Genomic DNA, 57,211 nt, shown 5'->3' with positions numbered 1-57,211 from the left:
TCGACGAGTTCGAACAGGTCGCGCTCGGGTATCTCCGTCGTGAGACGCCACGCGGGATGGTGCGCGCGCTGCTGGCCGATCCCGACGCGACCGCGAGCGGTCTCGCGAGCGAACTCGGGGTCTCGCGGCCCACGGTGAGCAAACACGCCGCCGACCTCGAACGCGCGGGACTGCTCTCGCGCGCCGACGGCTACGCTCTCGTCCGGCCGGAGCTCCTCCTGACGCTGCTCGTGCGATACGCTGATTCCTTCGACGCCGCCACGGTCCGGTTTGCGGGCGAGGCCGACCAGCTCATCCGGCTCGACCGCTGAGAAGTGAAGAACCGCCGTCTCGCTCAGTTTTCCGCCGGGGCTCGCATCCCGTTCGTGTTGAGTACGAGGACGTTGTCGGTGTCGACCGTGCCGTCGATCACGCCCTCGATCACGAGGTGTGATTTCGGTGTCGGGCCGACCGTGACCGAGTCACCGTCGTGGAACTCCCGGACCGATCCCTGGAGGTGGATCTCCGCACGACATTTCTCGGGGTGGTGAACGCTGATGAGATCGATCTCCTGGACGTTGGCGTTGTCGACGGGCTCGCCGTTGTGGGCCAGCGGAACGGTTTCGGGCTCGTCCATCTCCTGGATGTCGAGCGCGCTGTAGGCGTTCGCCGTCGGCTTGTACCCGCCTTTCGGCCCCGGGACGCCCTCGACGAGCTGGAGCGCTTTGAGGCTCTGCATCTGGTTGCGGATCGTGCCGGGGTTCCGGTCGACCATCTCCGCGATCGACTCGCCTTTGACTGCGCTCTCGCTCTCGCGGTAGAGATCGACCAGCTCCTGGAGAATCTTCTTCTGACTGTCAGTCAGTTCGATAGATGACATATATCCGTATTCGTGACACGCGTACTTAAACCCGGTGGGTGTCCGCTTCCGGTCCGGCGGTTCCGGAAGCGCCGTGGACGACACCGTTCCGATAGAGATTTGACGATCGGCCCGCCCCGTCGAGCCATGCAAGGACAGCGCGTGCTCGTCACCGGTGGCGCGGGGTTCATCGGGTCGAATCTCGCGAACCACCTCGCCGAAACGAACGACGTGATCGCGCTCGACGACGGCTACCTCGGCACACCCGACAACCTCGATGAGGGTGTGGAGTACGTCGAGGCGAGCGTGGTCGACGAGGATCTCCCGAGCGACGTGGACGTGCTCTTCCACCTCGCGGCGCTCTCTTCTCAGAAGATGCACGAGGAGAACCCCCAGCGCGGCGCACGAGTCAACGTCGAGGGGTTCGTGAACACGGTCGAACAGGTCCGCCGCGACGGCTGTGACACCGTGGTCTACGCCTCGACGTCCTCGATCTACGGCGATCGAACCGAGCCCTCGCCGGAGGACATGCCGATCGAGGCCGGATCGGGCTACGAGGCCTCGAAACTCGCCCGCGAGCGCTACGCCGAGTACTTCGCCAACCGCTACGAGATGACGGCGGCCGGGATGCGGTTTTTCTCCGTGTACCAGGGCTACGGCGGCTCGGAGGGCCACAAAGGTGAGTTCGCCAACATCATCGCGCAGTTCGCCGACGACCTCGCGAACGGTCGCCCGCCGGTCATCTACGGCGACGGCTCGCACACGCGGGATTTCACCCACGTCTCGGACATCGTCCGGGGGCTCGAACACGCCGCCGACAACCGGTTGACGGGGATCTACAACCTCGGGACGAGCGAGAGCTACTCCGCGAACACGGTCGTCGAGATGTTGAACGACGAGCTCGGCACGGAGATCGAGCCCGAGCACGTCGCAAACCCCATCGACGAGGACATGTTCGTCCACGACACGATGGCCGACGCCACGAAGATGACGGCGGCAACCGGCTGGGAGCCCCAGATCGACTTCGGAGAGGGCATTCGGCGAGTCTGCGCGCAGTACCAGTAGTCACAGCCCCAGACCGCAGCCTCAGCACCCTAGCCCCACTCACCGCGGCCATCACAGCCGATTTTTATACCGCCGCGGTCGAGGTGTTCACATGACGATCAGTACGATCGGCGTCCCGATGGATCTCGGAGCCGACCGGCGGGGCGTCGACATGGGCCCCTCGGCCATCCGGTACGCCGGGCTCGCGTCGACGCTCGACAGCATCGGTCGCTCGTGTGTCGATGCCGGCGATCTCACGGTCCCGCACGCCGAGGAGCGCGATCCCGAGGCGAGGTCGATCGAGGCCAACGCGAAGTATCTCGACGAGGTCGAGTCGGTCTGTACGCGGCTCGCCGACGAGGTCGCGTCCTCGATCGACGGCGGCGCGCTCCCGCTCGTCCTGGGGGGCGATCACTCGATCGCGATCGGCACGCTCGCCGGCGCGTCGCGCGACGCCGAGATCGGCGCGATCTGGTTCGACGCCCACAGCGACGTCAACACGCCCGAAACCACGCCCTCGGGCAACGTCCACGGGATGCCGCTCGCGGCCGCGCTCGGGATGGGCACGTTCGCCGACACGCCGTGGGCGAACGCATCCGGTCTCCGCGAGGAGAACGTCGTCCTCGTCGGCCTCCGAAGCGTCGACGAACCCGAGCGCGAGCGCATCCGTGACAGCGCGATTACGGCCTACACCATGTCCGACATCGACCAGCGCGGGGTCGTCGACGTCACCGAGGAAGCGCTCGATATCGCCACCGATGGCGTCGACGGCATCCACGTCAGCCTCGATCTCGACTGGCTCGACCCCTCTCACGCGCCGGGCGTCGGCACGCCCGTCCGCGGCGGCGTCACCTACCGCGAGGCCCACTCCGCGCTCGAAACCCTCGCCGACCGTGACGAGTATGAAGGAATCCTCCGCTCGCTCGAAGTCGTCGAGGCGAACCCGATCCTCGATTCACACAACGAGACCGCTGAGCTCGGTGTCGAACTCGCCGCGAGCGCGCTCGGCAAGCGCGTGCTCTAAAACCACTTTTTTACTTTGCTACGAGACGGCGAAGCCGTCTCGGCATCCCGAAAGAACGCTGTTCTTTCGGACCTCGCGGGAGCTTTGCTCCCGCTCAGTGACGGGAGAGCTTCGCTCTCTCGAACCACGAGACAAAGCTCCGAAGGCGAGCGAAGCGAGTCTTCCGGTGGACTGAAAATCCCCGCTCACTCGCTTCGTTCGTTCGCGGTACGACTGCTGGCACTCACCACTACCGCCCCGCCTCCGCACAGCACCGCCGAAGCCCTCGCCGCGCGCTCACTCCGTTCGCTTACGGGCCGTTCCTCCCCGTTCGTGCGTTCGGCGGTGCTCACTTCGTTCGCACCGCCCGTCGCTCGCCCTTCATCCGCTGTCAGAGAAATCTCCGACAAGCCTCGTGCTCGTTTCACTCACACGAGACGCCAGGAGAGCAAGCTCTCCTGAGCCTCGACTCGCTGCGTTCTCGTGAACCGAAGGTGAACGGGAGTTCGGAGTCGTTCGAAAGGCGCTTCGTGCCTTTCGTGATGACGAGGGAGCTTCGCTCCCTCGAACCACGCGCAAAGCGTGCTCCGGTACTCGTCGAGACGCCAGGCCCGCACCGCAGCAGCACCGCACCCGCCGCCGCACCGCCACCACCGCCGCACCGCCACCACCGCAGCGACCGCGCGGCGCGCTATCCGTGGGTGTAACCCCGATCGTCGAGCGGCTCGTCGTCAAGCGTCACACCGCTCTCGACGACCGTTCCGATCCGGGTGATGGCGACTGGTGCGGCCTCGCGGACGGTATCGAGCGCGCTCTCAGGGACGGTGAACACGAGTTCGAAATCCTCGCCGAAGAAAACGCTCAGTTCGCGTTTTTCGGCCGGATCGGCGGCGACCTCGCCGACCGCATCGGCGACGGGCAACGGCATCTCGACCGCGAACCCGCAGTCGCTCGCCGCGGCCAGTTGGTGAAGCGAGCGGGCAAGCCCGTCGCTGCTATCCATCATCGCGCCCGCGTGCGGCGCGATCGCCTCGCCGGCCGCGACGCGCGGCGTGAACCGAAACAGTTCGTTCGCGCGGTCGTTCTCACCCGCCGCGAACAGTCGGAGCGCCGCACCGCTCCGGCCGAGGTGGCCGGTCACACAGACCGCCTCGCCCGGCTCCGCACCCGACCGCAGTACCGGATCGTCGGTCCGGCCGAGCGCGGTCGTCGCGACGGTGAACTCGTCGTGGCTGTCGAGATCGCCGCCGACGTACTCCGCCCCGCACGCCTCACAGACGTCGCTCGCGCCGTCGACGAACGCCGTCAGATCAGCCTCGTCGAGTTCGGGAGCGGCGTAGACCGCGACTGCCGCCTGCGCTGAAGCTCCCATCGCGGCCACGTCCGAGAGCGACGCCCCGACCGCGCGCCAGCCCGCGGTGTACCGCGTCGTGCCGTCGGGGAAGTCGGTCGACTCGTGAAGCATGTCGGTCGTGAGCACCGAGCCGTCGACGACCGCACAGTCGTCGCCCGCGGCAGGAACGTGCCCGGCGAGGCTGTCGAGAGCCGCCCGCTCGTCCATGATCGGCGTTCGATGGCGGTGAGGAAAACCCGTTCGATCCCAGTGGAGACGAGTGATCCGTCCTTTCGATCGACGATCACGAACGCGTTCCGGAGGGTTCATCCCGGGGTCGCTCCTTCGACACCGACATGATCCGCGGCGACGATCTCAGAGCCACGCTCATCGGATTTGCGGGTGCGCTCTGCGTTCTCGCCGTCCTCGTCTGGGGCGTCGGGATCGACAAGACGATCGACGCGCTCGCGGGGGCCAGCCTGCCGGTCCTGCTCGGGATCGTGGCCATCGCGATCTGCTGGCTCGGCGCGTGGGGGATGTCGTTGCACACCGTTCTGCGGGTGCTCGGCGCACCGATCACGGTGCCGGCGGCCGTCCTCGTGTTCGCGGGGGCGACGTTTGCGAACAACGTCACGCCCTTTGGCCAGGCCGGCGGCGAGCCGGTGAGCGCGCTGCTCATCTCGCGGGCTTCCGACAGTGAGTACGAGACTGGGCTCGCGGCGATCGCGAGCGTCGACGCGCTCAACTTCGTTCCCTCGATCGGGCTCGCCCTCGTCGGACTGGGCTACTTCACGACCTCGATCACGTTCGGTGAGAACCTCGAATACGCGACGATCGCGGTGGTGGCGTTCGCGATCGTGGTGCCGATCGCGGTGGTGCTCGGGTGGCGCAACCGCTACCGGCTCGAACGGATCGCGGTCGACTCGCTCGCGCCGCTCCTCCAGCGCCTCGGCGAGCTCGTGCCGCGCCGATCGGCACCGAGCCGGGCCGCGCTCGAAGGGCGGATCGAGGGCTTCTTCACGGCCGTCGAGCGCGTCGCTACCAACCCCCGTGGACTGGTGTTCGCCCTCGTCTTCTCGACGGCGGGCTGGGTCGGGCTCGCGACCTCGCTTTGGCTCTCGCTGTTCGCGCTCGGCCACACCGTCTCGCCCGCCGTCGTGCTGGTCGCCATTCCGACGGGCGCGATGGCGAGCATCACACCACTCCCCGGCGGGCTCGGCGGGGTCGAAGCAGTCCTCGGTGCGCTCGTTCTCGCAACCACCGGCCTCCCGCTGGCGACCGTGACGGCCGCCGTCCTCATCCACCGCGGCGCGACCTACCTCCTCCCGACCGTCATCGGTGGAGGTACCGCTGCGGTGCTCGCCGACCGCTGACGGAGCACTTCTCGGTACTGAGGCGTCCATTGGGAGGCGGTGGCGCGCGGAGAGCGCTGCAGTGTAAGCGCTCTCCCGTGCGAGGGATGAGCACCACAGCGAACGAAGTGAGCGAGGAGCGCAGTCGGCTGGGGAGGTGTGTGGTCTGCGGTTCTCATTCGTGTCGAGGTTTCCCGTAGCCGAATCGACCACCGTTGTGAGGTTCGCCGAGATGGCGACTGATTCTACTGTCCACGACGGTGGGAGGGAGACGTGTTCGATCGACGACTCCCCTCAGAACGCTACCGACGCGTTTAACCCCACCCGCGAGCGTTTCGTACGTATGGCAACTCTCTACGACGTTCCGGCGGATGCGCTCATCGAGGCGCTCGTCGAACGCCTCCCCGAGAGCATCGAACGCCCCGACTGGGCGACCTACGCGAAGACCGGCGCGGGTCGCGAGCTCCCGCCCGAACAGGAAGACTTCTGGCGAACCCGCGCTGCCAGCCTCCTCCGACGGGTCGCTATCGACGGCGAGATCGGCGTCGACCGGCTCACGACCGCCTACGGCGGCACAAAGGACGGCTCGAACCGCTACGGTGTCGCTCCGGCGAAAAAGACCGAGGGCAGCGGGAAGATCATTCGAACTGTGCTCCAGCAGCTCGAAACCGAAGACCTCGTCGAGACCGCCGAGGGCGAGGGCCGCCGCGTCACCGCCGACGGTCAGAGCCTCCTCGACGACACGGCGGGCGACGTGCTCTCCGACCTCGACCGGCCTGAACTCGAACGCTACGCCTGAGAACGGTCGCGGCCAGTAGCCCGGATCGTGTCACCGGCTCTGTTCCTCCGATATCCGATCCGTAGCCGCAGCTCGGTGCAGTGATCCCGCGAGAGAATCGTTCTGTGACACCTCGATAGAAGCGGTGCTACGGGAAGACGAGCACCGTCGCGCCCTCGGCGTCGAGAACCGCGACTTCTTCGCCCGCGACGCGCTGCTCGCGCTCGACCGCGACCGCGTCGCCGTCGAGCGTGACCGTCTCACCCTCAACGTCGAGTTCGATCGTGCCGTTCTCGTTCTTCTGTCGCTCGACAGCGGTGGGATCGGTGGCTTCGAGCGCGCCCACGACCGCGCCAGCCCGATCGCGGAACTCGGGGCCGATCGTGCTGTGGTCGGGATCGACACCCACCGCGACCATCTCCACGTCGGGTTCGCCCGTCTCGACCGTCACTGGGGCGTTCACCGTCGCGCTCAGGTCGCCAGTATCGAGTTCGGCGATTCCGTCGGCGTAGACCTCGATCCGAGCGAGGTCGGCGTTGAGCGCCATGCCTTCGTCGGATTTCCACGCCCGGACCGCGCTCGCGACTGCGGCGATCCGTTCGCCGCGCGCCTCCGCGGCGTCGTCGGCGATATCGAGCGCGGGCCACGTAGCGGCGTGGACGCTGCCCGACGTATCGGGCAGGTGATGGTACGCCTCTTCGGCGAGGAACGGCGAGAACGGGGCGAGCATCCGGAGCGACGCCGAGAGTGTCGTCGAAAGCGCGTGGCGTGCGGCGTCGCGTTCGGTGTCGTTGCCCTCGTAGAGTCGCCCCTTGATGAGTTCGACGTAGTCGTCGGCGAGGTCGTGCCAGACGAACTCCCGGACCTTCCGGAGCGCCCGGTCAAACCGGTACTCGTTCATGTCGGCCGCGACGTCGTCAGCGACCCGCGCGCACCGCGAGAGGATCCAGCGGTCGGCGTCGGTGGCAGCCTCGTCGAACGCTCCTTCGTCGGCCACCGATCCGTGGCTCTCGGTATCGAGATGCTGGCTCGCGAAGCGCGTGATGTTCCAGAGCTTCGTGAGGAAACGCGACGCGCTCGTGACTTCTTTGGGCTGGAACTGGATGTCGCTTCCCGGCTGGCCGCCGAGGGCGAGTGCCTGGCGGAACGCGTCGGCCGAATGATCCTCGACGACATCGATCGGTGCGACCGAGTTGTCCTTCGATTTGCTCATCTTGTTGCCGTCAGTACCCAAGACCATTCCGTTGATGAGCGCCTCGTCCCACGGTCGCTGGTCTTCGAGCGCCGCCGTCCGGAGGAGCGTGTAAAACGCCCACGTTCGGATGATGTCGTGGCCCTGCTCGCGGAGCTGCACGGGGCTGAAGTCGGCGTCGGGCCAGCCCGCGACGTGGAGCGCCGAGATCGACGAGTCCATCCACGTGTCCATCACGTCGGTCTCGCCAGTCCACGCGTCCGCACCGCACTCCGGGCAGTCGGCGTCGGGATCGTCCTCGGTGGGTTTGGCGGGGAGATCGTCCAGCTCGGCGACATGCCAGTGACCGCAGTCGTCACACGACCACGCCGGGATCGGGGTGGCGAACACGCGCTGGCGGGAGATCACCCAGTCCCACTCCATCCCCTCGGTCCACTCTTCGAGGCGATCGTACATGTGCTCGGGAATCCAGTCGACCTCCCGAGCGTTGTCGAGGATCTCCTCGCGATCGACCCGGACGAACCACTGCTCTTTCGAGAGGATCTCGATCGGCGTGTCACACCGCCAGCACGCCCCGACCGACTGCTCGATGGGTTCCTCGTCGCGGAGATACCCCTCGCGCTGGAGCGCGGTGCTGATCTCCTCGTTCGCGTCGTCGATCGCGAGCCCGCCGAACTCCGGAACGTCCTCCGCAAGTCGGCCGTCCTCGGTCACCACGGGCCGGAGGTCGAGATCGTACTCCGCCCACCAGTCGACGTCCTGTTTGTCGCCGAAGGTGCAGATCATCACCGCGCCGGTGCCGAAGTCGCCGTCGACTTCCTCGCTCGCGACGAGTTCGACTTCCTGACCGAACAGCGGCACCTCGAAGGTGTCGCCGATCCGGTCGGCGTAGCGCTCGTCGTCGGGATCGACCGCCATCCCGACGCAGGCTGCGAGCAGTTCGGGACGGGTGGTGGCGATCTCGATCGCGTCGTTGTCGATCCCCGAAAAGCGGACCGTCGAGAGCGTGCCCTCGGTGTCGACGTTCTCGACTTCGGCGTCGGCGATCGCGGTCTCACACCGTGGACACCAGTTCACGGGATGCTCGTCGCGGTGAACGTACCCTTTCTCCGCCATCTCGACGAACGAGCGCTGGGTTTTCCCCCAGTAGTCGGAGTCCATCGTGCGGTACTCCTGAGACCAGTCCTGAGAGAAGCCGAGCCACTGCATCGTCTCCTTCATCCCGTCGATCTTCCGTTCGGTGTGCTCGACGCACAGCTCCCGGAACTCCTCGCGCGGCACGTCCGTCCGCCGGATGTCGTGGTTCTCCTCGACTTTGACCTCCGTCGGGAGGCCGTGACAGTCCCAACCCTGCGGGAAGGAGACGTTTTTCCCCTGCATTCGGTGGTAGCGCGCGGCGAAGTCCATGTAGCTCCAGCCGAGCGCGTGCCCGATGTGGAGGTCGCCCGTCGGATAGGGCGGCGGCGTGTCGATCACGTACTCGGTTGCGCTATCATCGTGGTCGTCGTCGTGATACAGGTCGGATGCGTGCCACTCCTCGCGCCACTTGGCTTCGAGCGCGTCGGGATCGTAGGTTTCAGCTAGCTCTGTCATGAATCGTCCTTTCTGGATACCCGCGACTGGGCGAACAATTGTGCCGAGAACGTGCAAGTCGGTGGTTCAGCGACGTACTACCGACGACATCACGCTCATGGCTCCACCCACGCGAGTCCGTCTGATAAACGTTCGTGTTGGGCGATACCGCCTCGATGGGCTTGACCGAGTCCTCGACGACTGCCGGCGTTCGTATCGAGAGGATGATGGGAGTTAGTGATTAGTACGACAAGTTCTACCATTGTCCCTGAATCTCCTGTTTCGCGTGCTGGTCGGTGCGTTCGTCTGCGTCGCGCCCACAGCGCTGTTTCTCGGCCTCTGGCACGGCCTCCAGCGAATGCAGGACGGCGAGCTCGTCGAGCGGGACGGGCGATCTCGATTCGCGCGATCGGCGCGCGCTGGAGCGGGCGGTCGCCGACGGGACGTCGTCGGCGGGGCCGCCCGGGAACGACGAGCGTCGATCCAGCGGCGACCGAAACCCGCCCTGACCCGGGCGAACCACAACCCCTACCTGCGCGCCCGCGGAGGGGCGGGTATGCAACTGGGCGTCGTCGGACTCGGGCGGATGGGGCGGATCGTGACCGAGCGCGTGCTCGACGCGGGCCACGACGTGGTCGCCTTCGACGTGGACGAAGAGGCCGTCGCGACCGCCGCGGCGGTGGGAGCCGAACCGGCCGACTCCATTGGAGACCTCGCTGACCGGCTCGGAAACGAAAAACGGATCTGGCTGATGGTGCCCGCGGGCGACGCTATCGACGCTGCGCTCGACGACCTCGAAGCTCACCTCGACGGCGACGACGTGGTGATCGACGGCGGTAACTCACACTTCGAGGAATCGGTGCGACGAGCCGACGCGACGCCGGCGGCGTATCTCGACTGTGGGACTTCTGGGGGCCCTGCCGGCGCGGAGCTCGGGTTTTCGCTGATGATCGGCGGTCCCGAGTGGGCCTACGAGGAACTCACCCCGGTCTTCGATGCCGTGGCGACGGGTCCCGACGGTCACGCGAGGATGGGGCCCGCAGGTTCGGGCCACTACGTCAAGATGGTTCACAACGGCGTGGAGTACGCGCTGATGGAGGCCTACGGCGAGGGGTTCGAACTCCTCCACGACGGGCGGTACGACCTCGATCTCGAAGCCGTCGCTCGCACCTGGAACAACGGCGCAGTCATCCGGTCGTGGCTGCTCGAACTCGCAGAGGAGGCGTTCCACGAGGAGGGCGGCGATCTGGGTGACGTCGCCGACCACGTTGCGGGCGGCTCGACGGGAACGTGGACCGTCGAGGAGGCGCTCGCCCAGGAGATCCCGGTGCCGCTGATCTACNCCGCGCTCGCCGAGCGGTTCGGCTCGCGGGCCGACGAGGGTCGGTTCGCGCGGCGACTCGCCAACCGGCTCCGATACGGGTTCGGTCGTCACGAGATTGCCAGGCGGTAGGCGGTGGCAGTTGCGGTACAGTGGCAGTGCGGCGTGGTGGCGGTGCCTGGTGGATGAAGGGCGAGCGAACGAAGTGAGCGAGGGCTTCGGCGGTGCTGTGCGGCTGCGGAGATGTTAGTGATCGAACCACGAGCGAACGAGCGGTGCGAGTGAGCGTGGTTCGAGACGCCGAAGGCATCTCGTCATCCCGAAAATCGGAGATTTTCGGGCGACAGCAAAAGGTGGGTGGGGAGACCGATAGCTAGTTAAACCACGATTCCATAGCGCGTTCATGGTCGAGGTCGTCGGTCTCTCCATTGGGCTCTTGGCTGTGCTCGTCATGGTAGCGCTGCATTTCTCGCCAGGAACCGAACGGGTCATCCCGAACGACATCTCCCAGGACGTCCTCGAACACCGCGCCGAGAGCGTCCCTGAAACCGATTTCCCCGAGCCGATGAACCGCTCGATCGGCGGCGGAGCGGTTCCGGGGAGCGCGGTCGGCGGTGGCGGCGAGGCCGAGGGCGAGCTCGCGGAGGGCGAAGCTGAAGAGGAAGAGCCCAGCCCGGCCGAGATCCCCGACGACGAGGCCGAGAGCTTCGATATCGAGTACGTGAAGGAGGGCGAAACGATCGAAGTCAAGGAGAACGAAACCCTCCTCGACGCCGGCGAGGACGAGGGCTGGGACCTGCCTTACGCCTGTCGACAGGGTCAGTGCGTCTCGTGTGGCGCCCAGGTCACCGATGGCCCCTCCGAGGACTACCTGACCCATGACGGCCAAGAGATGCTCAGCGAGGACGAGCTCGGCGACGGCTACACACTGACCTGTGTGGCCTATCCGACTGCCGACCTCACGCTTGAAACCAGCGAGACGCCCTGACGCGGCGCGGACGATTTTCACAACGACTAAATCGGCATCGGCGTTACTGGTGATCGTGGGCGCGTAGCTCAGTGGATAGAGTTCTTGGTTCCGGACCAAGACGTCGCGGGTTCAAATCCCGTCGCGCCCGTGAGCGACGAACGGATGTGAGGAGCGAACTGGCACGCAGGATTTGAATCACGCAAACCGAGCGAAGCGAGGTTTGTACCGGGTTCAAATCCCGTCGCGCCCGTTCGGTTTTCGAACGAACTTGCCTATCGAGACGTCAGACGCTTGCCAACCCTTCTCGATCGTCGATCGTCACCAACCCCAGCTTTGCCGGTGTGACGTCCGTCTGCGTCGGGAGCTGAACGATCACGGAACACTGCGTGAGGATACACAGTCCAACGGTGATGCGTAACTATTGCCACCTCATCGAGATCCCCTGAATCTGGTTTCGGGCCACCTGATGCGGCGTCGTTCACTTCGTCTCCTTCGATTCACTGGTCTATTACACCAGCGTCTCTCGATTTGTTGTGGCCGATCCGCTGGTGGCCAGCACGGCCTGCCTTGCAAATCGGTAGAAATAGTTCGTCTTACCGGAGATATATTCTGGAAATTGTGGACTTAGTTTGGTCAGATTTATACTGCTTCGCCGCGGAGTGTCACCGTAGACAGCTCGACTCATGTCAGACGAACATTCGAAACACGGGATGGGCGAACCGGACGACGAGCTCTCGGAGGTCGCTCGACGATGAGTAGATCGAACCAGGATTGGTGGCCGGATCAGTTGGACTTGGAGATCCTCGACCGGAACGCTCACCCGGGCGATCCGATGGACGAGGAGTTCGACTACGCCGAGGAGTTCGAGAAACTCGATCTCGACGAGGTGAAGGCGGACATCGAGGACGTGCTGACGACGTCCCAGGAGTGGTGGCCGGCCGACTACGGCCACTACGGTCCGCTGATGATCCGGATGGCGTGGCACAGCGCCGGCACGTACCGCGTCGCCGACGGCCGCGGTGGCGCGAACCGCGCCGGACAGCGGCTCGCACCACTCAACAGCTGGCCCGACAACGCGAACCTCGACAAGGCCCGACGCCTGCTCTGGCCGGTCAAGCAGAAATACGGCAAGAGCCTCTCGTGGGCCGATATGATCGTCCTGACGGGGAACGTCGCCTTGGAGTCGATGGGGTTCGAGACGTTCGGCTTCGGCGGCGGACGCGAGGACGCGTACATGCCCGACGAGGCGGTCGACTGGGGGCCCGAAGACGACATGGAGGTCACCTCCTCCGAACGCTTCGACGAGGAGGGCGACCTCGAGAACCCACTCGGTAACACCGTCATGGGGCTCATCTACGTGAACCCCGAGGGGCCGTACGGTGAGCCCGACGTCGAGGGATCGGCACACAACATCCGCGAGACGTTCGACCACATGGCGATGAACGACGAGGAGACGGTCGCGCTCATCGCCGGCGGACACACGTTCGGGAAGGTCCACGGCGCCGACGATCCCGAGCATCTCGGCCCCGAACCCGAGGCAGCCCCCATGGAGTCACAGGGCCTGGGCTGGGAGAGCGACTACGAATCCGGCAAAGGGGCCGACACGATCACCGGTGGTATCGAGGGCCCCTGGAACGGCACGCCGACCATGTGGGACATGGGGTATATCGACAACCTGCTCGACTACGAGTGGGAGGCGCACAAGGGTCCCGGCGGTGCATGGCAGTGGCGACCGGTCGGCGAGGAGCTACAGGACACCGTACCGGACGCCCACGATTCCTCGGCAACGGTCGATCCCATGATGCTGACGACGGACGTCGCCCTGAAGCGTGATTCGGACTATCGGGAGGTCCTCGAACGCTTCCAGGAGGACCCCCGCAAGTTCCAGCAGGCGTTCGCGAAAGCGTGGTACAAACTGATTCACCGCGACATGGGCCCGCCGACCCGGCTCCTCGGTCCCGAAGTGCCCGACGAGGAGATGCTGTGGCAGGATCCGCTCCCCGATGTCGACCATAGTCTGATCGGGGCGGAAGAGATCGCCGCACTCGAAGAGGAGATCCTCGATTCGGAGCTGTCCGTCACCGGACTGGTCAGAACCGCCTGGGCGTCGGCGTCGACGTACCGCGACAGCGACAAGCGCGGTGGCGCGAACGGCGCTCGGCTCCGTCTCCGACCGCAGCGGGACTGGGAGGTCAACCAGTCGGGGGAGCTGACGACCGTGCTGGACACGCTCGACGAGATCCGCGAGGAGTTCAACGACTCGCGCTCGGACGGGACGAAAGTCTCGCTCGCCGACCTGATCGTGTTGGGTGGCAACGCGGCCGTCGAGGAGGCGGCGGCCGAGGCCGGCCACGACGTGAACATCCCGTTCGAGCCGGGCCGGACGGACGCCTCTCAGGAGCAGACCGATGTCGAGTCCTTCGAGGCACTCAAGCCGGCGGCGGACGGGTTCCGGAACTACCGCTCGGACGAGGCCGACCAGCCGGCCGAGGAGATGCTGGTCGACCGGTCGGAGCTCCTGAATCTGACCGCGCCCGAGATGACGGTGCTCGTCGGCGGGATGCGGGCGCTGGACGCGAACTACGACGGCTCCGATCTCGGCGTCTTCACCGACCGACCGGCGACGCTGACCAACGACTTCTTCGTGAACCTGCTCGGCATGGACACGGAGTGGGAACCGGTCTCGGAGGACGAGCACGTGTTCGGGGGGTACGACCGCGACACGGGCGAACTCGTCCGGAAGGCTACCCGTGTGGATCTCGTCTTTGGGTCGAACTCCCGACTCCGAGCCATCGCCGAGGTGTACGGAGCCGATGACGCAGAGGAGGAGTTCGTGGACGACTTCGTGGACGCGTGGCATAAAGTGATGACCAACGACCGCTTCGACCTCGAGTAATCCGCGCTGCGAGTCCGGTCGGTGGCCATGCCAACGTCTCGATGACGTGTCGCCACGGTTACCACGCCGTTTTCTGCTACTGCTTCGTGACGAAGTGCTGGACGGAGTGGACGTGCCTCTGCCAGGGACGACACCGATATTCTGACACGAACGATCATCGGCTGATGACAGTGTCGGACTTCCCGAACACTGCTTCGATAGTCTCGTGCTTTCGGTGAACCTACTGGCGAAAAACAGATGGCGAGGTTCGTCGGTTCTCAGAAACGGTCTCGGTACTTCGCAGTCAGTCGAGAAACGCCGGGGCGGTCAGCTTCTCGTCGCGCTCGGCTTCCAGCGCCGCTCGGAACTCGTCGAGATCGACCCCGTCGCGCTCGCGTTCCTCGCGGTCGCGCACCGAGACGGTTCCCGCTTCTTCCTCGGTATCGCCGACGATCAGCATGTACGGCACTCGGTCGTCGTGGCCAGCGCGGATCTTCCGCCCCACCGTCCACGAGCGGGTCTCGATTTCGGTCCGGAACCCGTCGAGCTCCGCGGCGACCGATTCGGCGTACTCGAGGTTGTCGTCGCTCACCGGCAGGACGCGGACCTGTTCGGGCGCGAGCCAGAGCGGGAAGTTGCCCTTGTAGTGCTCGATCAGGACGCCCATGAACCGCTCGAAGCTCCCCAGCAGCGCGCGGTGGATCGTCACCGGACGGTGTTCCTCGTTGTCTTCGCCGACATAGACCAGATCGAGGCGTTCGGGGATGTTGAAGTCCACCTGTACCGTGCCGATCGTCCACTCACGGCCGAGCGCGTCTCGGGCGTCGAGCCCGATCTTCGGTCCGTAGAAAGCCGCCTCGCCGTCCTCGACCTCGTATTCGAGACCCTCGGTTTCGAGTGCATCGACTAGCGCGTCGGTGGCCTGCTCCCAGATATCGTCGCTCCCGATGGCGTTGTCGCCCTGGGTTTCGAGTTTGTAGAGCACTTCGAGATCGAACTGGCTGTAGATCTCTTCGATCACCTTGAGGGTCTGGGTGATCTCGTCTTCGAGCTGATCGGGACGGACGAACGCGTGGCCGTCGTCCTGGGTCATTCCCCTGACTCGGAGCATTCCCGAGAGCTCGCCCGACTGTTCGTTGCGATAGACGGTGCCGAACTCGGAGTACCGCATCGGGAGGTCGCGGTACGACCACCGCTCACGATCGTAGAGATGAGCGTGGTTCGCACAGTTCATCGGCTTCAGCCCGTACTCGAAGCCGTCCTGTTCCCATGCGAACATCTCACCTTCGGCGGTGAAGTTGTCGTAGTGGCCCGTCGGTTTCCAGATCTCGGTCTTGTTGAGCTCTGGCGTCCAGACCTCCTCGTACCCGAGTTTGTCGTTCATTTCGCGGATGTACTCCTCCAGCTCGCGGCGGATCGTCATCCCGTTGGGATGGTAGTGGACGCTGCCCGGCGAGTGATCGGGGACGCTGAAGAGATCCATCTCCTGACCGATCTTGCGGTGGTCGCGTTCCTTGGCCTCCTCCCGCCGATCGAGGAACCCCTCCAAGTCGTCCTCGTTTGGAAACGCCGTTCCGTACACTCGCGTGAGCGATTCGTTCTCTTCCTCGCCACGCCAGTACGCCGCGGAGGTTTCGAGCAGCGCGAACCCGCCGATCTCACCCGTGGAGGCGACGTGTGGGCCCTGGCAGAGATCGAAGAAGTCGCCCTGTTCGTAGATGCTCACGGGGTCTGCGCCCGCCGCTTCCTCGTCGAGGATGTCACGTTTGAACCGGTTGTCCTCGTAGATCTCGAACGCTTCCTCCCTGGGGCGTTCGACCCGCTCGATCGGGAGGTCCGCGTCGATGATGGTCTGGGCCTCCTCGGCGATCGCGTCGAGGTCCTCGCTGTCGAGGTCGACGTTCGCGATATCGTAGTAGAACCCCTCGTCGGTCCACGGGCCGATGGTGAGCTTCGCCTCGGGATGGAGCCGGGAGAGCGCCTGGGCGAAGACGTGGGCCGCGGAGTGCCGGAGCACGTCGAGATACTCCTCGCTGTCCTCGGTCACGATCTCCAACCGGCTGTCCTCGGTGATCGGTTCGGCCGCGGCGACGAGCTCGCCGTCCACGACCCCCGCGATCGTGTCGCTCCCGAGCCCCGGGCCGATCTCGTAGGCTACGTCCTCGACCGTCGAACCGGGCTCCATCGGGAGCTCGGAACCGTCCGGCAGCGTCACGACGACATCGCTCATGGGTTGGGTAGGTGCCACGCCCGGGATAAGCCTGTTGAGACGACCGAACCCCGACGCCGCCGCTGGCCTGAAACCGATCACTCAGACTGCCGTGCCCGAAAGCCGGAGCAGTTGGGCGGCGCGGTCCGCCGTGGCGAGCAGCACCTCCTGGAGGGTGGGCGGCGTATCGATCCGGAGATCCGCGAGCACCGCCTCCGGCAGCCACAGCGTGTCCTCGGGCACGCCATCGTCCCCGCCGACCGCGAGGTGACTGGTCTCGACCTTCATCACGAGCGGGAGATCGGTCCGTTCGATCCCCTCACCCTTCGCGTACAGCGCTTCGTTGAGCCGCTCGTGGGTCGTCCGCTGGATGAGCGGTCGTGATCCGTCGTGGGGATGTGGTTCGATGGAGAGCCGGCCGAGGTAGTAGCCGCGCGAGAACCGTTCAAACATGATGCTCGTTTACATATACCACACCAGCGGTAATAAGCGTTCCCCGGTGCTGTCTTCACAATCGTTCACGACCGATCGATCGTTGCAGAATCCGTCGTCGTTGGACGGTTGTTTCTGCCGAGAGTGAAACCCACTATCCGATCGTTGTCGGGGTGGTTCGAATCCATCGATGGCCACGATTTATCCCTGCTGTCGATGAATCGGGTGCTATGTCGTTGCGACTCCCGAGCGAGATCGTCGTCGAGCGCTTCCTCCCGACTGCTCGGGCGATGCTGGCGGACGAACTCGACGAACGCGGCCTCACCCAACAGGAGATCGCCGATCGGTTGGGCGTAACGCAAGCCGCGGTCAGCAAAACCCTCGGCCAGAACGGCGTCGTCGAGGAGCGCTTCCGCGAGGACGACCGCATGCAGGCGACGATGACGCGGATCGCCGAGGGGTTCGCCGCCGACACGATGGACAGTTATGAAGCGCTGGCCGAGCTTCTCGAACTGATCCGCGAGTTCGAGGACCGTGGCCTCATCTGTGCCGTCCACGAGGAAGAGATGCCCGCACTCTCCGGTCTCGGCTGTGATCTGTGTGTCCGGGGCACCGACACCGGTGTCCTCGCCGAGCGGGACGCGCTCACGGCCGTTCGGACCGCCGTCCGTCGAGTGACGAACACGTCCGCCGTCGCTGCACATATCCCAAACGTCGGAACGAACATCGCCACGGCGGTTCCGGAGGCGACCGACGAAACCGAAGTCGCAGCCGTTCCCGGTCGGCTGCACGCAGTAGGGGATCGGGTCCTCGTTCCAGCACGTCCGGAGTTCGGTGCCTCCCAGCACGTCGCCCGAACCGTGATCGCCGCGATGGCCATCGAGCCATCGATTCGGGGGGCACTCAACCTCGCTACCTCTGACGCACTCCTCACGGCGGCCCGTGACCGTGGTATCGATCCACTCCGATTCGAAGCGGGCTACGAGAACCGCGCCGAGCACCTCCGAAATCGGTTTCACGAGCGCGGAACGGTCCCACAGGTCATCTATCACGAGGGCGCGTTCGGTATCGAACCCGTGACCTACCTTCTCGGGACGACCGCAGTCGAGGCCGCCGCGCTCGCCGCCGATCTCGCCGCTGCCGCGGATGCCCCCAACGACTCCGACGCTGCGCCATAATCACCCGAAATCAGTCGCGCAAGCCCGTCACTACCCCGAAACTCTCGTCGACGAGAGCGGTCGGTTCGTCACTGGGAGCCCCAGTCGGAGATACCGAGCACCGCATCACACTCCGGACAGGTCCAGACTTTCGGGGTGCTCGCCGCGCTCGCCTGTTCGAGTCGCTCGGCCCAGACCGTGATGTCGGCCTCGCAGCTGGGACACACTGCCATGACCCACGATACCACGTGGCGATACTTGTAATTTCGGACACCCGACGGTTTCACCGTTATTTCGCGAGTGCGTCGGTTGGTCCCGCCGATTGCTGCGGTGAATGCATGGTATTGGCCACCACGAACGGCCGTCGCGCTTTTATTCCAGTCCGTGCAACGAGCGTGTAGTGAACGCGAACGACGCCGCGGTGCTCCTCGTCTCGCTGCTGCTCTGTGGAACCATGGGTTTGAGCGCCGGTTCCCAGGCCGGAGCCACGACGGCAACCCAACCGACTCCGCAGACGGAACTCGGCGGGGAGGTGTCGGTGTTCATGCAACAACGCACCGCCGCGGCCAACGGCGCGGTCGATTCGGGGATGTGGCTCGCCGCGTTCGAACGTACCGAGAACCAGTCCAACAAGCAGGATCTCGTCGAGCAGCGGGCCGCAACGCTCCGGGGTCGCCTCAATCAGACCGACGAGCGATTGCGCACGTTCACGCCCACGGAAACCAACCGATCGGTACGTCACCGTGCGAGGTGGGAACGGCTCGTGGCCGATGTCACAGCGCTCCGGGCGGCGATCAACGACGCCAAGACCGTCGCGGCGAGCGCGGGCGTGAACGCCTCGGGACTGGACCAGCTCGCACGCCGCGCTGCGAACCTCTCCGTACCGGACGCTGGAGCGAACAACCGATCGCAGATCGACAGCCCCGATCCCGACCGTCCGGGCGGTGCGGACAGGACCGTCGCCTCGAAGTACGACTGACGGGTCTCGCAAATCCCCACGACGTAGCACGCACGTCGTGAGCGTGGCCGCCGGCGGTCCGTGGCGAACGCCCGTGTGGAGTCATCCTTTTGTCCGTGCGGCACTAACCACAGGTGAATGGACTCAGCGGCGCTGCTCGATCTCCTCGGCAACGAGAACCGCCGGCGCATCCTCCGGCTGCTCGCCCGGCGACCGTGTTACGTCACCGAGATCAGCGAGTCGCTCGGCGTGAGTCCGAAGGCGGTGATCGGCCACCTCCGGAAGCTGGAGGACGCGGGCCTCGTCGAGAGCCGGGCCGACGATGGCCGTCGGAAGTATTTCCGTATCTCGCGGAACCTCCGGCTCGAAGTCAACGTCTCGCCGTACGGGTTCGGCGCGAAAAGCGCCTATCCGGCGAGTTCGAGCCTCGATCTCACGACCTGTCGGTACGTCTCGATCGACGTTTCGGCGAGCGATACCAGCGAACTATCCGCGCTCGCGGACGATCTCCAGCGACTCGACCAGCTGGAGGACGAGCTCTCGCTGGCCCAGCGGTGGGTCCAGGGCCGACTCACGTCGCTGCGCGACGCGCTCACCGACCGGATCGAAGAGGGGCTCGCGGCCGACGGCATGGGGAAGTTCGCGGATCACGGCGATGCGCGCTTCTGCGCCGAGGTCCTCGCCGCGATCGAATCGGGGGCCGATACGTCCGACGAGATCGCCGAACACCTCGGTGTGCCGCTCCCGGTGGTCGAGGACGCGCTCGATCTCCTCTCGACTCACGACTTCGTTCGTCGGGACGACGACCGCTGGACGATCGGGACGTAAGAAATCACACTTCTCCGCGAACGAGAGTAGCAGAAATCCTCGAAAACAGTCGATAGCAAGCGACTCGATCGACCGATCTCGTGGTTGTTCACGAGGTGCGTACAAACTCTTTTGACCAAGTGGTGGATTCGTTCTCGTCTGTCGTGAACGGGGTCAACCGTGGCTGCCGTGGAGCCGTCGACGTTTCGGGACTCGCGACCTGTGGCTCTCTCCTATATCTCGCGAGTCAGTCCGTCGCGGAGGTCGCGGCCGAAGTAGTGGCCCACGAGGCCAGCGAGCAGCCCGATGCCGGCGTTCACCGCGAGCAGTGGGAGCCCGGCACCGACCGCCACCAGCGTGAGGTTGCCGAACAACGACCACCCGCCGGCGACGGCCGCGCTCGCGATGCCGGCCTCGAGGTACTGACTCCGATCGCCAACGGCCCCGAGAACGAAGGTCGCGACGAACACCCCGACGAACCCGAGCACGCCGCCGACGAGCGGGACGAACCCGCCGAGTGCCATGCCGACCGCCGTGAGCGCGAGCGCGACGACGAACGTCCGGAGCGAGAACAGCTGTCCGGCACGGTCGCGGAGTCTCGATCCGCCCTGATCGGTTCCGCGCGACGCGCGCTCTCGGTTGTCGACGCGATCGGCCGTGCCGGTGCTGGAGCCGGTCGTCGCGTCACCGTCGTCGACCGTGATGTCGTCGACGTCGGCGAGGAGGTCGTCGACGTCGCGGGTTTTCGTGCGTTCGCCACCGCTGTCGGCCATGCCGGCACTTCGTTACCCACGGGCATGGGCTTTTCCCCAGAGCGGCGAAATCGTCCGGCCGTCACCCGGACCCAACCGCTAAGCCGATCGGGGCCGTGTATCGTCCGTGCCGCCGGATCTCGACACACCCGCCGAAATCGCCGGCCTCGATCTTCCCAATCGGCTCTACCGCGCGCCGCTGCTCGAATGTGCGGGCGATGGACCGGACGCGATCGATCGGCTTGTCGACGAACTCGAACCCGCGGCGGCCGCGGGCGCTGGGCTGATCTTCCAGGGCGCAATGCCGGTTCGACGCGAGGGCGGCCGGGTCGCACCCAACATGACCCACCTCGCCAGCCCCGATCGCGCCGACGACCTCCGACGGCTCACCGACGCGATCCACGACCACGGCGCGCGGATCGTGGCCCAGCTCGACCATGGAGGAGTTCGCTCGCTCGAAACCTGGCACCGACCGTATCGCGCAGCCAACCCCGATCTCCGGCAGCTCGCGGTTTCGAAGCCACCACGACTCCTCCGGCTCGCGGCGCGGGCTGGCTTTCTCGACTACGACTTCGATGTGCTCTCGACCGCGGACGTCTACGATCTCGCCGCCGACTTCGGACGCGCGGCCGGCCACGCGGTCGCGGCGGGCTACGACGGTATCCATCTCGCGGGTGCGAACATGGGAATCATCCAGCAGTTCTGTTCGCCGTACTACAACCGTCGATCGGACGAGTTCGGTGGCTCGTTCGGGGCTCGACTGCGCTTTCTCGAACTCGTCCACGAGGAGATCCGCGAGCGGGTCGGCGACCTCCCCGTGCTGACGAAGATCCCGGTCGAGACGGCTGCGCCGCCGTTCGTCCGCCCTCGGCTCTCTGCGGCTGATGGGGTTCGGCTCGCCGAGCACGCCGAGCGGATCGGCTTCGACGCCGTAGTGCCGGTCCGAGGGTCGACGTTCTGGGACCTGAGTCTCGTTCGCGGCCAGCATCCCGAGCAGGCGTGGGGCGACGACCGGTTTCAAGACGACTACGCGGCGGTGTTCGGCGGCCGAGCACGGGCGCGGCTCGTGGCGGCCGCGAATCGTCTCCAAGCGCACTACTACGACTTCGAGCCGGCGTGGAACGCCGATCTCTGTCGCCAGGTGCGCGAAACGACCTCGCTGCCGGTGCTCTGTGAGGGTGGGATCCGCGGGCGTGCAGAGATGGATGCGCTCGTGGGATCGGCCTGCGATCTGGTCGGCGTCGGCCGGCCGTTTTACGCCGAGCCCCGGCTGCCGGCCCGGCTGCTCGATGTCGAGACGAACGGGACGACGCCGACCGAGGACCCCCACGCAGTCTGCGAGAACTGCAACAACTGCGCCGTGCCACAGGCGACCGGCGCACGTGGTGTCTGCCGGACGCCCAGCGTGCTCGAAGCGGCCGTCGAACTCCGGCGGGCCGGTGCGTACGAGCGGTCCCCGAGCGACGAACGTGACGGGTGAGCTCTTCCCGAAGGCGACCGACCGGAGAACGAATGGGTTGAAGTCCGACGGTCCGGTAGAACGGGTATGAATCCGGGAGATCGCATCCGCCTCACGCGCGACGGGCGGACTCACGAGGGCGTGTTGCTGCCGTCGACGACCGACGACCACGCCGTGCTCAAACTCGACGGCGGGTACAACGTCGGTGTCGAGCGCGCGGACGCGACCGTCGAAGTCGTCGAGTCGGACGTCTACGATGTCGGCAGTGAGGAAGACGGCGATTCCTCGGCCGTCGAGTTCGACGACGATCTGCCGACCGTGGCGCTCATCTCCACGGGCGGAACGATCGCCTCGACGGTCGACTACCGGACTGGCGCGGTGACCGCACAGTTCGACGCCGAGGACGTCCTTCGGGCGGTGCCGGATCTCGCAGGAAGGGCGAACTACCGGGGCCGCGTCGTGGCGAACATCCTCTCGGAGAACATGACGCCCGACGTGTGGCAGGATCTCGCCCACGCCGTCCACGAGGAGATCGAAGCTGGCGCGGACGGCGTGGTCGTGATGCACGGCACCGACACGATGCAGTTCTCCGCGAGCGCACTCGCCTTCATGCTCGATACGCCCGTCCCGGTGGTTTTTACTGGCAGCCAGCGCTCGGCCGATCGACCCTCCTCGGACAACGTGATGAACGCGGTCTGTGCGGTCGAGGCTGCGAAGAGCGACTGTGCCGAGGTCCTGGTCTGCATGCACGCGAGCGAGTCCGACGACCGGTGTGCACTCCATCGCGGGACCAGGGTCCGGAAGAATCACACCTCTCGCCGGGATGCGTTCGAAACCGTCGGAGCCGAGCCACTCGGAACGGTGGCGTACGGCGGTGAGGGTGATGACGTCATCGAGGTGCGATTCCGACGTAAACACGCCGAGCGCGGTGCAGCCGAACTCGACGTCGCGCCCGCTCTCGAAACCGACGTCGAGCTGGTGAAGTTCACGCCCGGAACCAGTGAGGCGATGCTCGACGCGGCCACGGGGAGCGCGGGACTCGTGATCGAGGGGACAGGACTCGGGCATGTCCACACCGACTGGATCCCCCGGATCGCGGAACTCGTCGCGGACGGGACCAGCGTGGTGATGACGAGCCAGTGTCTCGGCGGCCGGGTCTGTGATCGTGTGTACGACACCGGACGGGACCTCCTTGATGCGGGCGTGATCGAGGGCGAGGACCTCCTTCCGGGCACCGCGAAGGTCAAACTGATGTGGGCGCTGGCGAACAGCGAGAGAAGCGAGGACGTCGCCGCGACGATGGGAACCTCGCTCGCTGGCGAGCTCACCGAGCGCTCGGTACCGCCGGAAAACCGTCCCGTCCCGGAGGCGCGGTGACGTGAGCGTGACCGATATCACGATCCGGCAGGCCAGACCCGACGATTATGAAGACGTCGCGGCGTTCACTCGCGAGACGTGGGCCGACCGCGACAGCGGCGACTACATCCCCGAGATCTACCACGAGTGGATCGCGGGCGACGGCGACAGCCAACGAACCTTCCTCGTTGACGCCGGAGACGATGTCGCAGGCCTCTGTCAGGGCGTGCTCCTCTCCGAACACGAGGCGTGGGCCCAGGGGATGCGGGTCAACCCCGAGTACCGCGGCGAAGGACTGAGCACGCAGCTCAACGACGCGCTCTTCAGGTGGGCGCGCGAGCGCGGTGCGACCGTCGTTCGGAACATGGTCTTCTCGTGGAACGCCGCCGGTCTCGGCGGGTCGCGCGCCGTCGGCTTCGCGCCGCTGTGTGAGTTCCGGTGGGCGCATCCCGACCCCGATCCCGACGCCACGCTACCGAAAGCCTACACGGTCGCCGACGATCCGGACGCGGCGTGGAGTTTCTGGCGGCGCTCGGACGCCTACACCGCACTTTCCGGACTCGCACTCGACGCCGACGAGTCGTGGGCGATGTCCGAACTCACTCGCGAGGGGCTCCACCGTGCGGCCGAGGAGACGCGGGTGTTCGCTGTTCGCCGCGAGGACGACGGTACGCGGGCGATGGCCCATCGGGTGCGCGATTACGAACGCGAGACCGACGGCAGAACCGAACGCTGGGCCGAGTACGGCGTCGGTGCATGGTCCGATCTCGGGGCCGCACGCGCGCTCTTTCGTGCGATCAGTGCGGATGCGGCGGCGATCGGTGCCGACCGCGTGCGCGTACTCGTCCCCGAAACCCCGAGACACGTCTCCGACGTGGCGGCTGCCCACGTTGCCCTCGGTGAAAATCCAGACTTCGTGCTCGAAGCCCCGCTCGTTTGAGATCGCGCCAGACTCTCGTCTCCCGTTTTCGCTGCGCTCTCACGCACCGACCAGCCGCGGCCGGCTGCTACTGATCGCCAGCGTGTCGCTGTCCGATTCCTCTCGTGGCATCTCCTCAATCTAGCAAACAAAACAATCTATACTTTCGATATCCGCCAGCCACCTCACTCATCTCAAACCTGCATGTCCATACCGGTACAACTTTCATCCCTTGACCGACTGAATCTGATACAACTGTCTTGATGCCAGAAAAACGATTCAAAACCGGTCAACTTACGACAATCTCTGAACTATCTCTCCAACGCTTTCAATACGATCTCACTCCGACAGCGACGTGACTCTCAAGAAAGTACAATTATTAATCTTTGAAACTACCGAAAACCAATCGCTACTCTCGGCCGACAGTGTGGTTTCGACTGGGTCGCCGGGGTAATCGTACGAACTGATCTTGTCGCTCGCCTCGCTCACAACCGAAGCAGGTCGTGGCGCTCCAGTTCGACATCCGTTCCGACCGCCGACACGGATCGGGTGGGCCAGTCGCCGGTCATCGTGAGCGGCTCGAACCTGTTTTCGGTCACGAGCATCGTGTCCTCGCTTTTCGCGCCCTGAACCGTCGGGTTCCACGCGTAGCCCATCGGGAGCTCGACCGGTGCATCGTGGGTCGGCGTGGCGATCCACTCGCGGCCGGCGTAGCCCGCCGCGCCGCCTTGGTGATGCGCGCGCCACTCGTCCGGGTAGCCGAGGGCTGCGTACGCGTCCTGAATCTGCTCGAAGACGTCGGCTGCGGTGCCGCCCTCGCGGCCGACAGCCCGTGTTGCCGCGAGCGCGCTCGTCTCGATGCGGGCCGCGGTCGCGTGTCGGTCGTCCAGCCACGACGGCGGGTCGAACACCACGGTTCGGGTGCAGCTCGCGTGGAGGCCGGCCCGCCGTGCGGTCACCGACACGAGGGTGTACGACCCCAGCTGTGCGTCGGTCGGGGTGTAGTGGCGGTACTGCTGAGCGCGCTCCCCGCTCCCGACCAACGCTACGGGGGCGGCGATTCCCCGATCCGCGAGCGCTCCGGCGAGCCGTCCCGCGACCCCCCGCTCGGTGTCCGTCGGATCGAGCTCCCGACAGACGTCTTCGACGGCCGCGGCGGTGTCACGACCAAGTTCGCGATAGGCCGCGATGTCGGTCTCGACGAGCGGCTGCCGGAGTCCGCTGGCGTCGACGGACTCGAAGCCTGGAACGTCGAAATCCGCCGCTGCGGGCGTGGGCGAGCGCTCGGCGATCGCTGCCGCGAGGTCCGCCGCGTACCAGTCGGCCGTCTCGATGGCGACTCCATCGGGGAGTTCCTCCTCGCGCAGTCGCGGGGCCTCGATGTTGTCCGTGACGACCGTCAGCCCATCGCCGTCGTAGCCGACGGCCGCGACGCCGACCGTGGTTTCCTCGTCGACGACGCTGTTCCCGCCAAGGAGCCATGCGAACGTGTTCGGCCGCCCGAACCACACTGCCGCGAGCTCGCGTTCGTCGAGAAGCCCATCGAGCCGTACGAGTTTCGTTTCCATGTGGCTGATGGGCACGGCCAGGAGCCTATACCTTTGGTTCGGTAGATCGTTGCTGAGCCCCGATTCCCAGATGAGTCGGAGGTCGTCTGATGGAGGAGAGCGAGGGGTTTTTTCGAGTTTGTGTAACGGCACTACCGATGTCACAATCCGTGCTGGCCGTGTGTCACGAGTCTTCGTCGATCGGTTCGCACTCACAGCCTCCCTCGTCGATCAGTTCCTGGACGGTTGCGTGGGTCCCACAGTCGGCACACGTCACCGTGATATCGACGTAGACATCGGGATCACCGAGCGCGATCGCACCGGTCGAGCCGAGCTGATCGAGTGTGTTTTCGGTGACGGCGACCGTTCGGTTGCGGAGCGCGGCGATCCGCTGGGCACCGCTGTCGATCCGGTCGCTGTCGGACCGCTCGGTCGAGGCGCGCTCGACGCCGAGACACTCCTTGAGATGCCGATTGACCGTCTGGTAGGACACGAAATCCCCCCCGATCGCGTCGACATCGACTCCGCCGCGGTCGAGCCGGCTGTGAGCCTGCGTCCGGACTCCCTGGCTCACCTCGTCGTCGGTGAGCAGTCGGTAGGTGTTCTCGACCTCTCCGTCGAGCGGGTTCAGCCCTTCGCGCTCCATCGCTGTCCGGAGGATCGCCTGGTTCACGTGGTCGGCCAGCCCTCGGAGACTGTAGCGTTCGTTCTCCCGGGTCCAGTACTCCTGGAGGTTTTCGGCCACCCTGTCGAGCTCGTACTCGTCGATCACGCGATCGAGTTTACACGACGGGTCCCGATCGCCCTCGACCGACTTCGCATCCGATTGTGCCATCGTGCGAACGTCTCGGAGGCGAACTTGCATGAGTGTTGTGCTCGCATCGTCGCCGAAAGCTTCCGTTCGCCGTCGGCAGTGATCGACGCCTCGGGCCGAGTGGCTCGCGTTCCGTCGGAAGGAACGACGCGTTGGCGACCATCGACCTCTGGACGACTTCTGGCTGTCGCACGTCGATCTGGCCGTTACTGGCTGATGTTCCCGTACGCGGAACAGCGCACGCCCGTGTGATATCGTTCGAATCGATACGAGATTCGTGAGTCCACCGACGACGAGACGGCGATCAGCTGTAGGTAACGTTGATCTCCACGACGTTCGCGGCCTGGAGCACGAGTTCGGGGATCTCCTCGGCGAAGCGCTCGCCCGTCAGCCGCGTGGTCGGGGCAGCCACGCTGATCGCTCCGAGGACCTCGTCGTCTCGGCCGAGAACCGGCGCTGCGACGCACTGGAGTCCCTCGACGCGTTCCTGGCCGCAGTATGCCACGCCACGCTCACGGATCTCGGCAAGCTTTTGATGGAGCTGCTCACGGTCGGTGATGGTGTTCGGCGTCGCCGCTGGGAGGCCGTGACGGTCGAGGATCTCGTCGACACGACTGTCGGGGAGATGAGCGAGGATCGCCTTCCCGAGCGCGGTGTTGTGGAGATACCGCCGCTTGCCGGTGTGGGTGTCGAGCGTGACGGCCTTCTCCCCGCGCGCACGGTAGAGATACACACCCCGACCGTGCTCCTCGACCATCAGGTTCGCGAGTTCGCCGGTTTCCGCCGCGAGATCGGCGACCTCTGGCCTCGCGACCTCGTAGATCTTGCGACGTTTGCGGGCGTACTCGCCCATCTCGAAGAAGCCCAGCCCGATCTCGTAGGAGTCGCCGTCCTTGGTCACGTAGTCGTGTCGTCGGAGCGTCGCGAGGTGGTCGTGGACGGTGCTCTTCGACATCGAGAGGTGTGTCGCCAGCTCCGTCACCCCTGCTCCGTCGAGCTCCTTCAGCGCTCTCACGACTCGGATGGTGTTCTCGGTAGTCCGGAGCGATGGTGTCGACGTCTGTCCCATGATCGTATCGGTTATCGTTCGGTTCGTAAATAGGTTGTTCCTGATGACCGAACGGGTGGTGGTGCTATCGATCGAACTGGAACCGATCGAACAGAGCCGATGCAGGAAGGAGGTTCGTTATCGATGGGCCTCGACGCGACATCGAACAGTCGGTACAGATACCACCGATCGCTCGCCACGGCGTTCCTAAGAACGGAACGAGAAACGAGCTCCGGTCGGCACGCTCTCTGAAGCATCGTGATAGAACAGACGAAAGCAGCGAACGACTCCACACGTACCGTCAGGAACACGACACCCGTCACTTGGGGTGGCAAGACGAGGTAAACACCGATACGGGTGAGGAATGCCCCTCCAGTCGTGGACCTCACTGTTTCGAAACGTGACTGGAGAGCTGTTCACCCCTGGGCCGGGGTTCTACGTTCCGGACATCGGCGGATTCCGTCATTCCGACACGGTGTGCGTGACGGAGGGTGGCATCGAGCGCTCACCCATTGTCCACGAGATATCTCCCGTCTGACCGTCAGCAGCGAATGATGTTGCTCTCGAGGTCTTTCGGATAGTACGTCAGCGACTCGGTACCTTCCTCGGTGATCAGGATCGTGTCGGAATGGCGATAGCCCGCGACGTCGGGGACGAACAACGCCGGTTCGATCGTGTAGAGGTAGCCGGGCTTCATCACGTCGTCGCTGCCGCGATCGAGGAAGCCGCGCTCGTGGCCTTCCAGACCGATGTTGTGGCCGGTGTGGTGCTGGGTGTACTCGAGGAGCCCCTGCTCGTGACAGTAGTCGTGGACCGCCTGGTCGACGTCGGCGACGGGGACGCCGGGGCCGCACGCCTCGATCGCGAGGCGCTGCATCTCGCGCATGTGCTCGAAGTAGTGGCGGTGTTCGTCGCTGACCTCGCCGACGAACATGGTGCGTTCGAGCTCGGTGAGGTACCCGCCGACGTTCGCTGACGCCCCAGTGATGATGACGTCGCCGCGATCGAGTCGGCGGTTCTCGGTCAGGCCGTGCGGGAGCGCGGTGTTCGGGCCAGAGAGGAATCCACACGACGCTGGGAAGCCGCCACGGAGCCGCGAGTCGTACCGTTCCCCGAGCGTGTCGAGCATCGCCATCGAGGCGTCGAGACTGGCGCGTTTGGCAACCCAGAGTTCGTGTTTGCCTGGTTCGACGTACTCCGCGAGCTTCCGGTGGGCGAGATTGCCCCACTTCGCGGACTCGCGGAGCAGCTCGCGTTCGACCGTGGATTTCGACTCGCGAAAGGTCTCGATCCACTCCACGGTCTCGACGTCGACATCGGCAAGTTCGTCGAGTGAAGGGCCGGAGTACCCCCAAAAGCTCGGCGCACCGTTCGTGTCCGCGACGACGGTCACGGCGTCGAGGTCGGCGAGCATCTCACGGATCGTTTCCTCGGGCGTCGCGGTCGAGTGCTCGTAGTAGGTGGTTCCCTCGGTCGTGCCGCCCGGATAGTCGTAGTAGTGATACACCTCGTCGAGGAGCGGGAACTCGTCGCTCTCGGCGCGATCGAGTTCGAGCCGTGGGACCGTCAGCCCCACGCGGTCGTGCGTGACCGTGAGACAAACCGGACGCTCGGTCTGGAGGTGATGGAACCCGCTGACCCACTCGATCGCGGTCGCAGAGAACAGACAGAGCGCGTCGGCGTCGGTTGCCGCGAGCTCGTCGCGGACGCGATCGATGCGATCCTCGTACTCCGCCGTCGGCACGGTAACTGATGCCATGTTCTAGTCCGCGATTGACGTCATGATAAGTGTTGTTAGTCACCCTGATGACTCGTTCCATAAGCTTCCGTCCCGATCGCCACTATCGCCATCCGGAAATTGTCACACAAACCATGGGAATGTTTATGATCTCCAGGTCCGGTGTCTGATCACATGGCACGCGAAGCGGATAGTGGGCGTTCAAGCGTCGACCGGCGGAGATATCTCAAACGCATCGGCGCGACGGGCGTACTCGTGACGGTCGCCGGCTGTGCCGGTGGAAACGGTGGCGGAGGAAACGACAGTCAGGGTGGTGCAGGATCCAGCAAACAAGGAAACGAAAGTGGTGACGGGGCGAACGGCAGTTCCGATGGGACGGGTGGCGATAGTGGCGGCAACGACCAGACGCTTATCATCGGACAGAACACGGGAATGGGCGGCGACGAACCGCTTGACCCACACAAAGCCACGCGGATCGGGACTCAGGAGGTGCTGTTCGCGATCAACGAACCCCTGTTCAGGGTGAACCCGGAGTTGAAACCGGTTCCTCACCTCGCGAAGGACTACTCGGTGAACGACGACGCCACCGAGCACACGATGACGATCGAGGACAGCATCACCTTCCACAACGGCGAGAAACTCACCGCCGAGGTGGCCCGCTGGAACCTCGAACGCTTCCTTTCTGAGTCCTCACAGTCGTATCTCGTTGGCGACAGTGTGCTAGCGAAGACGGAGGTTACGGGCGATCAAGAAGTCACCGTAACCTACGACGAGCCGTTTGCACTCCTGCCCCAGGGCCTGACCGATTGGCACACTGCGCTCGTCTCGAAGAAAGCCGCCGAGGATGCGGGCGACAGGTACGGCTTCGATACCGTGGTCGGGACCGGACCGTACAAGTTCGCCGAGTGGTCGCAAGGGTCGTACATCCAGACCGAACGTTTCGACGAGTACGACTGGGGACCGAACTGGCTCGAAAACCGTGGCCCCGGCAAGGTCAGCCAGTTCCGATTCGAGTCCCACCCGGAGCCGACGACGCTGCTGAACGAGCTCACCGACGGTGGCGTCCACCTCTCGAAGTCGATCCTGCTCTCCGACGCGAAAAAGGTGGAGGAGAACGCGAACACCGGCCTCAAGCGAAAGAAATTCGTCCGCCAGTCGTACCTGTGCCCGAACACCCAGAAACCGCCAATGGACGACGTGAACGTCCGGAAAGCGGCCGATCACGCCATCAACAAAGAGGCCGTTATCAAAGCAGCGCTCGACGGCGAGGGGTACAAGATCTGGGCGCTGATGACGCCGTTCTCGAAGAACTCGCTCGACAAAGAGCAGGCGAAAAAGACCGGCCAGCAGTTCGATCAGAAGAAAGCACGGCAGTTGCTTGAAGAGGCCGGCTGGACCAACTCGGGCGAGGGGCAGACCCGGTCGAAAGACGGGACCAAGCTCTCGATAGACTTTCTGACGTTCTCGATCCCCCGAGAGAAGAGCATCGGGACGACGGTACAACCGATGCTTGGAGACGTCGGGTTCGACGTCAACCTCCGCGTGCTCGAAGCCGGAACGCTCTACAACGAACTCGAAGGCGGGGCGCACGATCTAGTCGTGATGGCGTACGGTGGCCAGTTCTCGATCAACACCCTCTCGGCGACGCTCACGAGTGCCCGGAGTGCGAAGAAGGGTGGAACGAACTACTCGCTCTGGGAGAACGAGGAGTTCGACAGCCTCATCGACAAGGCCCAGCGCGTCACGAGCGACGAGGAGCGCCACCAGGCGTTGGTCGACGCGCAGCTCATCGTTCAGGATCAAGCGCCGGTCGTCCCAATCAACGGTTACAACAAGATCCTCGGGCACACGAACTCGGTCACGGGAATCGAGACGATGGTGAACGACCACCAGTGGTGGCCGGTGAAAGAATACCTTCGGCACACGGAACTCGATCTCTGACCACGACGTTTCAACTACCACTCAATGTACAAGTACATCGTTCGTCGGCTGCTGGTGACCATCCCCGTCCTCATCGGGGTGACTATCGTCATCTCGTCGGTCGTCTACATCACTCCCGGGAACCCGGCCCGCATCGCGCTCGGATCGAGCGCCACCCCGGAAGCGATATACGCACTCGAACAACAGATGGGATTGAACCGACCGCCACACATCCGTTACCTCGACTGGATGGCCGGCGTCGTCCAGGGCGACCTCGGCGAATCGATTCGTGGAGGACGCGAAGTGAGTGCGATGATCGCCGAGCGGATCGTCCCGACCGTCGAGCTAGCGGTGGTCGCGATGATCATTACGCTCGTCATTGCGCTCCCGCTGGGTGTGATCAGTGCGGTCAAGCAGTACACGTGGGTCGACAACGTCTCGATGCTGTTCGCCATCTTCTGGATCTCGATGCCCTCGTTCTGGCTCGGGCTGTTGTTGATCCTCGTCTTCTCGGTCCGCCTCGACATGTTCCCGATCTCCGGGTTACAGGGTGCGATTCTGTCGGTGACGTGGCTCTCGTACATCGCACTTCCCGCCATCGCGACCGGGACGAGACGCGCAGGACTTCTGACACGCATGACGCGATCGTCGATGCTCGAAGTGCTCAACGAGGACTACATCCGCACCGCCCGCGGGAAAGGGATCGGGGAGACGGCAGTCATCTACACTCACGCGATGAAAAACGCCATGATCCCGATCATCACGCTGATCGGGCTTCAGATCCCGCTCATCTTTTCGGGAACTGTCGTCATCGAGACGGTGTTCTCGTGGCCCGGGATGGGCCGACTGCTTGTCGACGCGGTGACGGCCCGTAACTACCCGGTCGTGCAGGGTGCCGTCCTGATCTACGCGGTCATCGTCGTGATCGCGAACCTCGCAGTCGACATCACATACAGCTACTTCGATCCCCGAATCTCGTATGAGTGAATTAGAAAAGACGTTTGAGAGATCACGCCAACCGACTCGATCGGTGGATGCAAAACATTCACAACCGTCCGTGGAGTGGTGGTAGCTGATGGCAACCGAATCCAGAGAACGCTCCGATCGACCGGATGCGGGCTCGGCCGGGCTCGGCGTCGACGCGCGCTGGAGGGTACTCCTGCGACGGCTCGCACGCAGTCAGTTCGCCGTCTTCGGCCTCGGGATCGTGGCCCTCCTCGTGCTCGTGGCCGCGCTCGCCCCGTATATTGCGCCGTACGAGCCGAGCGTACAAAACTACGAGGCATTGATGCAGCCGCCGAGTCTGGAGCACCCGTTCGGGACGGACACGTACGGTCGCGACGTGTTCTCCCGGGTGGTGTACGGGGCTCGCTACACTGTCTTCCTCGGCGTCGTGATCGTCGGGATCCAGATGGTGATCGGTGTCACGCTCGGTCTCGTCGCCGGCTACTACGGTGGGTACGTCGAGTCGGCCATCATGCGTGTCGTCGACATCGCGCTTTCGATCCCTGCCATCGTGCTCGCACTGGCGATCGCAGGAACGCTCGGTGGCGGTATCTTCCCGCTCGTCATCGCGGTGAGTCTCGTCGGTTGGCGCGGGTTTACCCGGCTCGTCCGCGGAGACGTAAAGAGCGTCATGGAAGAGGAGTACATCGACTCGGCCAAGGCTGCCGGCGTGAGCGACATCCGTGTGATCACGCGATATCTCCTGCCGAACGCCGCGTCGAGCATCATCGTCTACGCGACCCTGACGATCCCGACGGTCATCCTCTGGAGCGCGGCGCTGTCGTTTCTCGGGATGGGAGTCCAGCCCCCGAAACCCGAGTGGGGCGCGCTCATCTCCGCGGGCCGTGGCGAAATCGACAGCGCCTGGTGGATTGCCACGTTCCCGGGCCTGGCGATCATGGTCACGGTCATCGGGTTCAACGCCTTCGGGGACGGCCTCCGAGACGCACTCGACCCAAAACAAGCGGAGTGATCGATATGAACGAACCACTGCTCAGCATTCACGATCTGCAGGTTCACTTTCACACCGAGGACGGGACCGTCGAGGCGCTCGACGGCGTTTCGATGGATGTCGGCCGCGACGAGGTCCTCGGCGTCATCGGGGAATCGGGGTGTGGGAAGAGCGTCACCGCGCTTTCGACGATGGGGCTGCTTCAATCGCCGCCCGCGGAGATCGTCGGCGGGACGATCGAGTACGAGGGACGAAACCTCCTCGATCTCTCCCGGAAGGAGATGGATCAAATCCGCGGCAACGAGATCGCGATGATCTACCAGGATCCGATGACGTCGCTCAACCCCGTTCTGACCGTCGGTTCCCAACTGACCGAGCCACTTCTAACCCACACCGATCAGTCGGAGGCCGAAGCACGCGAGCGCGCAGTCGAGATGCTCGATGCGTGTGGCCTCGCGGACCCGGCCCGGCTGATGGAGCAGTATCCGAGCGAACTCTCCGGTGGGATGCGCCAGCGCATCGTCATCGCGATGGCGCTCGTCACGGAGCCACAGCTCCTGATCGCGGACGAACCGACGACCGCGCTCGACGTCACGATCCAAGCTCAGATCATGGACCTCCTCCGCGATCTCCAGGACCGCTTCGAGATGAGCGTCCTGTTCATCAGCCACGACCTCGGCGTCGTCAGCGACATCGCGGATCGGGTCGCCGTGATGTACGCCGGAACCGTCGCAGAACACTGCTCGGTGGCGGACCTGTTCGACAACCCGCTTCATCCCTACAGTCGTGCATTAGCCGAAAGCATTCCCTCGCTGGACACCACCACGGAGCGGCTCCCGACTATCGAGGGTGTCGTTCCAGACCTTCACGAGCCGCCGTCAGGGTGTCGGTTCTCGTCGCGGTGTCCCCAATACATCGGCGAAGTCTGCGACGCCCACGACCCTGAACTCACGCCGTGTGGCGAGAATCACGAGGTGTCTTGTCATCTCTATACGGACGTGAGCGAGGCGACGCCGCCGTGGCCGGTTTCCGATCCGTCGGTCAACGGCGCTAACGAAGTTCCAACGGAAGAAAATCCATGAGTGTTTACAAACCCGAGTCAGCCGATACGGCGAACGAGACGGTCCTCGAGGTAACGGATCTGAAAAAGTACTTCCCAGTAACCGGCGGTATCCTGAACCGCCACGTTTCGGACGTGAAAGCGGTCGATGGGGTGAACTTCGGTCTCGAATCAGGCGAGACACTCGGGTTGGTCGGCGAGTCGGGTTGCGGCAAGTCCACGCTTGGGAAGACCGTTCTCCGGCTCCATGACCCGACGGACGGTCGAATCGAGTTCCTCGGCACGGACATCACGAGTACGTCGCGATCGGAGCTCCGGGACGTCCGTCGGAACCTCCAGATCGTCTTTCAGGACCCTGCGTCGAGCCTCAACCCCCGGATGACCGTTGCGGAGCTCATTCAGGAGCCGATGCGGTCGCTGACTGACTGGTCGACGGACAAACGCGAGTCCCGGACGCTCGAGCTAATCGAGGAAGTCGGACTGAACGAGAGCCACCTCCGACGATCACCCCACGAGTTCTCCGGCGGTCAACAACAGCGCATCGCGATCGCGCGTGCGCTCAGCGTCAATCCCAGACTCGTCGTCGCGGACGAGCCGACGAGTGCGCTCGACGTGAGCGTTCAGGCGAAGATCCTGAACCTGATGGACGATCTTCAGGATACCTACGATCTGACGTATCTGTTCATCAGTCACGACCTCAGCGTCATCAAGCACATCTGCGATCGCGTCGCGGTCATGTACCTCGGCGAGCTCGTCGAAGTCGCCCCGACGGACCGGCTGTTCGACGACCCGAAACATCCCTACACCCAGTCGCTGCTCTCGGCCGTGCCGCGAGCGTCCGCTCAGTCGAGCGACGACCGGATCGTGCTCGAAGGCGACGTGCCGAGCCCGGAATCACCGCCCTCGGGCTGTCGGTTCCATACCCGGTGTCCGAAGTACATCGGTGAGGTCTGCGAGGACGAAACGCCCGAACTCGACGAGATCGAGTCGAACCACTGGTGTGCGTGTCACCTCCACGACTGAGCGTTGGACCGTCGGATGGCGGTGAACGCAGTCGTTGCTCGTGTCGCCGTTACGTTTAGTCCGCGGCAGATTCGCTGCGACCGTCTGCCTCCTTCTCGCGGGGCGTGATCCGACAGGGGTACTCGACGAGGTTCTCGATGCCGTCGTCCGTGACGAGAACGAGATCTTCCAGCCGCACGCCCCCTCTTTCGGGGTCGTACACGCCCGGCTCGATCGTGACGACGTGGCCCGGTTCGAGGCGTGCGTCGGTCGAGAAGAAGGGTGGCTCGTGAAGCGCGGCCCCGACCCCGTGGCCCGTCCCGTGATAGAGCCCCACGTCGACGTCGCCGGTCGCGAACCCGTTCGCCTCGACGACATCGACGATCGTCGCGTGGACCTCGTTCGCCGGGATTCCGGGTGCGTCGTCGAGTCGGTCGAGGCCGGCGTCGAGCGCGGCGGCGACAGTCTCGTACGCCTCGCGTTCCCATTCCGGCACCGTTCCGGGGACGAACGTCCGCGTCATGTCCCCGAAGTACCCGTCGGGACCCCGCGGCCCCAGATCGATCAACACCGTCTCAGTCGGTCGGATGATATCGTCGCCGTTGTAGTGGAGATCGGCGCAGCTCGGTCCCGCCCCGACGACGGTGTTGCCGACAGCCGCGGCCCCCTGTCTCGCGAGTGCCGCGTTGATCGCGCGCCGGAGCCGCTCGGTGGTGAGCGGTTCGTCCTCCCAGCACAGCTCCTCGCCCGATGGCGTCGCGTCGGCGAGGATCGCCTCCGCTCGGCGCATCGCCGCCTGTGTGGCGGCCTCCGTTCGACGGAGCCACTCGATCTCCAAGGCGGTCTTCCGTTCCCGACTCGTTTCGAGCGTCGACGTCGTGACGATCTCGTAGCCGACCGACGCGAGTTCTTGGTACGCGTGGTGGGGGAGCGAGGCCGGGACGAGCACGCGCGACGATGAGGGGGCGTCGATCACGTCGGTGGCACGGGCGACGGCCGACGGACGGTCGCTGCCGGCTTCGGTCACAGTGTCCCCAGGAAACTCCCGGCGCGCCTGATCGCCGAACAGGGCGGGCGCACAGAGCGTCGCCTCGCCGCCGGCATAGACGAACGCGTACTCTCGGTCGGGACCGTCGAAGCGCGTCAGATACTGGAGCATCGGGTCGTGTTCGTCACCGATGTGGACGTATGCAGCCGCGTCCTGCTCGTCGAGTTCGGTTTCGATGGCTCCGTAGTTCGGGGTCGGCCGCTCGGTGCGTGACATACACCCGTGGTTGCCGGGCCAGTCCTAAATGCGTTCGTCCGTGCGACGACGATTTTCGACGGGATTCGTGGTGGCAGTTCGGAACCATGAGCATATCGAAGTCCTCGTTCGCTGCGATCAACGCATCGACGAGCCGCCGGGTGGCGGCCGGATGACGGCAGGGTGATCGGCGGTCGTGGGAGCGGAACGCTCACCGGAGCACGAACCCCTCGTCGAACGGGTCCGCCGGATCGACGACGAACTGGTGTCGGCCGGTGATATGTGCGGAACCTTCCACACGTGGTCGAACCGCGTCATATTCGCCGAAGTCGGTAGTTTCCATGTACGAACCCGCGAACGTCGAGCCGACGATGCTCTCGACCACGAACCGTTCTCTCCTGTCGAGCTCGCCGGCCGCGGCACGGAGCGCGACCCGGCCGCTGACGCCCGTCCCTGTGGGACACCGATCGACCTCGCCGTCGGCGAACACGCAGACGTTCCGGCTGTCGGCGTCGGTGTGGGCGTCACCCGTCAGGATCGTGCCGTAGAGGAAGCCGAGATCGTCCTCGTAGGGATGCTCGATCTCGACGGCGTCGTCGACCGCGCGCGTGACCGTCGTCCCGATCTCGATCAGGTCTCGGAACTCGGCCGGCGTGAGGTCGACGTCGAACTGGCCGGCGTCGCAGTACGCGTAGAACGCGCCGCCGAACGCAACGTCGAACTCGATCGTTCCCCACTCCGGAACGCTCACGGTCTCGTTTCTGGCGACGACGAACGACGGCACGTTCGTGAACTCGACCGCGTCGACCCGGTCGCCGTCGCGCTCGATCTCGGCGACCACGAGCCCGGCCGGGGTGTCGATCGCGATCTCGTTCTCGACGTCCGGGAGGTACTCGGTCTCGGCGGCGATCGTGGCGAGCGCAACGATTCCGTGGCCACACATCGTGCTGTACCCCTCGTTGTGCATGAACAGTACGCCGAAATCCGCGCGCTCAGTGTCCGGTGCGGTCGGGATCGCGCCGTACATGTCGGCGTGCCCGCGGGGCTCCCAGATCAGGGCCTTGCGGTACGCGTCCAGTTCGCGTTCCACGTACCGGCGCTTTTCGAGGACCGTGTCGCCCACGAGCGGCGGCAGTCCGTCGAGCACGACCCGCAGCGGCTCCCCGCCAGTGTGCGTATCGATCGTTTCGATCGTCGTCCAGTCGGTCGGGGGATGCCACTCCACACCGTCCGTCGTCATGGTTCGCTCGCACTCACTCCGCACTCGGCCGTATCGATTCTCGCGTGTACCATGCCCGTCGCGTACTCGACGCCGGTGTATATATCTGTGGCCGTGGCGGGGGCAGCGGGCGGCAGTCAATGTGGCGCGAGCCCACGGCACGGCGACCACACGAATTATGTACACCGGTCGAAAAGAGAGTTCCATGCGGGTGAGTATCATCGGCGGCGGGATCGTCGGGCTGGCCGCCGCCCACTACCTCGGTCAGCGCGGCGTCGACGTGGTCGTCCTCGAGAAATCCACTCTCGGATCGGGCAGCACCGACCGAGCGAACGGCGGCATCCGTGCCCAGTTCTCCTCGCCGGTGAGCGCACACCTCTCACAGGAGAGCATCGCGGTCTGGGAGCGTTTCGAGGAGCTGTTCGGCACCGAGATCGGCTACCGTCGGCCGGGCTATCTGTTCCTCGCGCGGCGTGAATCGACCGCCGAGCGGTTCCGCGAGAACGTCCGCCAGCAGAACCGTCTCGGGGTCGACAGCGAGTTCCTGACGCCCGCGGAAGCCGAGGATCGGTGTCCCGAGCTCCGGACCGAGGAGTTCTGCGGGGCGACGTACCGCGCGGCCGACGGGTTCGCGGACCCCCACCTCGCGCTCCAGGGGTTTTCGGCCGCAGCGAACGAGGCCGGTGCAGAGATCCGAACCGGCGTCGCGGTGACCGACGTGCTTCAGAAGGGGGCGGGCGACCGCGTGACCGGCGTCCGCACCGACGAGGGGACGATCGAATCGGAGTACGTGGTGAACGCGGCGGGTGCGTGGGCGAGCCGGATCGGCGAGATGGTCGGTCTCGATCTCCCGATCGTTCCACGGCGACGCCAGCTCATGGTGGCCGATCCCGAGATCCCGGTCGGTTCCTCGATACCGTTCACGATCGACCACGATCGGGGCGTCCACTTCCGCCCCGAGCGCGACGGCGGTGCGGTCGTCGGTGGTCACTTTGCGGACGCCGACCCGGCGATGGACCCGAACGACTACCGGAAGAAGATGGATCTCGACTGGGCCGCCGAGACGATCGAGGCGGCCGCCGACTGCGCCGACTACTTCGGCCCCGACTCGCGGGTCAAGCGCGGCTGGGCCGGGCTCTACGCGGTGACGCCCGACCATCACCCCATCCTCGGCGAGACGCTGCCGGGGTTCGTGACCGCGGCAGGGTTCTCGGGCCACGGGTTCATGCAGGCCCCCGCGACCGGCCAGCTCGTCGCGGAGCTGATCGACGAGGACGAGCCATCGCTGGTCGATGTCTCGTCGCTGGAAGCCGACCGGTTCGATCGTGGCGTCCACCTCGAAGAGGGCACCGTCATCGACTGACCGGACGATGAAACGGCTGCGGCCCGATCATGTGGGCTGCGGCTCGATCGTGTGTCGATGGTGGTGGTTTTATTATCGCCGGTGTGGAGGAGCGACACATGGTGGATGCCGACCGCGCAGCCAGTCGTATGGAGCGAGTCCCGTTCTCGGGCATCAGGGACGTCTTCGAGGAGTGCGACCGACTCGAACGTGCGGGTCGGGACGTCGTCCACCTCGAAATCGGCCGACCGGACTTCGACACGCCGGCTCCGATCGGGGACGCGGCGCGCGAGGCGCTCGCCGACGGCCACGTCCACTACACCTCGAACTACGGGATCGAACCGCTCCGGACGGGGATCGCGGATAAACTATCGGCCGAGAACGGGATCGAGTACGACCCGGACAGCGAAGTCGTGGTGACGACGGGCGCGACCGAGGCGGTGCTCGTCACGATGCTCGCGCTTGTCGAACCCGGGAGGGAGGTCCTCGTCCCCGATCCGCGGTGGACGTACGGGCCGATCACCTCGCTCGCGGGCGGCGAACCCGTCCCCTACCGACTCGATCCGGCGACGGGATACCAGCCCGACCTCGACTCGCTCCGGGCGGCGGTCTCGGAGCGAACCGAACTCCTCGTACTGAACAGCCCGCACAACCCGACCGGCGGGGTCGTGAGCGAGGGCCGCCTCGACGCGATCGCCGACTTCGCCGTCGACAACGATCTCCTGGTGCTCTCCGACGAGATCTACGAGAAGATCCGGTACGACGACCACGACCACCACAGCCCGGCCGCGCGGGACGCACTGTTCGACCGGACGATCACGATCAACGGGTTCTCGAAGGCGTACTCGATGACTGGCTGGCGACTCGGCTACCTCGCCGCTCCTGCCGAGCTGGTCGATCCCATCGTCCGCGTCCGCCAGTACACGACGACGTGTGCGCCCTCGCTCTCCCAGCACGCAGGCGTCCGTGCGCTGGAGAGCGGGCTCCACGAGCCGATGGTGGAGGCGTTCGCCCGCCGTCGCGAGCGCGTGCTCGAACGGATCGACGCGATTCCCGGGATGTCGTGCCCGGCCCCCGCCGGCGCGTTCTACGCGTTCCCCACCACGCCCGCCGGCCACCCCGACGCGGAAGCGTTCGTCCACTCGCTGCTCGCGGACACGAGCGTCGCGTTCGTCCCCGGCACCACGTTCGGCGACGCCGGCGAGGGTCGGTTCCGGATCGCCTACGCCAACTCGCTCGACCGGATCGACGAGGCGTTCGACCGACTCGAAGACTGGCTATAGCCCCAAACGATCGAGAAGACACCTCAGAGACTGCTTTTCGCCCGAACACGACGACCGCGACGGGTAATTTTCAGCTCCTCTATCGGGAATAACGATCACTAATTATATGTGGGGAGGTGTGGTACCGATGCCCGGAGGCACGCAACACATGGTACAAGCAGGTGCGTACACAGCCGTCGGCTTGGTCGGCTACTTGCTGGTGGTCGTGGTCATCGGCTACTGGGGATCGAAGAAGGTCAGCTCCGAGGAGGACTTCTTCCTCGGCGGCGAACAGCTTCCTGGGTGGGCGCTCGCGCTCTCCGAACGGAGCTCCGGGATGTCGGGCTGGCTGCTGCTCGGGATTCCCGGGTTGGCGTGGTCGGCGGGGCTGTCGTCGGTCTGGGTGCTCGTCGGCACGGCGGGCGGGGCGATCGTCCAGTGGCTCATCTTCGCACGGCCGTTCATGGAGGGCCGCAAGGAGACGGGAGCGATCACGCCGATCGGGCTCCTCGCGGAAAAGATGCCGACCGACTCCCCGATCGTGCGCCTGCTGCCGGCGCTGGTGACGTTTCTGTTCTACATGGGCTACGTCGGTTCGCAGTTCCTCGCCGGTGGGAAGATCCTGGAGCAGATCTTCGGAATCGCACCGTTGACTGGACTCCTGATCGTCGCGGCGCTGATCATCCTCTACTCGCTCGCGGGCGGGTTCCTCGCGGTTGTCTGGACCGACGCGATGCAGGCACTCCTGATGATCTTCACGCTGATCGTGCTGCCTGGCGTCCTGCTCGCGGGGGTCATCACTGATCCCAACCAGTCGCTGATGGGTGGGCTTGCGGCCTCGGGCGGCGGCCGAGCGTCGTGGTTCGGCGGCAAGAGCGGTGCGGCGGCGCTCGTCCTGCTCGGCGCGAACCTGAGCTGGCTCTTCGCGTACTTCGGTGGCTATCCCCACCTGAACGTCAGGATGATGGCACTCCGCAGCGATCGGGATCGCCGGACGGCGATCGTCGTGGCGTCGGTCTGGGGCGTGCTGACCGCCATCGGTGCGGTGCTCCTCGGGCTCCTGACGCGCGTCCTCCACGGCGCACCCCAGACGGTCGTGACCGACCGCGAGATGGTGCTACCGTTCATGGTGCTCGAACACACTCCCGGACTGCTCGGCGGGGTGTTGCTCGCTGGCGCGCTCGCCGCGATGATGTCGACGGCGGACTCCCAGCTCGTCGTGGCGAGCTCCGCCGCCGCACAGGACGTGTACAACAAGGTCGTCACGAAGAACCGCGAGTTCAGCGAGGCGACTCGACTCCGGATCTCCCGGATCGCGACGCTGCTCGTGGGCGCGGTCGGGCTGACCATCGCGATCTCGGTCGAGAACCTCGTCTACACCCTCGTGAGCTACTCCGCGACCGGGCTGTTCTCGGCGTTTGGGCCGGCGTTCACGCTGCTGTTCTTCTGGCGTGATCGGTTCTCGAAGGCTGGACTCGTTGCCGCGTTCGTCGTCGGTCCGGTCGCCACCGTGCTCTGGATCACGCTCGGACTGACCTCGATCGTCACCGTCCGGCTCGTCGCGCCGCCCATCGGCTTCGCCGCCGCGATCGCCGCCTCGTTGCTCTGGCCGCGCGAGAAGCCGACCGAGGCGACCACCGGGACGCCGGCCGCCCAGGACTGATCCCCACACCGCCGGCCGACACCCGACTGCCGGGGAGCGCACCCATCCAAACCTTCATTAAGAGGGCTGTCGAACCGGCGACTGCACACCATGAGTCAGCAGCTCAGCGAGCCGTCGCAACACTACGTCGACGGCGAATGGACCGACGGCGAGGGGACCGAAACGTTCGAGAGCACCAACCCGGCGACGGGCGAGACGCTCGGCGAGTTCCAGCGTGGGACGGACGCCGACGTCGATCAGGCGCTCGCGGCCGCCGACGAGGCCTTCGAGGAGTGGAGCGCGCTGTCGTACACCGACCGCGCGGAGTACCTCTGGGACATCTACCACGAGCTCAAGGACCGTCACGACGAGCTCGGTGAAGTCATTACCAAGGAGTGCGGGAAGGAGATCTCCGAGGGGAAAGCCGACGTGACCGAGGCGTGGCATATGGTCGAATGGGCCGCCGGCAACGCTCGCCATCCCCACGGCGACGTCGTGCCGTCCGAAATCCCTGGCAAGGACGCCTACATGCGTCGGAGCCCTCGTGGCGTCGTGGGCTGCATCACGCCGTGGAACTTCCCGGTCGCAGTCCCGTTCTGGCACATGGCGGTCACGCTGGTCGAAGGCAACACCGTCGTCTGGAAACCCGCCGAACAAGTGCCGTGGTGCGGGCAGGTCATCGCCGAGATGTTCGCGGAGAGCGGCATCCCCGACGGCGTGTTCAACATGGTCCAGGGCTACGGCGACGCCGGCGAGACCATCGTTGACGACGACCGCGTGGACACCGTGCTGTTCACCGGGTCGGCAGACGTCGGTCAGGAGATCGCCTCTACTGTTGGTAGCGAGCCCGGAAAACTTGCGGCGTGTGAGATGGGTGGCAAGAACGGCATCGTCGTCACCAGCGAAGCCGACCTCGACACCGCAGTTCACTCCGCGGTGATGAGCTCGTTCAAAACCACCGGACAGCGCTGCGTATCGAGCGAACGGCTCCTCGTCCACGAGGATCGCTACGACGAGTTCAAAGAACGCTTCGTCGACGCCGCAGAGGACGTTGCGGTCGGCGACCCCCTCGAAGAAGACACGTTCATGGGGCCGCTGATCGAGCCCGATCACCAAGAGAAGGTCACCGACTACAACGACCTCGCACGCGACGAGGACGTCAACGTGCTCGTCGACCGCGCGGACCTCGACGACGAGGAGATTCCGGCGGGTCACGATGAGGGTCACTGGATCGGGCCGTTCGTCTACGAGGCCGACCCAGAGGACGACCTCCGCGTAACTCACGAGGAGGTCTTCGGCCCCCACGTCGCTCTCCTGAAGTACTCCGGTGACATCGAGGACGCCGTCGAACTCCACAACGACACCGAGTACGGGCTCGCGGGCGCGATCATCTCCGAGGACTACCGCGAGATCAACTACTTCCGCGACAACGCCGAAGTCGGGCTCGCCTACGGCAATCTGCCGTGTATCGGTGCCGAGGTCCAGCTGCCCTTTGGCGGCGTCAAGAAGTCGGGCAACGGCTACCCCAGCGCACGCGAGGTCATCGAGGCCGTCACCGAGCGCACCGCGTGGACGCTCAACAACTCGGAGGGTATTCAGATGGCACAGGGACTGTCGGCCGACATCCTGACCGACGAGGACTGAGCGCCGACGAGGAGTTCTCCGTCCGTCGTTTTCCGATTCGCGCTCCACGCTGGAGCAACAGAACGACTAAGTGGCGGGCGACCACGGTTTCGACTGCTATGAGTCTCGACGTGGCGGACGACGTGGCACTGGTGACAGCATCGAGCAGCGGTCTCGGGCGTGCCTCGGCAGCGGTGCTCGCCGAGGAGGACGCGAACGTGGTGCTCAACGGCCGGGACGAGGACCGACTCGACGAGGCCGTCGCGGAGCTCGACGCGCTCGGCGAGGGCAGCGTGGTCGGCGTCGTTGGCGATCTCACTCGAAAGGAGGACGTCGAAGCGCTCGTGACGGCGACCGTCGAGGAGTTCGACGGACTCGATCATCTCGTGACCAGCGCCGGCGGACCGCCGAGCGGCCCGTTCATGGAGACCGACGACGAGGACTGGTATCACGCGTTCGACCTCCTCGTGATGAGCGTGGTTCGATTGGTCCGCGAGGCCGCTCCGCACCTCCAAGACGGCGACGGCGGCACGATCGTCACCATCGCCTCCCGAAGCGTCAAGGAGGCCATCGACTCGCTGGTGCTCTCGAACTCGGTCCGGATGAGCGTCGTCGGGCTCGAAAAGACGCTCTCGAAGGAGCTCGCCCCGGAGGTCCGAGCGAACGCGGTGCTGCCCGGCCCGCACGAGACGAGCCGGATCGAGGAGCTCGTCGAGCAGTCGGTTGAGCGCGGCGAGTACGACTCCTACGAGGAGGGCCTCGCCGCACGCGCCGAAGGAATCCCGCTCGAACGCATCGGCGAACCCCGGGAGCTCGGCGAGGTCGTCGCCTTCCTCTGCTCGCCCCGGTCGAGCTATCTCAACGGCGTCTCGATCCCGATCGACGGCGGTGCGGGTGCTGCGAACCTCTGATCGGGGATCGCCGATCGACCGTCGCTCGGTCGCCCGTCGATCGATGACCCGTCGCTCGATCACCCGTCGATCGGTGAGCCGTTCGGCTGCTCGTTCGAGCGGCAGCCGGTACCGTGGTCGGGTCCACAATATTCAATAGTGATGGGAACGATGCGTTGACGAAGCACATGAGAAACGTTGATTTCGCCGCGGCGGAGACGTACGAGCCGGACGAGGGCTGGCGTCGAGTCTCACTCGCCGGCAGCGACCAGTTCACCTTCGAGTGGTTCGAGAAGCCGCCGGGCCACTCCTCACCGATGCACGACCACGAGAACGAGCAGGTCTGCGTCGTGCTGGAGGGTGAAATCACCGTCCACACCGAGGAGGATTCGGCGACGCTCGAACGCTTCGACTCGGTCCACCTCGAAGCGTGGGAGTCCCACCGGGTCGAGAACACCGGCGACGAGCGGGCGGTCGCCATCGACGTCTTCGCTCCGGGACGTAGCTTCGACTTCTGGACCGACCGCGAGGAGTGACGGCTCCGCGCCGACCGCTATCGCAGTTTTCGAATGGCGGCCGGCTTACAACTCAGCCCGATCGAGGGCGTCGTCGACCGACCGGTCGTCGTGGACCACGGCTGTGACCGCGCGCGTCATCGCTTCGGGATCGTCGTGCTGGAAGACCGTTCGCCCGATCGAGACGCCAGCCGCACCCGCGTCCATCGCCCCGCGGACGTTTTCGAGCGTCGCTTCGTTCCCTTCGGGATCGCCGCCGGCCATGATGACGGGGAGGCTCGTCGCCTCGGTCACACGTTCGTAGCTCGCCGCGTCGCCGCTGTAGGCCGTCTTCGCCACGTCCGCGCCGGCCTCCTCCGCGAGCCGTACCGCGTGGGCGAGACGCTCGGGATCACTCTCGTCGACCCCCGGGCCACGGGCGTAGGTCATCGCGAGCACCGGCATTCCGTACTCGGCGGCGGTTCGCGTGACCTGCGCGAGCTGTTCGAGCTGCTGCGGTTCGGAGTCGCTCCCGACGTTGACGTGGAGCGAGACCGCGTCCGCACCCGCACGGATGGCCTCGGTGACCGTTCCGGTGAGTCGCTTGTCGTTGGTGTCCGGCCCCGTCGTGGTCGACGCGTTCAGGTGGACGATGTAGCCGGCCCCGTTCTTGTTGGGGTGGACCCGCGGCGCGATCCCTTTCTGGGTCAGCACGCTGTCCGCGCCACCGCGGGTCACCGCGTCGATCGTCGCCTCGATCCGGCGGAGGCCGTCGACCGCGCCGAGCGTGATCCCGTGATCCATCGGCACGTTCACGATGCGTCCGTCTGTCCCGATCCTGTCGAGCCGCGCAGTAACGCCGACTGTCATCGATTGTCTCACCGTGCTGTTCCCTATAAGTTGTTCCGGCTCGGACCGACGATCCACCTTCGTGGCGAACTGTGATCCACGGCCGGAACCGAACCAACCGCGATATCGATTAGAGAAAAGTACTCGATATCTGTCTGTACGACTCTCGCGAAGGCCAGCGATCGATATCTCGACCGTTCACTATCGAGCGGTTTCGATGGGAGCATCGAACCGTGACGAGAGGGGACGAAGCGTGGTACTGAACAGTTATGATCGGACTCTATCGGTGTACTCTACTCACGATCCACGACTATTTCTGCCAGTACCCGAGCTGATGTACCGATTCCAAACCTAGAAAAGAGGGAAATGAAGCAATGCGAATCGACTATTTGGGATGTGGCCGTCGACATGCCGTCGCTTGGACACGGCTGCTGACCATCGTCACGAGTGTACCTATATCTGTTCGAACTCGATCGTGTCTCGTGTTGAAATGCGGTTTCGTACTCCCATTTCGATATCATCGGGGTGGCCACTGACCACGATGCCCAATGCGGTCTCGAAACATCGGGAATCTCTTTCTGATGGGTGTTGGGTGCTGATCGGTCGTCGCTCGTGACGGGGTGACGATCGGAGCAGTGCGTCGGCGTGCCGTGTTCCGAGCAAACCGCAAGGCACAGTATCCGCGCTCGAATCACTTCGGGTATGACACTCGGCGTCGCCTCGGTCCTCCGCGAGTCGCTCCGGCGGCTGGCGACCGGACCGGCGTTGCTCCTCCTCCTCGCGTTCGCCGTCGTCCAGACACTTGTTGCGCTGCTCGCAGGGCCGGTCTATCGCATCGTGCCCGACGCGGTGCTCTCCGGGTCCGGCGACCCGTTCACGCTCACGCTCGATCCCGTTCCGGTGATCGGGCTCGCAGTCGTCTGTGTGGTCGCGGGCTACGTCGGGCTGGTCACAATCAGGGTGTTCGCGACTCGGTGGGGGGTCGTCGAGCGCGAGCACCTGACTCGCGGGGTCGCGCCGGCGCTCGCGAACTGGCTCGTCGGCGCGCTCGTCGTGGCCGTCCTCGTCGCGATCGGCCTCGTCGTCCTGATTGTACCTGGCGTGTTCGTCCTCGGCGCACTCCTGCTCGCGCTGCCGTTCGTCGCGGTCGAGGACGCGAACGCTGCGTCCGCACTCCGACGGAGCTGGACGGCCACCGACGGCCACCGGACGACGCTGCTCGGGATCGCGATCGCCGTGCTGCTGATCGATGCGGTCCTGTTCGCCGTCTCGGTGGTTCTCGCGACTGCACTCACCGGGTCGCTCGCGCCGCTCGGGCTGTTCGCCGGGGCGATCGCGGTCGCGATCGCGTTCGTCCTGCTCTGGATCGCGATGGCGCGCACCTACGCGAGCCTCAACGGCGCGTCTGCCTGACTCGATCTCGGCCGATCACGTCACTGCACGTCGTCTCACTCCACCGTATCGTACACCGCCGCGAGCGCGTCGACCGCGCGCTCAACACTCATCGATTCACGCTGTGAGAGGCAGTTTTCGGCCAGCCGATCACGGTCGGCGAGCGCGCGATCGAGCGCAGCGCGAAAGCCTGCGACGTCGCCGCGGTCGTAGTGATAGCCCGTCACGCCGTCGTCGATGGTTTCGACGAGCGCGCCCGCCTCGACACCGACTACGGGCGTCCCGCAGGCCATCGCTTCGAGCGCGACGAGGCCCTGCGTCTCGACCGGACTCGGAAAGCCGAACACGTCGAGCGCGGAGTAAAACGATGGGAGATCGTCACGGTCGAGAAAGCCGAGAAAGCGAACGTCGACGTCGCGTTCGGCGACCTCGGCTTCGAGCGTTTGACGTGCGGGACCGTCGCCACCGAACACCAGCGTGACATCGGTGCCATCGACCGCTGCCACGAGATCCGAGAGCTGCTTCTCGAAGCCGTGACGACCGGTGTAGCCGATGAGGGGTCGCTCTCCCGCCGCGGGGAGATCGTGGCGCTCGCGGAACGCTGCGGTGTCGGTCGGCGAGAACCGATCGATGTCGATCCCGTTGGTGACCACGGAAACGGGCCCGATACCGCGCGCTTCGAGCGCTGTTTTGGTCGTGTCGCTCGGCGCGATCACCCGGTCGGCGCGGTCGAGAAACCACCGCTCGTAGGCGTTGCCCGCGCGCGCGACGCCGTTCATCAGCCACCCTTCCGCGAGATAGCCGGCGTACTCCGCCGCGGGCGTGTGATACGACGCGACGAGTGGCCGGTCGGTCCGGCGGGCGAGTCGGAGTCCGGCGAGGCCGACACCGAACGGGGTGTGTGCGTGGACGATCTCTGCCTCGCGAACGTCCTCCGGCACCGTCGGCGCACCGATCCGGTACCCATCGTAGAACGGAAAGGAGACGCTTCGAACGGGGTATTCGCTCGTCTCGGGATCGTGGTCGCTGTCGGGATAGATCACGTCCATCCGGCCGCCCCGCTCGCTCCAGTGCTCGCGCCACGCCCTGATGGTGTACGTGACGCCGTTCACCGTCGGGAGGTAGGTGTCGGTGAACGCGGCGACGTGTGGTGGCATCCCCGGACGGTTCTGGGAGGGAGCAGTAAGCCGTTGTGACTTCGGCGTCGGTAACGCCGTGTCCGTCCCGTTCGCAATAGTTCATAGATCTGACAAGTGTGGGCTGCTGGGTTCGTTGCAGAGTGAAAACACCGCCCCTGGCGTGAGCGCGACAACGAGAACGACGAGGCCGAGAGCGAGCTTACCGAACTCCGCAAGGAGATCCGTACTCTCCATTGGCTTCGTCCAACGCTGGGGATCTGAAATTGATTGTGGCCTCTCCGGAACACGTCCAACCGCTCCTGATTTCGGGCTCGGAACTATTGCACTCCGTGCAAGACGGGCCCGTATTGCGAGACGGAACTAGCCGTGTCAGGTGCGCGTGCTTTGGAACGCGGACAGAACGCTCGGTTTCTCGGGTCCCATATCTTTCCTCACGGGTTGGGATAGCCGGCTTTCAGCGAGTCTGCAACCACGTGACTGGTGGCGGGGCCGGAGGGGTCTATTCGTCGAGCAGGTCGATGTGGTTTTCAGTCGGTGGAAGTCGTTCCGCGAGTCGTTCCTCTCCGTAGAAGTTCGCGACCCAGAGCGCTGGAACCGTCCAGACAGCCAGTGTGACGAGCTGCATCGCGAGAATCGGCGTACTCGAAGTGGCGAGTCCGGTTTGGATACCGGCACTGAGTACGGTGGCAACCAAGACGCTTCCGTTCGTACTGTTGTAGATGTATGTGAGGAGAACGGAGAAAACGATCACTGCCGGCACGTACACGAACATCGAGAACGTAGAGAGGACTGAACCCGGGAACAGCAACTGTGGTAGGCTCCAGACCGCCCACGCAACACCGAGAACGACGCTCGCGACCAGCGCGTTGAATCGCCGCTGGAGCCGTGGAAGCGCGAACCCACGGAACCCTGCTTCGAGACCGAATGCAGTGATAACGAAACTGATGAAAACGGGGGCGTATCCGGGAGCGGTGCGAAACGGGTTCTGCCACGGTGCGTTGATGAGCAACGCCGAGGCGATTACGACGCCGACACTGCAAAGCAACGGAAGCAACAGCGCGAACCCATACCAGTATGGAGCGACTCGCCAGCGGCCGATCTGGCTCGCCCACGACCGGAGATCACCACCAGCGAGCCAAACGAGAACTACCGCAGCGAACAAGGGGCCAAAATGTGGGACGAAACCGAAGAGATAGAACACGAAGCCCAAACCGAAGGAGACGAACGGCTGATACGGTACGACGAGCTGCAAGCCCCACAGCGACCACGAAACCCCGACACTCAACAAAAAGAAGCTCACAACCGGACGACTCCGTACGGTTCGACGCAACTCGTTCATCTGCTCTCAATCGAAGGCCGAGCGTAATAATCGTGGGGGCATGACTATCGCTCGTATTCGGTTCAGCCCTTTGTCGAGCGATTCGACCCCTACGTTTCTGCACTGACAACTCCACAGAGCTCCTCACGGTTCCTTCACGCCGGAGCGCTGCTGGCTCGCGCCGAACACCGGTGACACCCACTGCGAGCGAATGCGACAGCTGCTCGCCACCCATCCGGTGCTGGCTGCCCCGAGCGGTGGCTCACATTCTCCGACCGTTCCAAACGACTCGAACGCCGACCCATCGAACGTCGGTGAAGCTGGAGGTGAGAATCGCGAGCCAGCGGCGTGGTTCCGGAGTCGGGGACCGGCCTGATCGATCCGATCGCTCGTCGACTTCCGTCGAGCCGGAATCCTCGTGGTTTCACGCGATCGTCCTGATCCGGTCGTCGTGGTCGCCGTTGCCGTGTCGTGTCGGGAGTGGCTACTGTCCCACGAGGTCGCGGTAGATCGACGAGAGCTCTTCACCGACCCGCTTCAGACTGTGTTCGGCGGCGGTTTCGCGCGCGTTCGTGCCGAGGCGCTCGCGGAGCGCACGGTCGTCGGCGAGGCGATCGATCGCCGCGCGGAACTCCGCTTCACTACCGCATTTCAGGCAGTCCTCGCCGTGGGTGAAGAACTCCTCGAACACCGGAATGTCGCTGATGACGACCGGTTTGCCACACGCCATCGCCTCCAGCACGACGAGGCCCTGATTCTCGTCTTTCGTCGGGAAACAGAACACGTCGCCAGCGCCGAACGCGCCGCGCTTGTCGTCGACCCACCCGGTGAAGGTGACGTTCTCGGGAGGGTCGCTCGTCCAACGCTTCACCACCGACGAGCCGTGCGGTCCCGTATCATAGGCCCCGAACCACGCGAACTCGTGGTCGGTGGCCTCTGCCAGCCGGCAGAACGTCGTGAGGCCCTTGCGTTCGAAGACGCTGCCGACCGCAAAGACGACCGTGCCGTCGAGATCGTATCGATCGCGGTACTCCTCGCGCAGCGATTCGTGGCCCGTGAGCGCGTCGCGGTCGACGCCGTTAGTGATGGTTCTGATGGGTACGTCCACGGGGTAGTCTTCGAGCAGGCCCTTCGTGTACTGACTCGGACACAGCACGAGGTCGGCCAGCGAGTAAAACCACCGGAGGTAGCGGCCGAGTGCGGGGGCAACCTGCGACGAAAACCGGAACGACTCGCCGAAGTCCTCGGCGGTCATGTGGGCGTGGAGTACCAGCGGAGTACCGGATCTCCGGGCGTGACGCGCGACCGCGAGGCTCCCTGGACCGGGCGCGTGACAGTGTGCGAGGTCGTACTCGGCAAAACACCCCTTGCCTGACGCGAACGACTTCGCGGCCGCGGGGAGGTCCCCACCGCGCCACGGCGATGTCACGACCGCGACGTCGGTGGCGTCGAGCGCCTGGCGCTGCTGGGCGGCGGCGGTGGCCCAGCCGCTACGCTGGAGTGGTCCTTCGAGTTCGAGGTAGTTGAGCGCGCGCACATCCGAGGCGTGACGGCGGGCCGAATAACTCCACCGGAACGCGAAGGCAAGACCGATGTACGCCGGCGGTGAATCCCCGGCCGAACGGCTCCGACCGCAACGATGACTCTCGCCGACGAACGTATCGAACGTCTCCACGCGCTCGCCGCCGACGCCGCGAGCGCTGGCCACGACGATCGCGCGCGGGAGTACGTCCGGCTCGCGCGCCGGGTCGCCGAACGGAACCGTCGGTCGCTACCCCGCCGGTTCAAGCGTTTCTCGTGTGACGCCTGCGACGCCTACCTCCGGCCGGGGCGGAACTGTCGGGTCAGGACCCAGGACGGCCACGTTGTTCTCACGTGTGATTGCGGTTCGCAGGCACGCTACCCGTATAGATAGGCTTACGTCCGCCGGGTGACGACGGCCGGCTATGACAAAGGACGAGCGAACGCTCAAGAAGCGTGCGCAGACCACCGACGCCACGCTCCGAGTCGGGAAAGGCGGTGTCGACGCGGTTGCTGACGAACTCGAAAGCCAGCTCCGCGATCGCGATCTCGTGAAGGTGAAGTTCCTCCGCGCGGCGCGCGGCGGGACGACGACCGACGAGCTGGCCGACCGGCTCGCGGCCCAGGCCGGGGCCGACGTGATCGAGACACGAGGCAACACCGCAACGTACTATTAATGCGTGCTGGCGTGTCGGGATGGCTGTTGCAGTTGGGACAGTCGGCAGGCGACGGGACCGACGGGAACACGACCGGGAACGTCACCGTCGAGGGGATCGGGCCGGTCGGTCAGCTGCTGCGCGAGTTCGGTATTCCGTATCCGAAACTTCTCGGTGCGGCGATCTCGTTCGTGGTCGCGCTGTTCGTGACCTACGCGCTCGGCCGAGCGATCGTCGTTCCGCTGTTCGGCCGGGCGCTCGACCGTCGTGGTCTCGATGCCCACGAGCGAAAGCCGATCCAGCGACTCCTGAAAATCCTGCTCTTCTTCGTCGCGCTCGCGATCGCGTTCAAGGCCGCTCGCCTTAGCGGCTTTCTGACGTCGATCACGGCGATCGCGGCGGCCGGAACGCTGGCGATCGGGTTCGCGCTCCAGGACACCCTTGCGAACTTCGTCGCGGGGGCGTTCATCTACGCCGATCGGCCGTTCCGGATCGGCGACTGGATCGAATGGCCCGGCGGGAGCGGAACCTACGCCGGCGTGGTCGAGGACATCACGTTCCGTGTCACACGGGTCAGAACCTTCGACAACGAACTCCTCACGGTGCCGAACGCGGTGCTCACTGGCGGCGTGATCAAGAACCCGGTGGCAAGCGAGGAGCTCCGTCTCCAGTTCACCTTCGGCATCGGCTACGAGGACGATATCCAGACAGCGACCGATATCATCGTCGAAGAGGCCGAGAAACATCCCGATATCCTCGACGATCCCACGCCCACGGTGCGGCTGAGCACCGACAGCGCGCTCGCGGATTCGTACGTCGGGCTCACCTCGCGCTTCTGGATCGCCGATCCGAACCGAGCGGATTTCCTGAAGATCCGCGGCGAGTACGTGACAGCGGTCAAGAAACGCTTCGACGACGCCGGGATCGACATCCCATTCCCACAGGTCGATCTCTCGGGCACCGTCGATGTCGAAAACGGCTCACAGTTCGAGTAGGGCCTACGGTTCGAGTGGAACGATCGGGCGTGCGGCGTTCGTCGGCGCGTCAGTCGTCGCAGACGACCGGTTCGGCGCAGGCGTCCGGGGACGTCTCGGCCGTGATCTCGTAGAGGTTCTGTCTGGCGTCGGCGAAGTAGACGTCCTCGTCGACCACTTCGATCCCTTCGAGACGTTCGAGGGCGTACCGGACGGTACGGGCCGAGAGCATCGACTCCTCGACGATCCCTTTCTGGGTCAGCGCGCCGTTGTATTCGAGTACCTTGTAGACCAGCTTCGCGCTCGGCGGGAGATCGACCAGCCCCTCCGCGTCGGTTTCACTCATTGCCGAAACGCACGCACGCGACGTGCATAAAGGTGCGGTCCGGGCGACGGAAACGCCGCACTGATGGCCGTATTCGCGGTTCGACGAGAGCGAACGGCTTTTGAGCGCGCGTCGCCGAGTCGATGTATGTCGACCGAGACCGTAGACGAGCGGGCCGGTCATCGCCGGAGTCTGACGGTCCTTTCCCTCACGACGCTTTCCGGTATCGCGGCCGCGCTCGTCTCCGCGACGCTCGCAAGCGCCGCGACGGACACCATCGGGCTCTATCCGCTCGCCGGCGCGATCGTTCTCCAGCTACCGCTGTTGCGCCTCCTCGGCGTCGATGTCGAGGACTTCGGCGTGAAAGACAACCTCTACGTCGCGTTCATGACGTTCTCGCTGTGGTTCGTGACGTGGGCGATCCTCCTGACGACCGGGGCCTCGCTGTAATGGCCGACGATTCGATCGCGGTGGTCGATCTCGATAGCTGCCAGCCCGACCGGTGTAACTACGAGTGTGCGAACTACTGCCCGCCCAACCGCACCGGCAAGGAGTGTATCACCACTCGGGGCGAGGACGCCGACGAGGGCGATCCCGATCAGATCCGGATCTCCGAGGAGATCTGTCTCGGCGAGACCTGCGGGATCTGCGTCGAGAAATGCCCCTTCGACGCGATCGAGATCATCAACCTTCCTCAGGAACTCGAAGACGATCCCGTCCATCGCTACGGCGACAACGCCTTCTCGCTCTACGGGCTGCCTGCCCCTCAGGAGGGCCGCGTGACCGGAATTCTGGGACCGAACGGGATCGGGAAGACCACCGCCGTCCGCATCCTCGCCGACGAGATCACGCCGAACCTCGGCCAGTGGGACGACGAACCCGACTGGGACGCGGTGATGGACGAGTATCGTGGTACCGAACTCCAGAACTACCTCGAAGAGCTCCAGGAGGGATCGGTGACGGTCGCGCGCAAACCACAGTACGTCGACCGGATCCCCGATCGATTCGACGGCAACACCCGCGAACTCCTCGAACACACCGACGAGCGTGGCGTCCTCGACGACCTCGTCGAACGGCTCTCGATCGGGCCGGTGATGGACCAGCCGATCGACTCGATCTCCGGGGGCGAGCTCCAGCGGGTCGCGCTCGCGGCGACGCTCGCTCGCGAGGCCGACTTCTACTTCCTCGACGAGATCACGCCGTATCTCGACATCGGTCAGCGGATGACCGCCGCGCGACTGATCGGCGAGCTCACGGGAACGGATCGGTCGGTGCTCGTGGTCGAACACGACCTCGCGATCCTCGACCTTCTCGCCGATTCGCTCCACGTCGCCTACGGCGAACCCGGAGCCTACGGCGTTGTCACCGGCCCGAAATCGGTGAAAAACGGGATCAACGAGTATCTCGCGGGCTACCTCGAAAACGAGAACATGCGAATCCGCCCGAACGCCATCGAGTTCGAGGAACACGCCCCGCGGACCGCGGCCGCGAGCAGCCCGCTGGTCGAGTACCCCGACCTCACGAAATCCTACGGCGACGGCGAGTTTTCCTTGACTATCGAGGGCGGCACGATCAACGAGAACGAGGTGCTCGGCGTGGTCGGACCCAATGGGATCGGGAAATCGACCTTCGCGGAGCTTCTCGCGGGAGAGCTCGAACCCGACGAGGGCAGCGTCGACGCTCGACTGGACGTCGCGTACAAACCCCAGTACATCGAGATCGACCAGCCGATGCGGGTCGACGCCTTTCTCTCCTCGATCACGAACGACTTCGGGAGCTCCTACTGGGACACCGAGATCGCTCAGCCGCTCCAGCTCGAACGCATCATGGAGCAGAACCTCACCGACCTCTCGGGCGGGGAGCGCCAGCGCGTCGCGATCGCGGCCTGCCTTTCCGAGGACGCCGACCTCTACGTGCTCGACGAGCCATCGGCCCACATGGACGTCGAGCAGCGCGTCCAGGCCACCTCGGCCATCCGGCGGTACACCGAGAACCACGACGCTACGGCGCTCGTGATCGACCACGACATCTACATGATCGACCTGCTCGCCGACCGACTCCTGGTGTTCGATGGCGAGCCCGCCGCATCCGGCCACGCCGGTACGCCCGTCGGGATGCGCGAGGGGATGAACAGCTTCCTCGCCGATCTCGACGTCACCTTCCGGCGCGACGAGCGCGTCGGTCGGCCGCGGATCAACAAGCCTGGCAGCCAGCTCGACCGCGAGCAGAAACGGCAGGGCGAGTACTACTACGCGCCCTAAATAGTCGCTCGCATCGGACTTCGGCTCATACCTCGCGCACAGTATTAATTTGGAGGCTATGTTGGATTGTAGCCGTACTTCTGACTTCGTCTATGGAACGCATCCCGTCCGCCTTCAAGAATCTGCTGTACTTTCTGCCTCACGGTTGGTTCGTCGATCGAGCCCCGCGTCGTAAAGTGACCTTGACCACCCGATGATGACAGTACGACAATCTGCTCAGCGTCGCCGAGAACCGGAATATTCGCATTGTGAGTGGCTGTAATGACTTGTCGTTCACGCTTTATCGAGCGAAGCAGTCGAACAACGGACGAGTAAATGAATTTGTTGTCGAGCATGTCTTCTGGCTGATCAATGACGAGTGGAACAGCTCGTTCAAGCATAGCAATCGAGAGCAGTGCCGTACACCGTTGACCATCTGACATTTCAGAGAGAGGTTTCCACCCGTTGTCACCTTTGATCTGTATAATTGGCTTGTCTTCAATCTCTTTCGCTTCCAGTTCGTAGAGGTTCTCTCGAAGGGGCGGGTGATTAACAACGTTTTCGGCGGCGGTCTCAGTAAGTCCTTCCTCGGTTAGGGTCCCTACCTGTCGTGACTCAACGATCGATGCCAGTTCTCGTGGAGAGAAGCTCTCGGCCAGCTTCCGTCGATCACGGTTCTGCACATTCGAGCCAGTGAGCGTCTCTTTCAACCATGTTGTGTACCGCTCTCTGTTCGACTTTTCATCCAGTTGAACCCGAACCTCATCCATTTCGTTATTGATCCGCTACACCTTGCCGGCGAAGTGAAGTAACCTCCGCTCGGGCATCGCTGAGTTTATCGAGCAATGTCTCTCGTTCTGTTTGTAGGTCTTCGATCTCACTCTGTACTTCTTCAAGCTCTCGTTCAGTTTCTCGAAGTGCATTTTCCTCCGCCTTAAGATTGAAGTATTCGTGAATGTCGACGCCGATTTCGTCCTCGATTTCAGCTGCCAGCTCCTGTAGGTCGTCTTTTCGTTGCTCGTTCCTACTTTCCCATCGCCCGTGTAGTTCCGTAATCTTCTGTTCGGCTTCGTTAAGCGCCTCGACCATCTCCTGCTTGTGATGTTGCAGCCGTGTCTCGCTCGTTTCGAGCGCCTCGAACGCGTCTGCTAGTAGTTCGTCGTTCGGCGAATCGTCCATCTTCTGAGTGATACCGAGTTCGCTCGAGATCGATAGTTCCTCGATATCGCCATGCACTGAGGAAACCGCGTCGGTAATTCGATGGAGCATCTCTCCCTCCTTTTCCCAGTCCTCACCGCCTTCAACATACTCAGAGACGCCTTTATTTTCCAGCGTTCGTATGTTCTCACGAAGCACCTCAACGTTCTGTAGCTCGGATTCGTACTCTTCGGCGCGATCGCGTGCCAGTCGCAACTGCTTACCGTTCTCCGAGAGGTTATCTTCTATCCTTCGAACCTCTTCAAGCGACTCATGGAGTTCGAAATACGAGTCGAGAAGTTCCATCTGTGACCTACGATCTCGTGTCAACTCAAGCAGTTCGCGCTGACTGTAGATCTCAATGTCGAAATACTGCTCTTTGAACGGCTGTGTTGAATCACTAGACGGCGGCAGGATGGGTCGCTAAATCAAAGGCGCTGAAGCGGGAGACTTGAGTTAGCCATGACGCAAA

Annotated in this window: 51 protein-coding genes and 1 tRNA gene (1 of these 52 cut by a window edge); 32 read left to right on the top strand and 20 right to left on the bottom strand. The window is 64.8% G+C overall.

Annotated features, from left to right (window positions below):
- Positions 1–311: the 3' portion of a winged helix-turn-helix transcriptional regulator gene (locus tag C450_RS01300; RefSeq protein ID WP_005039032.1), read on the top strand. The gene continues 289 nt to the left of window position 1, outside the view; 311 of the gene's 600 nt are visible here — the last part of the coding sequence; the start codon falls outside the window, past its left edge; it ends in the stop codon at positions 309–311.
- A 23-nt stretch (positions 312–334) separates the two neighbouring features.
- Here C450_RS01300 and C450_RS01295 read toward each other — a convergent pair whose 3' ends face one another.
- Positions 335–859 carry an Rrf2 family transcriptional regulator gene (locus C450_RS01295; protein WP_005039030.1) on the bottom strand — a complete coding sequence of 175 codons (525 nt, stop codon included), beginning with the start codon at positions 857–859 and terminating at the stop codon, positions 335–337.
- A 126-nt stretch (positions 860–985) separates the two neighbouring features.
- Between C450_RS01295 and C450_RS01290 the strand changes: the two genes are divergently transcribed.
- Together C450_RS01290 and rocF are read left to right on the top strand one after the other, a co-directional pair.
- A complete protein-coding gene (locus tag C450_RS01290; protein ID WP_005039028.1) occupies positions 986–1,903 on the top strand; it encodes an NAD-dependent epimerase/dehydratase family protein in 918 nt (305 codons plus the stop codon).
- A gap of 91 nt (positions 1,904–1,994) precedes the next feature.
- The gene (rocF, locus tag C450_RS01285; protein ID WP_005039025.1) at positions 1,995–2,906 is read left to right on the top strand and encodes an arginase; all 912 of its coding nucleotides are present in this window, start codon (positions 1,995–1,997) and stop codon (positions 2,904–2,906) included.
- A 670-nt stretch (positions 2,907–3,576) separates the two neighbouring features.
- Here rocF and thiL read toward each other — a convergent pair.
- Entirely contained in the window at positions 3,577–4,446 is an 870-nt protein-coding gene (gene thiL, locus C450_RS01280) for a thiamine-phosphate kinase (protein ID WP_005039023.1), read from the bottom strand.
- Positions 4,447–4,574: 128 nt separating this feature from the next.
- Between thiL and C450_RS01275 the strand changes: the two genes are divergently transcribed.
- On the top strand, positions 4,575–5,591 hold the full coding sequence (locus tag C450_RS01275) for a lysylphosphatidylglycerol synthase transmembrane domain-containing protein (protein WP_005039020.1): 1,017 nt from the start codon (positions 4,575–4,577) through the stop codon (positions 5,589–5,591).
- 322 nt (positions 5,592–5,913) lie between these two features.
- A complete protein-coding gene (locus C450_RS01270; RefSeq protein WP_005039019.1) occupies positions 5,914–6,369 on the top strand; it encodes a 30S ribosomal protein S19e in 456 nt (151 codons plus the stop codon).
- A gap of 127 nt (positions 6,370–6,496) precedes the next feature.
- Here C450_RS01270 and C450_RS01265 read toward each other — a convergent pair whose 3' ends face one another.
- Positions 6,497–9,133 carry a valine--tRNA ligase gene (locus C450_RS01265; RefSeq protein ID WP_005039017.1) on the bottom strand — a complete coding sequence of 879 codons (2,637 nt, stop codon included), beginning with the start codon at positions 9,131–9,133 and terminating at the stop codon, positions 6,497–6,499.
- 535 nt (positions 9,134–9,668) lie between these two features.
- Here C450_RS01265 and gnd point away from each other — a divergent pair.
- The 4 genes from gnd (at position 9,669) to katG (ending at position 14,299) form a co-directional block, all read left to right on the top strand.
- A complete protein-coding gene (gnd, locus tag C450_RS01260; RefSeq protein ID WP_005039014.1) occupies positions 9,669–10,565 on the top strand; it encodes a phosphogluconate dehydrogenase (NAD(+)-dependent, decarboxylating) in 897 nt (298 codons plus the stop codon).
- A gap of 271 nt (positions 10,566–10,836) precedes the next feature.
- Positions 10,837–11,421, top strand: coding sequence for a 2Fe-2S iron-sulfur cluster-binding protein (locus tag C450_RS01255; protein WP_005039012.1), 585 nt, complete (start codon positions 10,837–10,839; stop codon positions 11,419–11,421).
- 57 nt (positions 11,422–11,478) lie between these two features.
- A tRNA-Arg gene (locus tag C450_RS01250) sits at positions 11,479–11,551 on the top strand.
- Between the two features lie 603 nt (positions 11,552–12,154).
- Positions 12,155–14,299, top strand: a complete 2,145-nt coding sequence (gene katG, locus C450_RS01245) for a catalase/peroxidase HPI (protein WP_005039010.1) — start codon at positions 12,155–12,157, stop codon at positions 14,297–14,299.
- A 283-nt stretch (positions 14,300–14,582) separates the two neighbouring features.
- Here katG and thrS read toward each other — a convergent pair whose 3' ends face one another.
- Both thrS and C450_RS01235 read right to left on the bottom strand, forming a co-directional pair.
- A complete protein-coding gene (gene thrS / locus C450_RS01240; RefSeq protein ID WP_005039008.1) occupies positions 14,583–16,508 on the bottom strand; it encodes a threonine--tRNA ligase in 1,926 nt (641 codons plus the stop codon).
- 81 nt (positions 16,509–16,589) lie between these two features.
- Positions 16,590–16,940: a DUF5802 family protein gene (locus C450_RS01235; protein WP_005039006.1), complete on the bottom strand. Its 351-nt coding sequence runs from the start codon at positions 16,938–16,940 to the stop codon at positions 16,590–16,592.
- A gap of 209 nt (positions 16,941–17,149) precedes the next feature.
- Between C450_RS01235 and C450_RS01230 the strand changes: the two genes are divergently transcribed.
- Positions 17,150–18,097 (top strand): thiamine-phosphate synthase family protein, encoded by a 948-nt coding sequence (locus C450_RS01230; RefSeq protein WP_005039002.1) that lies wholly within the window; start codon positions 17,150–17,152, stop codon positions 18,095–18,097.
- Between the two features lie 68 nt (positions 18,098–18,165).
- Here C450_RS01230 and C450_RS01225 read toward each other — a convergent pair whose 3' ends face one another.
- On the bottom strand, positions 18,166–18,309 hold the full coding sequence (locus C450_RS01225; RefSeq protein WP_241430231.1) for a hypothetical protein: 144 nt from the start codon (positions 18,307–18,309) through the stop codon (positions 18,166–18,168).
- Positions 18,310–18,476: 167 nt separating this feature from the next.
- Between C450_RS01225 and C450_RS01220 the strand changes: the two genes are divergently transcribed.
- Both C450_RS01220 and C450_RS01215 read left to right on the top strand, forming a co-directional pair.
- Positions 18,477–19,055, top strand: coding sequence for a hypothetical protein (locus C450_RS01220; protein ID WP_005038999.1), 579 nt, complete (start codon positions 18,477–18,479; stop codon positions 19,053–19,055).
- 117 nt (positions 19,056–19,172) lie between these two features.
- Positions 19,173–19,862: an ArsR/SmtB family transcription factor gene (locus tag C450_RS01215; RefSeq protein WP_005038997.1), complete on the top strand. Its 690-nt coding sequence runs from the start codon at positions 19,173–19,175 to the stop codon at positions 19,860–19,862.
- Positions 19,863–20,074: 212 nt separating this feature from the next.
- Here the strand turns inward: C450_RS01215 and C450_RS01210 are convergent, their stop codons facing one another.
- Positions 20,075–20,614 carry a hypothetical protein gene (locus C450_RS01210; protein ID WP_005038995.1) on the bottom strand — a complete coding sequence of 180 codons (540 nt, stop codon included), beginning with the start codon at positions 20,612–20,614 and terminating at the stop codon, positions 20,075–20,077.
- 106 nt (positions 20,615–20,720) lie between these two features.
- Here C450_RS01210 and C450_RS01205 point away from each other — a divergent pair, with 106 nt between their 5' ends.
- From C450_RS01205 to C450_RS01195, 3 genes are all read left to right on the top strand, one after another.
- On the top strand, positions 20,721–22,073 hold the full coding sequence (locus tag C450_RS01205) for an oxidoreductase (protein ID WP_005038993.1): 1,353 nt from the start codon (positions 20,721–20,723) through the stop codon (positions 22,071–22,073).
- A 66-nt stretch (positions 22,074–22,139) separates the two neighbouring features.
- Positions 22,140–23,429: a Glu-tRNA(Gln) amidotransferase subunit GatD gene (gene gatD, locus C450_RS01200; RefSeq protein ID WP_005038991.1), complete on the top strand. Its 1,290-nt coding sequence runs from the start codon at positions 22,140–22,142 to the stop codon at positions 23,427–23,429.
- Between the two features lies 1 nt (position 23,430).
- Entirely contained in the window at positions 23,431–24,348 is a 918-nt protein-coding gene (locus C450_RS01195; RefSeq protein WP_080510245.1) for a GNAT family N-acetyltransferase, read from the top strand.
- Positions 24,349–24,812: 464 nt separating this feature from the next.
- Here the strand turns inward: C450_RS01195 and C450_RS01190 are convergent, their stop codons facing one another.
- From C450_RS01190 to C450_RS01175, 4 genes are all read right to left on the bottom strand, one after another.
- Entirely contained in the window at positions 24,813–25,895 is a 1,083-nt protein-coding gene (locus tag C450_RS01190; protein WP_005038987.1) for a M24 family metallopeptidase, read from the bottom strand.
- Positions 25,896–26,058: 163 nt separating this feature from the next.
- A complete protein-coding gene (gene rdfA, locus C450_RS01185) occupies positions 26,059–26,709 on the bottom strand; it encodes a rod-determining factor RdfA (protein ID WP_049909775.1) in 651 nt (216 codons plus the stop codon).
- A 283-nt stretch (positions 26,710–26,992) separates the two neighbouring features.
- The gene (locus tag C450_RS01180; protein ID WP_005038983.1) at positions 26,993–27,757 is read right to left on the bottom strand and encodes an IclR family transcriptional regulator; all 765 of its coding nucleotides are present in this window, start codon (positions 27,755–27,757) and stop codon (positions 26,993–26,995) included.
- Between the two features lie 520 nt (positions 27,758–28,277).
- On the bottom strand, positions 28,278–29,495 hold the full coding sequence (locus C450_RS01175; protein ID WP_005038980.1) for a M24 family metallopeptidase: 1,218 nt from the start codon (positions 29,493–29,495) through the stop codon (positions 28,278–28,280).
- 153 nt (positions 29,496–29,648) lie between these two features.
- Between C450_RS01175 and C450_RS01170 the strand changes: the two genes are divergently transcribed.
- From C450_RS01170 to C450_RS01150, 5 genes are all read left to right on the top strand, one after another.
- Positions 29,649–31,415 (top strand): ABC transporter substrate-binding protein, encoded by a 1,767-nt coding sequence (locus C450_RS01170; RefSeq protein ID WP_005038979.1) that lies wholly within the window; start codon positions 29,649–29,651, stop codon positions 31,413–31,415.
- A 24-nt stretch (positions 31,416–31,439) separates the two neighbouring features.
- Positions 31,440–32,381: an ABC transporter permease gene (locus C450_RS01165; protein WP_005038976.1), complete on the top strand. Its 942-nt coding sequence runs from the start codon at positions 31,440–31,442 to the stop codon at positions 32,379–32,381.
- Positions 32,382–32,469: 88 nt separating this feature from the next.
- Positions 32,470–33,372 (top strand): ABC transporter permease, encoded by a 903-nt coding sequence (locus C450_RS01160; protein WP_005038973.1) that lies wholly within the window; start codon positions 32,470–32,472, stop codon positions 33,370–33,372.
- A gap of 5 nt (positions 33,373–33,377) precedes the next feature.
- Positions 33,378–34,433 (top strand): ABC transporter ATP-binding protein, encoded by a 1,056-nt coding sequence (locus C450_RS01155; RefSeq protein ID WP_049909774.1) that lies wholly within the window; start codon positions 33,378–33,380, stop codon positions 34,431–34,433.
- On the top strand, positions 34,430–35,434 hold the full coding sequence (locus tag C450_RS01150) for an ABC transporter ATP-binding protein (protein WP_005038968.1): 1,005 nt from the start codon (positions 34,430–34,432) through the stop codon (positions 35,432–35,434). The genes C450_RS01155 and C450_RS01150 overlap by 4 nt, the downstream gene beginning before the upstream one ends.
- Positions 35,435–35,489: 55 nt before the next feature.
- Here C450_RS01150 and C450_RS01145 read toward each other — a convergent pair whose 3' ends face one another.
- Together C450_RS01145 and C450_RS01140 are read right to left on the bottom strand one after the other, a co-directional pair.
- On the bottom strand, positions 35,490–36,677 hold the full coding sequence (locus tag C450_RS01145) for a M24 family metallopeptidase (protein ID WP_005038965.1): 1,188 nt from the start codon (positions 36,675–36,677) through the stop codon (positions 35,490–35,492).
- A 190-nt stretch (positions 36,678–36,867) separates the two neighbouring features.
- Entirely contained in the window at positions 36,868–37,896 is a 1,029-nt protein-coding gene (locus tag C450_RS01140) for a proline racemase family protein (RefSeq protein WP_049909773.1), read from the bottom strand.
- Between the two features lie 184 nt (positions 37,897–38,080).
- Here C450_RS01140 and C450_RS01135 point away from each other — a divergent pair, with 184 nt between their 5' ends.
- The 6 genes from C450_RS01135 to C450_RS01110 all read left to right on the top strand — a co-directional run bounded on the left by C450_RS01135 (position 38,081) and on the right by C450_RS01110 (position 45,170).
- Positions 38,081–39,238, top strand: coding sequence for an NAD(P)/FAD-dependent oxidoreductase (locus tag C450_RS01135; RefSeq protein WP_005038960.1), 1,158 nt, complete (start codon positions 38,081–38,083; stop codon positions 39,236–39,238).
- Positions 39,239–39,336: 98 nt separating this feature from the next.
- A complete protein-coding gene (locus C450_RS01130) occupies positions 39,337–40,500 on the top strand; it encodes a pyridoxal phosphate-dependent aminotransferase (RefSeq protein WP_241430230.1) in 1,164 nt (387 codons plus the stop codon).
- A gap of 148 nt (positions 40,501–40,648) precedes the next feature.
- Positions 40,649–42,142, top strand: coding sequence for a sodium/proline symporter (locus C450_RS01125; RefSeq protein ID WP_005038955.1), 1,494 nt, complete (start codon positions 40,649–40,651; stop codon positions 42,140–42,142).
- A 90-nt stretch (positions 42,143–42,232) separates the two neighbouring features.
- A complete protein-coding gene (locus tag C450_RS01120) occupies positions 42,233–43,765 on the top strand; it encodes an aldehyde dehydrogenase family protein (protein WP_005038953.1) in 1,533 nt (510 codons plus the stop codon).
- A gap of 98 nt (positions 43,766–43,863) precedes the next feature.
- Positions 43,864–44,655, top strand: coding sequence for an SDR family oxidoreductase (locus C450_RS01115; RefSeq protein WP_005038951.1), 792 nt, complete (start codon positions 43,864–43,866; stop codon positions 44,653–44,655).
- Between the two features lie 167 nt (positions 44,656–44,822).
- Positions 44,823–45,170, top strand: coding sequence for a cupin domain-containing protein (locus tag C450_RS01110; RefSeq protein ID WP_005038948.1), 348 nt, complete (start codon positions 44,823–44,825; stop codon positions 45,168–45,170).
- A 45-nt stretch (positions 45,171–45,215) separates the two neighbouring features.
- Here the strand turns inward: C450_RS01110 and C450_RS01105 are convergent, their stop codons facing one another.
- On the bottom strand, positions 45,216–45,998 hold the full coding sequence (locus C450_RS01105; protein ID WP_005038945.1) for a 2-amino-3,7-dideoxy-D-threo-hept-6-ulosonate synthase: 783 nt from the start codon (positions 45,996–45,998) through the stop codon (positions 45,216–45,218).
- Positions 45,999–46,679: 681 nt separating this feature from the next.
- Between C450_RS01105 and C450_RS01100 the strand changes: the two genes are divergently transcribed.
- Positions 46,680–47,390 carry a hypothetical protein gene (locus tag C450_RS01100; protein ID WP_005038943.1) on the top strand — a complete coding sequence of 237 codons (711 nt, stop codon included), beginning with the start codon at positions 46,680–46,682 and terminating at the stop codon, positions 47,388–47,390.
- 35 nt (positions 47,391–47,425) lie between these two features.
- Here C450_RS01100 and C450_RS01095 read toward each other — a convergent pair whose 3' ends face one another.
- From C450_RS01095 to C450_RS01085, 3 genes are all read right to left on the bottom strand, one after another.
- On the bottom strand, positions 47,426–48,526 hold the full coding sequence (locus tag C450_RS01095) for a glycosyltransferase (RefSeq protein WP_005038940.1): 1,101 nt from the start codon (positions 48,524–48,526) through the stop codon (positions 47,426–47,428).
- Positions 48,527–49,007: 481 nt separating this feature from the next.
- Positions 49,008–49,847, bottom strand: a complete 840-nt coding sequence (locus C450_RS01090; RefSeq protein WP_005038937.1) for a CPBP family glutamic-type intramembrane protease — start codon at positions 49,845–49,847, stop codon at positions 49,008–49,010.
- Positions 49,848–50,310: 463 nt separating this feature from the next.
- Positions 50,311–51,363 carry a glycosyltransferase family 4 protein gene (locus C450_RS01085; protein ID WP_005038935.1) on the bottom strand — a complete coding sequence of 351 codons (1,053 nt, stop codon included), beginning with the start codon at positions 51,361–51,363 and terminating at the stop codon, positions 50,311–50,313.
- 102 nt (positions 51,364–51,465) lie between these two features.
- Here C450_RS01085 and C450_RS01080 point away from each other — a divergent pair, with 102 nt between their 5' ends.
- Genes C450_RS01080 through C450_RS01070 form a run of 3 tightly spaced genes read left to right on the top strand, consistent with a single transcriptional unit; the run spans position 51,466 to position 52,998 of the window.
- A complete protein-coding gene (locus tag C450_RS01080; protein ID WP_005038932.1) occupies positions 51,466–51,741 on the top strand; it encodes a ribonuclease P protein component 4 in 276 nt (91 codons plus the stop codon).
- Positions 51,742–51,772: 31 nt separating this feature from the next.
- On the top strand, positions 51,773–52,024 hold the full coding sequence (locus tag C450_RS01075; protein WP_005038931.1) for a YhbY family RNA-binding protein: 252 nt from the start codon (positions 51,773–51,775) through the stop codon (positions 52,022–52,024).
- On the top strand, positions 52,024–52,998 hold the full coding sequence (locus C450_RS01070; RefSeq protein ID WP_005038929.1) for a mechanosensitive ion channel family protein: 975 nt from the start codon (positions 52,024–52,026) through the stop codon (positions 52,996–52,998). The genes C450_RS01075 and C450_RS01070 overlap by 1 nt, the downstream gene beginning before the upstream one ends.
- Before the next feature lie 49 nt (positions 52,999–53,047).
- On the opposite strand, the gene C450_RS01065 is transcribed toward C450_RS01070, so the two are convergent.
- A complete protein-coding gene (locus C450_RS01065) occupies positions 53,048–53,323 on the bottom strand; it encodes a hypothetical protein (RefSeq protein WP_005038927.1) in 276 nt (91 codons plus the stop codon).
- Positions 53,324–53,449: 126 nt separating this feature from the next.
- Between C450_RS01065 and C450_RS01060 the strand changes: the two genes are divergently transcribed.
- Both C450_RS01060 and C450_RS01055 read left to right on the top strand, forming a co-directional pair.
- Positions 53,450–53,752 carry an EMC6-like membrane protein gene (locus C450_RS01060; protein ID WP_005038924.1) on the top strand — a complete coding sequence of 101 codons (303 nt, stop codon included), beginning with the start codon at positions 53,450–53,452 and terminating at the stop codon, positions 53,750–53,752.
- Positions 53,752–55,563 carry a ribosome biogenesis/translation initiation ATPase RLI gene (locus C450_RS01055; RefSeq protein ID WP_005038922.1) on the top strand — a complete coding sequence of 604 codons (1,812 nt, stop codon included), beginning with the start codon at positions 53,752–53,754 and terminating at the stop codon, positions 55,561–55,563. The genes C450_RS01060 and C450_RS01055 overlap by 1 nt, the downstream gene beginning before the upstream one ends.
- Positions 55,564–55,619: 56 nt before the next feature.
- Here the strand turns inward: C450_RS01055 and C450_RS01050 are convergent, their stop codons facing one another.
- Both C450_RS01050 and C450_RS01045 read right to left on the bottom strand, forming a co-directional pair.
- Positions 55,620–56,312 carry an AAA family ATPase gene (locus tag C450_RS01050; RefSeq protein ID WP_005038921.1) on the bottom strand — a complete coding sequence of 231 codons (693 nt, stop codon included), beginning with the start codon at positions 56,310–56,312 and terminating at the stop codon, positions 55,620–55,622.
- A 4-nt stretch (positions 56,313–56,316) separates the two neighbouring features.
- A complete protein-coding gene (locus C450_RS01045; RefSeq protein ID WP_005038920.1) occupies positions 56,317–57,045 on the bottom strand; it encodes a hypothetical protein in 729 nt (242 codons plus the stop codon).
- Positions 57,046–57,211: the final 166 nt, after the last annotated feature.

Origin of the sequence: Halococcus salifodinae DSM 8989, from assembly GCF_000336935.1 — an archaeon.
Classification (GTDB): Archaea; Halobacteriota; Halobacteria; order Halobacteriales; family Halococcaceae; genus Halococcus; species Halococcus salifodinae.
Note: the sequence above shows the minus strand (reverse complement) of the source record. Positions and strands in the feature narration are given on the sequence as shown.

Excerpts from the sequence above, each read along its gene's own strand:
- C450_RS01295 (WP_005039030.1), bottom strand. The coding sequence starts at position 859 with ATGTCATCTATCGAACTGACTGACAGTCAGAAGAAGATTCTCCAGGAG.
- C450_RS01290 (WP_005039028.1), top strand. The coding sequence starts at position 986 with ATGCAAGGACAGCGCGTGCTCGTCACCGGTGGCGCGGGGTTCATCGGG.
- rocF (WP_005039025.1), top strand. The coding sequence starts at position 1,995 with ATGACGATCAGTACGATCGGCGTCCCGATGGATCTCGGAGCCGACCGG.
- thiL (WP_005039023.1), bottom strand. The coding sequence starts at position 4,446 with ATGGACGAGCGGGCGGCTCTCGACAGCCTCGCCGGGCACGTTCCTGCC.
- C450_RS01275 (WP_005039020.1), top strand. The coding sequence starts at position 4,575 with ATGATCCGCGGCGACGATCTCAGAGCCACGCTCATCGGATTTGCGGGT.
- C450_RS01270 (WP_005039019.1), top strand. The coding sequence starts at position 5,914 with ATGGCAACTCTCTACGACGTTCCGGCGGATGCGCTCATCGAGGCGCTC.
- C450_RS01265 (WP_005039017.1), bottom strand. The coding sequence starts at position 9,133 with ATGACAGAGCTAGCTGAAACCTACGATCCCGACGCGCTCGAAGCCAAG.
- C450_RS01255 (WP_005039012.1), top strand. The coding sequence starts at position 10,837 with ATGGTCGAGGTCGTCGGTCTCTCCATTGGGCTCTTGGCTGTGCTCGTC.
- katG (WP_005039010.1), top strand. The coding sequence starts at position 12,155 with ATGAGTAGATCGAACCAGGATTGGTGGCCGGATCAGTTGGACTTGGAG.
- thrS (WP_005039008.1), bottom strand. The coding sequence starts at position 16,508 with ATGAGCGATGTCGTCGTGACGCTGCCGGACGGTTCCGAGCTCCCGATG.
- C450_RS01235 (WP_005039006.1), bottom strand. The coding sequence starts at position 16,940 with ATGTTTGAACGGTTCTCGCGCGGCTACTACCTCGGCCGGCTCTCCATC.
- C450_RS01230 (WP_005039002.1), top strand. The coding sequence starts at position 17,150 with ATGTCGTTGCGACTCCCGAGCGAGATCGTCGTCGAGCGCTTCCTCCCG.
- C450_RS01225 (WP_241430231.1), bottom strand. The coding sequence starts at position 18,309 with ATGGCAGTGTGTCCCAGCTGCGAGGCCGACATCACGGTCTGGGCCGAG.
- C450_RS01215 (WP_005038997.1), top strand. The coding sequence starts at position 19,173 with ATGGACTCAGCGGCGCTGCTCGATCTCCTCGGCAACGAGAACCGCCGG.
- C450_RS01210 (WP_005038995.1), bottom strand. The coding sequence starts at position 20,614 with ATGGCCGACAGCGGTGGCGAACGCACGAAAACCCGCGACGTCGACGAC.
- gatD (WP_005038991.1), top strand. The coding sequence starts at position 22,140 with ATGAATCCGGGAGATCGCATCCGCCTCACGCGCGACGGGCGGACTCAC.
- C450_RS01190 (WP_005038987.1), bottom strand. The coding sequence starts at position 25,895 with ATGGAAACGAAACTCGTACGGCTCGATGGGCTTCTCGACGAACGCGAG.
- rdfA (WP_049909775.1), bottom strand. The coding sequence starts at position 26,709 with ATGGCACAATCGGATGCGAAGTCGGTCGAGGGCGATCGGGACCCGTCG.
- C450_RS01180 (WP_005038983.1), bottom strand. The coding sequence starts at position 27,757 with ATGGGACAGACGTCGACACCATCGCTCCGGACTACCGAGAACACCATC.
- C450_RS01175 (WP_005038980.1), bottom strand. The coding sequence starts at position 29,495 with ATGGCATCAGTTACCGTGCCGACGGCGGAGTACGAGGATCGCATCGAT.
- C450_RS01170 (WP_005038979.1), top strand. The coding sequence starts at position 29,649 with ATGGCACGCGAAGCGGATAGTGGGCGTTCAAGCGTCGACCGGCGGAGA.
- C450_RS01165 (WP_005038976.1), top strand. The coding sequence starts at position 31,440 with ATGTACAAGTACATCGTTCGTCGGCTGCTGGTGACCATCCCCGTCCTC.
- C450_RS01160 (WP_005038973.1), top strand. The coding sequence starts at position 32,470 with ATGGCAACCGAATCCAGAGAACGCTCCGATCGACCGGATGCGGGCTCG.
- C450_RS01155 (WP_049909774.1), top strand. The coding sequence starts at position 33,378 with ATGAACGAACCACTGCTCAGCATTCACGATCTGCAGGTTCACTTTCAC.
- C450_RS01150 (WP_005038968.1), top strand. The coding sequence starts at position 34,430 with ATGAGTGTTTACAAACCCGAGTCAGCCGATACGGCGAACGAGACGGTC.
- C450_RS01145 (WP_005038965.1), bottom strand. The coding sequence starts at position 36,677 with ATGTCACGCACCGAGCGGCCGACCCCGAACTACGGAGCCATCGAAACC.
- C450_RS01140 (WP_049909773.1), bottom strand. The coding sequence starts at position 37,896 with ATGACGACGGACGGTGTGGAGTGGCATCCCCCGACCGACTGGACGACG.
- C450_RS01135 (WP_005038960.1), top strand. The coding sequence starts at position 38,081 with ATGCGGGTGAGTATCATCGGCGGCGGGATCGTCGGGCTGGCCGCCGCC.
- C450_RS01130 (WP_241430230.1), top strand. The coding sequence starts at position 39,337 with ATGGTGGATGCCGACCGCGCAGCCAGTCGTATGGAGCGAGTCCCGTTC.
- C450_RS01125 (WP_005038955.1), top strand. The coding sequence starts at position 40,649 with ATGGTACAAGCAGGTGCGTACACAGCCGTCGGCTTGGTCGGCTACTTG.
- C450_RS01120 (WP_005038953.1), top strand. The coding sequence starts at position 42,233 with ATGAGTCAGCAGCTCAGCGAGCCGTCGCAACACTACGTCGACGGCGAA.
- C450_RS01115 (WP_005038951.1), top strand. The coding sequence starts at position 43,864 with ATGAGTCTCGACGTGGCGGACGACGTGGCACTGGTGACAGCATCGAGC.
- C450_RS01110 (WP_005038948.1), top strand. The coding sequence starts at position 44,823 with ATGAGAAACGTTGATTTCGCCGCGGCGGAGACGTACGAGCCGGACGAG.
- C450_RS01105 (WP_005038945.1), bottom strand. The coding sequence starts at position 45,998 with ATGACAGTCGGCGTTACTGCGCGGCTCGACAGGATCGGGACAGACGGA.
- C450_RS01100 (WP_005038943.1), top strand. The coding sequence starts at position 46,680 with ATGACACTCGGCGTCGCCTCGGTCCTCCGCGAGTCGCTCCGGCGGCTG.
- C450_RS01095 (WP_005038940.1), bottom strand. The coding sequence starts at position 48,526 with ATGCCACCACACGTCGCCGCGTTCACCGACACCTACCTCCCGACGGTG.
- C450_RS01090 (WP_005038937.1), bottom strand. The coding sequence starts at position 49,847 with ATGAACGAGTTGCGTCGAACCGTACGGAGTCGTCCGGTTGTGAGCTTC.
- C450_RS01080 (WP_005038932.1), top strand. The coding sequence starts at position 51,466 with ATGACTCTCGCCGACGAACGTATCGAACGTCTCCACGCGCTCGCCGCC.
- C450_RS01075 (WP_005038931.1), top strand. The coding sequence starts at position 51,773 with ATGACAAAGGACGAGCGAACGCTCAAGAAGCGTGCGCAGACCACCGAC.
- C450_RS01070 (WP_005038929.1), top strand. The coding sequence starts at position 52,024 with ATGCGTGCTGGCGTGTCGGGATGGCTGTTGCAGTTGGGACAGTCGGCA.
- C450_RS01065 (WP_005038927.1), bottom strand. The coding sequence starts at position 53,323 with ATGAGTGAAACCGACGCGGAGGGGCTGGTCGATCTCCCGCCGAGCGCG.
- C450_RS01060 (WP_005038924.1), top strand. The coding sequence starts at position 53,450 with ATGTCGACCGAGACCGTAGACGAGCGGGCCGGTCATCGCCGGAGTCTG.
- C450_RS01055 (WP_005038922.1), top strand. The coding sequence starts at position 53,752 with ATGGCCGACGATTCGATCGCGGTGGTCGATCTCGATAGCTGCCAGCCC.
- C450_RS01050 (WP_005038921.1), bottom strand. The coding sequence starts at position 56,312 with ATGGATGAGGTTCGGGTTCAACTGGATGAAAAGTCGAACAGAGAGCGG.
- C450_RS01045 (WP_005038920.1), bottom strand. The coding sequence starts at position 57,045 with ATGGAACTTCTCGACTCGTATTTCGAACTCCATGAGTCGCTTGAAGAG.